Source organism: Mycobacterium sp. SMC-16, from assembly GCF_046250085.1.
Taxonomy (GTDB): Bacteria; Actinomycetota; Actinomycetes; order Mycobacteriales; family Mycobacteriaceae; genus Mycobacterium; species Mycobacterium phocaicum.
In genome coordinates, this window is the sequence record NZ_CP176427.1 from 5269412 (window position 1) to 5327082 (window position 57671).

Annotated in this window: 52 protein-coding genes, 2 pseudogenes and 2 riboswitches (2 of these 56 running past the window's edge); of the genes and pseudogenes, 30 read left to right on the top strand and 24 right to left on the bottom strand. The window is 66.2% G+C overall.

What is annotated here, in order from left to right:
• The 3 genes in view from ACJEIK_RS25725 to ACJEIK_RS25735 are tightly spaced (at most 9 nt apart) and all read left to right on the top strand, a layout consistent with a single transcriptional unit that may run on beyond the window.
• On the top strand, window positions 1-461 hold the 3' portion of the coding sequence (locus ACJEIK_RS25725; protein WP_064860404.1) for a metal ABC transporter solute-binding protein, Zn/Mn family. It extends 448 nt beyond the left edge of the window; 461 of the gene's 909 nt are visible here — the last part of the coding sequence; the start codon falls outside the window, past its left edge; its stop codon occupies window positions 459-461.
• 9 nt (window positions 462-470) lie between these two features.
• Complete coding sequence (locus ACJEIK_RS25730) at window positions 471-1268, top strand: metal ABC transporter ATP-binding protein (protein WP_138250864.1); 798 nt, start codon at window positions 471-473, stop codon at window positions 1266-1268.
• On the top strand, window positions 1261-2091 hold the full coding sequence (locus tag ACJEIK_RS25735) for a metal ABC transporter permease (RefSeq protein ID WP_064860298.1): 831 nt from the start codon (window positions 1261-1263) through the stop codon (window positions 2089-2091). Before ACJEIK_RS25730 ends, ACJEIK_RS25735 begins: the two co-directional genes overlap by 8 nt.
• On the opposite strand, the gene ACJEIK_RS25740 is transcribed toward ACJEIK_RS25735, so the two are convergent.
• Window positions 2078-2881, bottom strand: a complete 804-nt coding sequence (locus tag ACJEIK_RS25740) for a sulfurtransferase (protein WP_409430486.1) — start codon at window positions 2879-2881, stop codon at window positions 2078-2080. The genes ACJEIK_RS25735 and ACJEIK_RS25740 overlap by 14 nt on opposite strands.
• Before the next feature lie 24 nt (window positions 2882-2905).
• On the opposite strand from ACJEIK_RS25740, the gene ACJEIK_RS25745 reads away from it, so the two are divergent.
• The 5 genes from ACJEIK_RS25745 (at window position 2906) to ACJEIK_RS25765 (ending at window position 7786) form a co-directional block, all read left to right on the top strand.
• Window positions 2906-3664, top strand: coding sequence for a LamB/YcsF family protein (locus tag ACJEIK_RS25745; protein ID WP_061006910.1), 759 nt, complete (start codon window positions 2906-2908; stop codon window positions 3662-3664).
• Window positions 3664-4584 (top strand): MBL fold metallo-hydrolase, encoded by a 921-nt coding sequence (locus ACJEIK_RS25750; protein WP_061010165.1) that lies wholly within the window; start codon window positions 3664-3666, stop codon window positions 4582-4584. The genes ACJEIK_RS25745 and ACJEIK_RS25750 overlap by 1 nt, the downstream gene beginning before the upstream one ends.
• Window positions 4557-5714 (top strand): SLC13 family permease, encoded by a 1158-nt coding sequence (locus ACJEIK_RS25755; protein WP_409431760.1) that lies wholly within the window; start codon window positions 4557-4559, stop codon window positions 5712-5714. Before ACJEIK_RS25750 ends, ACJEIK_RS25755 begins: the two co-directional genes overlap by 28 nt.
• On the top strand, window positions 5681-6139 hold the full coding sequence (locus tag ACJEIK_RS25760; protein ID WP_374704276.1) for a nitroreductase/quinone reductase family protein: 459 nt from the start codon (window positions 5681-5683) through the stop codon (window positions 6137-6139). The genes ACJEIK_RS25755 and ACJEIK_RS25760 overlap by 34 nt, the downstream gene beginning before the upstream one ends.
• Window positions 6140-6229: 90 nt before the next feature.
• Window positions 6230-7786, top strand: a complete 1557-nt coding sequence (locus ACJEIK_RS25765; protein ID WP_409430487.1) for a purple acid phosphatase family protein — start codon at window positions 6230-6232, stop codon at window positions 7784-7786.
• On the opposite strand, the gene rlmB is transcribed toward ACJEIK_RS25765, so the two are convergent.
• The 4 genes from rlmB to carD all read right to left on the bottom strand — a co-directional run bounded on the left by rlmB (window position 7787) and on the right by carD (window position 11139).
• Complete coding sequence (gene rlmB, locus ACJEIK_RS25770) at window positions 7787-8725, bottom strand: 23S rRNA (guanosine(2251)-2'-O)-methyltransferase RlmB (protein WP_409430488.1); 939 nt, start codon at window positions 8723-8725, stop codon at window positions 7787-7789.
• 2 nt (window positions 8726-8727) lie between these two features.
• On the bottom strand, window positions 8728-10095 hold the full coding sequence (gene cysS, locus ACJEIK_RS25775; RefSeq protein ID WP_061006755.1) for a cysteine--tRNA ligase: 1368 nt from the start codon (window positions 10093-10095) through the stop codon (window positions 8728-8730).
• A 61-nt stretch (window positions 10096-10156) separates the two neighbouring features.
• Window positions 10157-10630, bottom strand: a complete 474-nt coding sequence (gene ispF, locus ACJEIK_RS25780) for a 2-C-methyl-D-erythritol 2,4-cyclodiphosphate synthase (RefSeq protein ID WP_061006745.1) — start codon at window positions 10628-10630, stop codon at window positions 10157-10159.
• 20 nt (window positions 10631-10650) lie between these two features.
• A complete protein-coding gene (gene carD, locus ACJEIK_RS25785) occupies window positions 10651-11139 on the bottom strand; it encodes an RNA polymerase-binding transcription factor CarD (protein ID WP_043400059.1) in 489 nt (162 codons plus the stop codon).
• 360 nt (window positions 11140-11499) lie between these two features.
• Between carD and ACJEIK_RS25790 the strand changes: the two genes are divergently transcribed.
• From ACJEIK_RS25790 to disA, 4 genes are all read left to right on the top strand, one after another.
• A complete protein-coding gene (locus tag ACJEIK_RS25790) occupies window positions 11500-12090 on the top strand; it encodes a hypothetical protein (RefSeq protein ID WP_409430489.1) in 591 nt (196 codons plus the stop codon).
• A 67-nt stretch (window positions 12091-12157) separates the two neighbouring features.
• The gene (locus ACJEIK_RS25795; RefSeq protein ID WP_409430490.1) at window positions 12158-12736 is read left to right on the top strand and encodes a DUF4241 domain-containing protein; all 579 of its coding nucleotides are present in this window, start codon (window positions 12158-12160) and stop codon (window positions 12734-12736) included.
• Between the two features lie 35 nt (window positions 12737-12771).
• A complete protein-coding gene (radA, locus tag ACJEIK_RS25800; RefSeq protein WP_409430491.1) occupies window positions 12772-14166 on the top strand; it encodes a DNA repair protein RadA in 1395 nt (464 codons plus the stop codon).
• 75 nt (window positions 14167-14241) lie between these two features.
• Window positions 14242-15321: a DNA integrity scanning diadenylate cyclase DisA gene (gene disA, locus ACJEIK_RS25805; RefSeq protein ID WP_406801639.1), complete on the top strand. Its 1080-nt coding sequence runs from the start codon at window positions 14242-14244 to the stop codon at window positions 15319-15321.
• A 2-nt stretch (window positions 15322-15323) separates the two neighbouring features.
• On the opposite strand, the gene ACJEIK_RS25810 is transcribed toward disA, so the two are convergent.
• Entirely contained in the window at window positions 15324-16124 is an 801-nt protein-coding gene (locus ACJEIK_RS25810) for a hypothetical protein (RefSeq protein ID WP_409430492.1), read from the bottom strand.
• Window positions 16125-16220: 96 nt separating this feature from the next.
• The gene (locus ACJEIK_RS25815) at window positions 16221-16838 is read right to left on the bottom strand and encodes a carbonic anhydrase (RefSeq protein ID WP_064860301.1); all 618 of its coding nucleotides are present in this window, start codon (window positions 16836-16838) and stop codon (window positions 16221-16223) included.
• Between the two features lie 37 nt (window positions 16839-16875).
• Here ACJEIK_RS25815 and ACJEIK_RS25820 point away from each other — a divergent pair, with 37 nt between their 5' ends.
• Both ACJEIK_RS25820 and ACJEIK_RS25825 read left to right on the top strand, forming a co-directional pair.
• Window positions 16876-17763 carry an A/G-specific adenine glycosylase gene (locus tag ACJEIK_RS25820; RefSeq protein WP_082934851.1) on the top strand — a complete coding sequence of 296 codons (888 nt, stop codon included), beginning with the start codon at window positions 16876-16878 and terminating at the stop codon, window positions 17761-17763.
• 97 nt (window positions 17764-17860) lie between these two features.
• Window positions 17861-18205, top strand: a complete 345-nt coding sequence (locus tag ACJEIK_RS25825) for a hypothetical protein (RefSeq protein ID WP_409430493.1) — start codon at window positions 17861-17863, stop codon at window positions 18203-18205.
• On the opposite strand, the gene ACJEIK_RS25830 is transcribed toward ACJEIK_RS25825, so the two are convergent.
• Window positions 18202-19176, bottom strand: coding sequence for a GlxA family transcriptional regulator (locus ACJEIK_RS25830; RefSeq protein WP_409430494.1), 975 nt, complete (start codon window positions 19174-19176; stop codon window positions 18202-18204). The genes ACJEIK_RS25825 and ACJEIK_RS25830 overlap by 4 nt on opposite strands.
• 72 nt (window positions 19177-19248) lie before the next feature.
• On the opposite strand from ACJEIK_RS25830, the gene ACJEIK_RS25835 reads away from it, so the two are divergent.
• A complete protein-coding gene (locus ACJEIK_RS25835; RefSeq protein WP_142239441.1) occupies window positions 19249-19449 on the top strand; it encodes a hypothetical protein in 201 nt (66 codons plus the stop codon).
• Here ACJEIK_RS25835 and ACJEIK_RS25840 read toward each other — a convergent pair whose 3' ends face one another.
• Entirely contained in the window at window positions 19450-20208 is a 759-nt protein-coding gene (locus ACJEIK_RS25840) for an alpha/beta fold hydrolase (protein WP_073694483.1), read from the bottom strand.
• Window positions 20209-20250: 42 nt separating this feature from the next.
• Here ACJEIK_RS25840 and mhuD point away from each other — a divergent pair, with 42 nt between their 5' ends.
• Both mhuD and ACJEIK_RS25850 read left to right on the top strand, forming a co-directional pair.
• Complete coding sequence (gene mhuD / locus ACJEIK_RS25845) at window positions 20251-20568, top strand: mycobilin-forming heme oxygenase MhuD (RefSeq protein WP_073694482.1); 318 nt, start codon at window positions 20251-20253, stop codon at window positions 20566-20568.
• Between the two features lie 112 nt (window positions 20569-20680).
• Window positions 20681-21892 carry a serine hydrolase gene (locus tag ACJEIK_RS25850; RefSeq protein ID WP_217267677.1) on the top strand — a complete coding sequence of 404 codons (1212 nt, stop codon included), beginning with the start codon at window positions 20681-20683 and terminating at the stop codon, window positions 21890-21892.
• On the opposite strand, the gene ACJEIK_RS25855 is transcribed toward ACJEIK_RS25850, so the two are convergent.
• From ACJEIK_RS25855 to ACJEIK_RS25865, 3 genes are read right to left on the bottom strand one after another with little or no spacing between them, the layout of a single operon-like run.
• Window positions 21858-22514: a (2Fe-2S)-binding protein gene (locus ACJEIK_RS25855; protein ID WP_073694532.1), complete on the bottom strand. Its 657-nt coding sequence runs from the start codon at window positions 22512-22514 to the stop codon at window positions 21858-21860. The two genes, ACJEIK_RS25850 and ACJEIK_RS25855, sit on opposite strands and share 35 nt — an antisense overlap.
• A complete protein-coding gene (locus tag ACJEIK_RS25860; RefSeq protein ID WP_073694480.1) occupies window positions 22507-23061 on the bottom strand; it encodes a TetR family transcriptional regulator in 555 nt (184 codons plus the stop codon). Before ACJEIK_RS25860 ends, ACJEIK_RS25855 begins: the two co-directional genes overlap by 8 nt.
• A gap of 32 nt (window positions 23062-23093) precedes the next feature.
• Window positions 23094-23561: a DUF4334 domain-containing protein gene (locus ACJEIK_RS25865; RefSeq protein ID WP_226519857.1), complete on the bottom strand. Its 468-nt coding sequence runs from the start codon at window positions 23559-23561 to the stop codon at window positions 23094-23096.
• An 874-nt stretch (window positions 23562-24435) separates the two neighbouring features.
• Here ACJEIK_RS25865 and ACJEIK_RS25870 point away from each other — a divergent pair.
• The 8 genes from ACJEIK_RS25870 to ACJEIK_RS25905 are packed head-to-tail and all read left to right on the top strand — an operon-like array spanning window position 24436 to window position 35455.
• The gene (locus tag ACJEIK_RS25870; protein ID WP_409430495.1) at window positions 24436-26418 is read left to right on the top strand and encodes a DNA-binding protein; all 1983 of its coding nucleotides are present in this window, start codon (window positions 24436-24438) and stop codon (window positions 26416-26418) included.
• On the top strand, window positions 26406-28025 hold the full coding sequence (locus tag ACJEIK_RS25875) for a class I SAM-dependent DNA methyltransferase (protein ID WP_226519859.1): 1620 nt from the start codon (window positions 26406-26408) through the stop codon (window positions 28023-28025). Before ACJEIK_RS25870 ends, ACJEIK_RS25875 begins: the two co-directional genes overlap by 13 nt.
• On the top strand, window positions 28022-29290 hold the full coding sequence (locus ACJEIK_RS25880; RefSeq protein WP_226519860.1) for a restriction endonuclease subunit S: 1269 nt from the start codon (window positions 28022-28024) through the stop codon (window positions 29288-29290). Before ACJEIK_RS25875 ends, ACJEIK_RS25880 begins: the two co-directional genes overlap by 4 nt.
• 2 nt (window positions 29291-29292) lie before the next feature.
• Window positions 29293-29547, top strand: coding sequence for a hypothetical protein (locus ACJEIK_RS25885; protein ID WP_226519861.1), 255 nt, complete (start codon window positions 29293-29295; stop codon window positions 29545-29547).
• Window positions 29537-30640, top strand: a complete 1104-nt coding sequence (locus ACJEIK_RS25890) for a YhcG family protein (RefSeq protein WP_226519862.1) — start codon at window positions 29537-29539, stop codon at window positions 30638-30640. The genes ACJEIK_RS25885 and ACJEIK_RS25890 overlap by 11 nt, the downstream gene beginning before the upstream one ends.
• Before the next feature lie 8 nt (window positions 30641-30648).
• Window positions 30649-33846 carry a type I restriction endonuclease subunit R gene (locus ACJEIK_RS25895; protein WP_226522277.1) on the top strand — a complete coding sequence of 1066 codons (3198 nt, stop codon included), beginning with the start codon at window positions 30649-30651 and terminating at the stop codon, window positions 33844-33846.
• A 14-nt stretch (window positions 33847-33860) separates the two neighbouring features.
• Window positions 33861-35030, top strand: coding sequence for a hypothetical protein (locus tag ACJEIK_RS25900; protein WP_226519863.1), 1170 nt, complete (start codon window positions 33861-33863; stop codon window positions 35028-35030).
• A complete protein-coding gene (locus tag ACJEIK_RS25905; protein ID WP_409430496.1) occupies window positions 35027-35455 on the top strand; it encodes a hypothetical protein in 429 nt (142 codons plus the stop codon). The genes ACJEIK_RS25900 and ACJEIK_RS25905 overlap by 4 nt, the downstream gene beginning before the upstream one ends.
• Window positions 35456-35493: 38 nt before the next feature.
• Here ACJEIK_RS25905 and ACJEIK_RS25910 read toward each other — a convergent pair.
• The 4 genes and pseudogenes from ACJEIK_RS25910 to ACJEIK_RS25925 form a co-directional block, all read right to left on the bottom strand.
• Window positions 35494-36210: pseudogene (locus ACJEIK_RS25910) on the bottom strand (mycobacterial-type methylenetetrahydrofolate reductase); the annotation flags it as partial.
• A 32-nt stretch (window positions 36211-36242) separates the two neighbouring features.
• Window positions 36243-37405 (bottom strand): IS3 family transposase gene (locus tag ACJEIK_RS25915; RefSeq protein WP_099156389.1). Its coding sequence is split into 2 segments (ribosomal slippage): window positions 36243-37118 and window positions 37121-37405, totalling 1161 coding nucleotides; the frame shifts between segments, so codons are not numbered across the junction.
• A 70-nt stretch (window positions 37406-37475) separates the two neighbouring features.
• A pseudogene (locus ACJEIK_RS25920) lies at window positions 37476-37676 on the bottom strand (mycobacterial-type methylenetetrahydrofolate reductase); the annotation flags it as partial.
• A gap of 45 nt (window positions 37677-37721) precedes the next feature.
• Window positions 37722-39137 (bottom strand): short-chain fatty acyl-CoA regulator family protein, encoded by a 1416-nt coding sequence (locus ACJEIK_RS25925; protein WP_226519866.1) that lies wholly within the window; start codon window positions 39135-39137, stop codon window positions 37722-37724.
• A 119-nt stretch (window positions 39138-39256) separates the two neighbouring features.
• On the opposite strand from ACJEIK_RS25925, the gene prpD reads away from it, so the two are divergent.
• Genes prpD through ACJEIK_RS25945 form a run of 4 tightly spaced genes read left to right on the top strand, consistent with a single transcriptional unit; the run spans window position 39257 to window position 46179 of the window.
• Window positions 39257-40762 (top strand): 2-methylcitrate dehydratase PrpD, encoded by a 1506-nt coding sequence (gene prpD / locus ACJEIK_RS25930; protein WP_226519867.1) that lies wholly within the window; start codon window positions 39257-39259, stop codon window positions 40760-40762.
• Window positions 40759-41676: a methylisocitrate lyase gene (gene prpB, locus ACJEIK_RS25935; RefSeq protein WP_226519868.1), complete on the top strand. Its 918-nt coding sequence runs from the start codon at window positions 40759-40761 to the stop codon at window positions 41674-41676. Before prpD ends, prpB begins: the two co-directional genes overlap by 4 nt.
• Window positions 41673-42791 carry a bifunctional 2-methylcitrate synthase/citrate synthase gene (locus ACJEIK_RS25940; RefSeq protein ID WP_226519869.1) on the top strand — a complete coding sequence of 373 codons (1119 nt, stop codon included), beginning with the start codon at window positions 41673-41675 and terminating at the stop codon, window positions 42789-42791. Before prpB ends, ACJEIK_RS25940 begins: the two co-directional genes overlap by 4 nt.
• A 7-nt stretch (window positions 42792-42798) precedes the next feature.
• Window positions 42799-46179, top strand: coding sequence for a pyruvate carboxylase (locus ACJEIK_RS25945; RefSeq protein ID WP_409431761.1), 3381 nt, complete (start codon window positions 42799-42801; stop codon window positions 46177-46179).
• 12 nt (window positions 46180-46191) lie between these two features.
• Here the strand turns inward: ACJEIK_RS25945 and ACJEIK_RS25950 are convergent, their stop codons facing one another.
• The 8 genes from ACJEIK_RS25950 to lysS all read right to left on the bottom strand — a co-directional run bounded on the left by ACJEIK_RS25950 (window position 46192) and on the right by lysS (window position 56418).
• Complete coding sequence (locus ACJEIK_RS25950; protein ID WP_226519871.1) at window positions 46192-47109, bottom strand: NADP-dependent oxidoreductase; 918 nt, start codon at window positions 47107-47109, stop codon at window positions 46192-46194.
• A 147-nt stretch (window positions 47110-47256) separates the two neighbouring features.
• Window positions 47257-49530, bottom strand: a complete 2274-nt coding sequence (gene metE / locus ACJEIK_RS25955) for a 5-methyltetrahydropteroyltriglutamate--homocysteine S-methyltransferase (RefSeq protein WP_409430497.1) — start codon at window positions 49528-49530, stop codon at window positions 47257-47259.
• 114 nt (window positions 49531-49644) lie between these two features.
• Window positions 49645-49855: riboswitch (cobalamin riboswitch) on the bottom strand.
• A 23-nt stretch (window positions 49856-49878) separates the two neighbouring features.
• The gene (locus ACJEIK_RS25960; protein ID WP_409430498.1) at window positions 49879-50295 is read right to left on the bottom strand and encodes a YbjQ family protein; all 417 of its coding nucleotides are present in this window, start codon (window positions 50293-50295) and stop codon (window positions 49879-49881) included.
• Window positions 50296-50352: 57 nt separating this feature from the next.
• Entirely contained in the window at window positions 50353-51261 is a 909-nt protein-coding gene (locus tag ACJEIK_RS25965; protein WP_409430499.1) for a CbtA family protein, read from the bottom strand.
• Window positions 51262-51276: 15 nt separating this feature from the next.
• Window positions 51277-51492 (bottom strand): CbtB-domain containing protein, encoded by a 216-nt coding sequence (locus ACJEIK_RS25970; RefSeq protein WP_020100912.1) that lies wholly within the window; start codon window positions 51490-51492, stop codon window positions 51277-51279.
• Window position 51493: 1 nt separating this feature from the next.
• Window positions 51494-51640, bottom strand: a riboswitch (adenosylcobalamin (AdoCbl) riboswitch).
• A gap of 69 nt (window positions 51641-51709) precedes the next feature.
• Window positions 51710-54232, bottom strand: a complete 2523-nt coding sequence (clpC1, locus tag ACJEIK_RS25975) for an ATP-dependent protease ATP-binding subunit ClpC (RefSeq protein ID WP_409430500.1) — start codon at window positions 54230-54232, stop codon at window positions 51710-51712.
• A gap of 226 nt (window positions 54233-54458) precedes the next feature.
• The gene (lsr2, locus tag ACJEIK_RS25980; protein ID WP_073694473.1) at window positions 54459-54806 is read right to left on the bottom strand and encodes a histone-like nucleoid-structuring protein Lsr2; all 348 of its coding nucleotides are present in this window, start codon (window positions 54804-54806) and stop codon (window positions 54459-54461) included.
• A gap of 109 nt (window positions 54807-54915) precedes the next feature.
• Complete coding sequence (gene lysS, locus ACJEIK_RS25985) at window positions 54916-56418, bottom strand: lysine--tRNA ligase (protein WP_073694472.1); 1503 nt, start codon at window positions 56416-56418, stop codon at window positions 54916-54918.
• Between the two features lie 24 nt (window positions 56419-56442).
• Here lysS and ACJEIK_RS25990 point away from each other — a divergent pair, with 24 nt between their 5' ends.
• Window positions 56443-57671 carry the 5' portion of an alanine racemase gene (locus ACJEIK_RS25990; protein ID WP_409430501.1) on the top strand. It continues 19 nt past the right edge of the window, so 1229 of the gene's 1248 nt are visible here — the first part of the coding sequence; the start codon lies at window positions 56443-56445; the stop codon falls past the right edge of the window.

Consider the following 57671-nt stretch of genomic DNA (forward strand, 5'->3'; position numbering starts at 1 on the left):
ATTCCGCGCACGCCGACACCTACCGCGCCAACGCCGCGGAATTCGGCAAGAAGACCGACGCCATCGCCGCCACCGAGCACGCCATCGGGCAGAAGCACCCCGGCGCCGCGGTGGTCTCCACCGAACCCGTCGCGCATTACCTGCTGGCCGCCGCGGGCGTCGTCGACAGCACCCCGCACGGTTTCGCCGCCGCCGCCGAAGAAGGCCACGATCCCGCCCCGGCCGACGTGGCCGCGGTACTCGACCTGATCAACGGCCACAAGGTCGACGCACTGGTGGTGAACAAGCAGACCGAGACCGCCGTCACCAAGCAGCTGCAGGATGCCGCCCGCAAGGCCGCGCTGCCCATCGTCGAGGTCACCGAGACACTGCCCGCCGGACAGGACTTCCTGACCTGGCAGCAGCAGACCGCGGAGGCACTGGCACACCAGCTCGATAGCGCCGCGGCGCCGGGTCGATAATCAGTAACCGTGACTTCTGCTGCGGTCGCCGAACTCACCGGCGCACGACTGTCGTTCGGCGACCGCGTGCTGTGGGACCGGCTCGATCTGACGGTGCGCCGCGGTGAATTCATCGCGGTGCTCGGCCCCAACGGCACCGGCAAGACGTCGCTGCTCAAGGTGTTGCTGCGCCAACAGCCACTGACGGCCGGCCGGATGACCACCACGGGCACCATCGGCTATGTGCCGCAGCACCGTTCACTGGACACCGGGCTGACGCTGCGCGGGCGCGATCTCGTCGGGCTCGGCTGCGACGGGCACCAGTGGGGTTTCGCCGGTCCGCGCAAGCGCGCGCAGCGTCGCGCCATCGTGACCAAGGCGCTCGGCCAGGTCGACGGCGCGCGGCTGGCCGACGTTCCCGTGTCGGTGATGTCCGGCGGGGAACTGCAGCGCGTGCGCATCGCGCAGGCCCTGGCGTCCGACCCGGCGCTGCTGCTGTGCGACGAACCGCTGCTCAACCTCGACCCGGCCAACGCGAAACTGGTGTCGAGCCTCATCGACCAGCGCCGCAAGGACGCCGGCACCGCGGTCCTGTTCGTCACCCACGAGGTCAACCCCGTGCTGCCGTACGTCGACCGCGTGCTGTACCTGGTCGACGGCCGCTTCCGGATCGGCACCGTCGAGGACGTCATGACATCCGAGACGCTGTCCGCGCTGTACCGCGCCGACATCGAGGTGGCCCGGATCGGCGGTCAGTACGTCGTGGTCGGCCAGGACGGTGCCGGCGTGGACAACTCCGAGCACGCGAGTGGGCACTGCTGTGAATAACTTCTTCGACACGGCACTGACCGCGGACCTGCTCGGCCGCGACTTCGTCCAGCAGGCCGTGCTCGCGGCGGCGCTGCTGGCACTCCTCGGCGGCCTGATCGGGCCGTTCATCGTGATGCGGCAGATGTCGTTCGCGGTGCACGGCTCCAGCGAGCTCTCCCTCACCGGTGCCGCCTTCGCCCTGTTGACCGGACTCAACGTCGGCCTCGGCGCCCTCGTCGGGAGTGCCCTGGCGGCAATCCTTTTCGGCATCCTGGGGCAACGCTCACGCGAGCGGGACTCGGCGATCGGCGTCGTGCTGGCCTTCGGCCTCGGTCTCGCCGTGCTGTTCATCCACCTGTACCCAGGCCGCACCGGCACCAGTTTCGCGTTGCTCACCGGGCAGATCGTCGGCGTCGGCTATTCGGGGCTGGCGCTGCTGGCCGTGGTCACCGTGCTGGTGGTTGCGATCCTGGCGGCCTGCTACCGGCCACTGCTGTTCGCCACCGCCGACCCCGAAGTGGCTGCGGCCCGCGGGGTTCCGGTGCGCGCGCTGGGCATCGTGTTCGCCGCACTGGTCGGCGTCGCCGCCGCGCAGGGCGTGCAGATCGTCGGGGCGCTGCTCGTGATGTCGCTGTTGATCACCCCCGCCGCCGCGGCCGGCCGCGTCTTCAGCTCCCCCGTCACAACGATGGTGGCGTCGGTGGTGTTCGCCGAGATCGCCGCGGTCGGCGGCATCGTGCTGTCCCTGGCCCCGGGCGTCCCGGTGTCGGTGTTCGTCACGTCGATCTCGTTCGGCATCTACCTGCTGTGCTGGGGTGCGGGACGGCTCAGTCGCCGGTAGCCGCGGGGCGTCCAGGCTCATTGCTCCACTGCGACCACGAGCCGGGGAACAGCGCCACGTCCTGCCCGGCGGCCGCCAGCGCGGCCACCGCCACCGCCGCGGTGACGCCCGACCCGCAGTACACGCCATCGACATCCGCGCCGTCGGTCCGCAGCGTGCCGTCGGCAGCCAGCACGCTCGGCAGATTGATGGCCCCGGGAATGTGTCCGGCAATCGGGTCCATGGGTTCGACGTCGCCGCGGAACCGTTCCGGCGCCCGGACGTCGCCCAGGCGCGGGCCCAGCGCCGCGGCCTCATCGGCGGTCAGCGTGGGCATGGCCCCCGCATAGAGGTCCTGGTGGGTGACGGTGACGTCACCCGGCGCCGGTTCGACGTCACCGCGGTCCAGCGGGCCACCCGAGGTGGTCCATGCGCCCAGCCCGCCGTCCAGGATGCGGACGTTCTCGATGCCCGCGGCCCTCAGTACCCACCAGGCGCGCGCCGAGCCGGCGCGGTTCCAGTCGTCGTAGACGACGGTCGGCACACCGTCGCGCACGCCCCAGCGGCGCGCAGCCTCCTGCACCGCGGCGCCCGACGGCAGCGGATGACGGCCCCGGCCCCTGACGGTGTGGTCCGACAACTCGTCTTCCAGCGAGACGTACACCGCGTCGGGGATGTGCCCGGCCAGGTAGTCGTCGCGGCCGTCGGGCTTGGCCAGCTGCCAGCGCACATCGAGCAGCGTCACGTCGCCGGCGGCGATCAGCTGGGCGAGACCGAAGGCGGTGATCAGAACGTCGTCACGAGTGGACATGGCTTCGAGCCTAGGCTGGCAGGCATGTCTGCTGTGGATCTCAATGCCGATCTCGGCGAGAGCTTCGGGGTGTGGCAGCTGGGTGACGACGACGCGATGCTCGATCTGGTCACCAGTGCCAACATCGCCTGCGGCTTCCACGCCGGTGACCCGGCCGGGCTGCTGCGGGTGTGCCGGGCCGCCGCCGAGCGTGGCGTCCGGATCGGCGCGCAGGTGGGCTACAGCGACCTCGCCGGCTTCGGCCGCCGCTACATCGACGTCGCGCCCGAGGACCTCACCGCCGACGTGATCTACCAGATCGGCGCACTACAGGCCCTCGCACAGGTCGCCGGGTCGGCCGTCACCTACGTCAAACCCCATGGCGCCCTGTACAACACGATCGCCACCGACCACGTGCAGGCGCGGGCGGTGGCCGCCGCGGTGCACGCCGTGGACCCGGCGCTGCCGGTGCTGGGGCTGGCTGGTTCGGCGTTCTTCACGGCCGCCGAGGAGCTCGGACTGCGCACCGTGCCCGAGGCCTTCGCCGACCGCTCGTACCGCCCCGACGGCCAACTGGTGCCGCGCACACAACGTAATGCGGTGCTGCACAACGTTTCGACAATCGCCGACCGGGTGGCTTCCATGGTGACCGCCGGCCGCGTCGGCGCCGTCGACGGCTCCACCATCAAGATCACCGTGAAATCGATTTGCGTACACGGTGATTCGCCGGGCGCCGTCGACATCGCCCGCGCGGTCCGCGACCGCCTGACCGCGGAGAATGTACAGATCGAGGCCTTCTGCTGATGCGACTGAAACTCGGCCGGCCCGACCTGGCCGCATACACCCGCTATTTCGATCAGCCCGCGGCCGGCGCCGACTCGCCGCTGACCGTCACCTGGGCCGGCGTCACCACCATGCTGGTGTCCGACGGTTCATCGGCACTGCTGACCGACGGCTTCTTCTCCCGGCCCAATCTGCTGTCCGTGGGGCTGGGACGGCTGGAACCCTCGGTGCCGCGCATCGATGGCTGCCTGCACCGGCTCGGCATCGACCGGCTCGATGCGGTGCTGCCGGTCCACACGCACTTCGACCACGCCATGGACTCCGCGGCCGTCGCGGCACGGACCGGCGCGCAACTGGTGGGCGGAACGTCGGCCGCGCACATCGGCCGGGGCGGCGGGCTGCCGGACACTCAGCTGACGGTCGTCACCCCCGGCGAGCCGATCACGTTGGGCGCCTTCGACGTCACGCTGTTCACCGGCCACCACTGCCCGCCCGACCGCTTCCCCGGCACCATCACCGCCCCCGTGGTGCCGCCGGTGCGCGCGTCGGCCTACAAGTGCGGCGAGGCGTGGTCCACGCACATCCACCACCGCGCCAGCGGCCGCCGGCTGCTCGCCGTCGGCAGTGCCGGTTTCGTAGCGGGCGCGCTCGCCGGACAACGCGCCGAGGTCGTGTACCTGGGGATCGGGCAGCTCGGCCTGCAGCCCGAGAAGTATCTCGTCGACTACTGGCACGAGACGGTGCGGACCGTCGGCGCGCGCCGGGTGGTGCTGACGCACTGGGACGACTTCTTCCGGCCCCTGCACGAGCCGCTGCGCGCCCTGCCCTACGCCGGCGACGATCTCGGCGTCTCGATGCGGGTGCTGAGCCGGCTGGCCGCCGACGATGGCGTCCCGCTGCATCTGCCGACGCTCTGGCAACCCGCAGATCCCTGGCTGTGAGCACCGCGCTGCACGAGATCGGCAGATTGCTGCCGGTCGTCGGATTTCTGGCCGCCGTCCTGGTGCTGGCCAAACTCTGCGATGACGAAGGGCTGTTCCACGCGGCCGGGGTCTACATGGCCCGGCGCAGTTGGGGCGCAGGACAATCCGGAGAGTCCAGAGCCCACCGGCTGCTGGTCACCGTCTTCCTGATCGCCGCCGGGACCACCGCCGTCCTGAGCCTCGATGCCACCGTCGTGCTGCTGACGCCCGTCGTGCTGACAACCGCGCGGACACTGGACGTGCCGCCGCGGCCGCCCGGCTACGCCGCCGCCCATCTGGCCAACACCGCGTCGCTGCTGCTGCCGGTGTCCAATCTGACCAATCTGCTGGCCTTCACGACCGCGGGCCTGAGTTTCACCAGATTCACCGCGGCCATGTCCCTGCCCTGGCTGTTCGCGGTCGCCGCCGAATACGTGTTGCTGCGGTGGTTCTTCCGGCGTGAGCTCCGGGCCGGCGCCACGGACCGGCCGGCCCCACCCGCACCGGAGATCCCGTATTTCGTCCTGACCGTGTTGATCCTGACGCTGATCGGCTTCGGCGCCACGTCGCTGCTCGGCCTGGAACCGGCGTGGGCCGCATTCGCCGGCGCCGCGGTGCTGGCGGTGCGGGCCGTCGTGCGCGGTCACGAGACACCCATGGGCATCCTGCGGGCGGCCAACGTCCCGTTCCTCATCGCCGTGCTGGCGCTGGGTGTCTTGGTGAGCGCGGTACTGGATCTCGGCCTGGGCCGTGTGCTGTCGCACGTGCTGCCACACGGCGCGTCACTGCCGGCCCTGCTCGGCATCGCGGCCGTGGCGGCGGTGCTGTCGAATCTGATCAACAACCTGCCCGCCGTGCTGGTGCTGCTGCCGCTCGTCGCGGCCGGTGGACCGGTCGCGGTGCTGGCGGTCCTCATCGGGGTCAACATCGGCCCCAACCTGACCTACCCCGGATCACTGTCGAACCTCTTGTGGCGCAATGTGGTCCGCGACGAGATGACGGCGCGGGCCCGCGAGTTCACGACCGTAGGGCTGGTGACGGTGCCGGTCACCCTGCTTCTGGCCGTGACCGGATTATGGTTGACCTGTTCGATGTTGGGACTGCGCTGAGCGCAAGGAAGAGGAACATGGCCGACAGCTGGAACGAGAAGATCATGGCCGAATTCCGCGCCAACGGCGGCAAGGTCGGTGGACCGTTCGAGAACCTGACCCTGCTCCTGCTGCACACCACCGGCGCCAAGAGTGGTGAGCCACGGGTGAATCCCGCGGCCACATTCGTCATCGATGGAAAGCGGCTGATCGTCGGGTCCGCCGGCGGCGCGGACGCCGACCCGGCCTGGGTGCACAACCTGCGGGCAAATCCCGACGCCCACATCGAGATCGGCACCGACGAATACGACGTCGTGGCGCGCGAACTGCCACACGCCGAACGGGATGCCGCCTACGCCCGCATCGTCGAACTCGCGCCCGGGTTCGCCGACTACGAGAAGAAGACCGACCGCGTCATCCCGGTCGTCGAGCTGACGCGGCGCTGATTCAGCGCGGTTACCGCAGCGAGAACAGCACACGTCGATTGGTGACCGGGCGGCGTCGCCGCCGGGCCGGCAGTCCACATCGCGGGCAAGATGGCTGTCGTGGACGTGAGCCGCAGAACGCTGATCGTGGGAGGCACCTCGGCTCTCGTCGGCGCGGGCCTCGGGGCCGGTGCCACCGGATACGTCACGACCAGGCGCACCGGCCCGATGCTGTGGCAGCGTGCCGACCGCAGCGGCGCGCCGCCGGTCACCGGATTGCACACCCAGTTCGGCTCCGACGCAGCCACCGAGGTCGTGGTGTCCTGGCATACCGCCGCCGCGGTCCAGAAACCCCACGTGCTGGTCGGCGCCCCGGACGACGGTGTCGGCAGCGCCGTCGCCGCCGAGACGATCGCCTACCGAGATGCACTGTCCGGCAGTGAGATTCGCGTCCACCATGCCCGGCTGACGGGACTCGCACCCGACACCGACTACGTCTACGCCGCCACCCATGACGGCGCGAGTCCCGAGCTGGGCTCGGTGCGCACCGCGCCCCGGGGCCGGGCGCCCATCCGGTTCACCAGCTTCGGCGACCAGTCGACGCCCATGCTCGACGCCAAGGTCGCGGCGTCCTTCGGCAACGACCACGCCGGTTCCCCGGCCGCCGGGGACATCACCACCGCGGTCGAACGGCTGGCCCCGCTGTTCCATCTCGTCAACGGCGACCTGTGCTACGCCAACCTCTCGCACGACCGCGTCCGCACCTGGTCGGACTGGTTCGAGAACAACACCCGCTCCGCGCGGCATCGACCATGGATGCCGGCGCCGGGAAATCACGAGAACGAGCGGGGCAACGGCCCCATCGGCTACGGCGCCTACCAGGCCTACTTCGGACTGCCGGACTCCGGTTCCGATCCCGAGCTGCGTGGCCTGTGGTACGCCTTCACCGCCGGCTCGGTCCGCGTGATCATCCTGGCCAACGACGACGTCTGCTACCAGGACGGTGGCAACTCGTACGTGCGCGGCTATTCGGGCGGGGCCCAAAAACGCTGGCTCGAACAAGAACTCGAGCGATCCCGCGGCAACAAGGACATCGACTGGATCGTGGTGTGCATGCACCAGACCGCGGTCTCCACCGGCAACAAGACCAACGGTGCCGACCTCGGCATCCGCGAGAACTGGCTGCCCCTGTTCGACAGGTTCAACGTCGACCTCGTGGTCTGCGGACACGAGCACCACTACGAACGCAGCCACGCGATCCGCGGCACCTTGCCGACCGACACCCTGACGCCGAACCCGGTTGACGCCCAACCGGACTCGATCGACACCAGCAAGGGCACGGTACATCTGGTCATCGGCGGGGGCGGCACGTCGATTCCGTCGAACACGATGCTGTTCCCCGAGCCGCGATGCCGCGTCCTGATGTCCGTCGGAGAGCTGAATCCCGCCACCGGCAGGAAGACACCGAACTATATCGAGGAAGCGGCACCGTGGTCCGTCTTCCGCGATCGGGAAAACCCGTGCGGCTTCGTGGCTTTCGATGTCGACCCGGGCCGGCCCGGCGCTAGTACGACGATGGACGCCACCTACTACGCGGTGAGCGGTCCGTTCGGCGAGGTGCGGGCCGTCGACAGATTCAGGCTGACACGGCCCCGCACCGACCGCTGATCAGCGGCGCTGCCGGGCGATCTCGGCCAGCACCACACCGGCGGCCACCGACGCGTTGAGCGACTCGGTGGGGCCGGCCATGGGGATCGAGACGATGTGGTCGCAGTTCTCCCGCACCAGCCGCGACAGGCCCTTGCCCTCGGAGCCCACCACGACCACCATCGGGCCCGAGGCGTCCAACTCGTCCAGGGTGGTGTCGCCGCCGGCGTCCAGCCCGACGATCGTCAGACCGGCGTTGGCCCAATCCTTGAGCGTGCGATTGAGATTCGTCGCCCGTGACACCGGCAGCCGGGCGGCCGCGCCGGCGCTGGTGCGCCAGGCCACCGCGCTGACCGACGCCGAACGCCGCTGCGGGATCACCACGCCGTGCCCACCGAACGCCGCCACCGAGCGCACGATGGCACCCAGGTTGCGCGGGTCGGAGATGTTGTCGAGCGCGACGAGCAGGGCCGGGCTCGAATCGGAGGTCGCCGACTTCAGCAGATCGTCCGGGTATGTGTACTGGTACGGCGGCACCTGCAGCGCGATGCCCTGGTGCATGCCGTTGCTGGTGATGCGGTCCAGATCGTGGCGCTGCACCTCCACGATGGCGATACCGGCATCGGCCGCGCGCGTGACCGATTCGGTCAGCCGTTCGTCGGCCTCGGTGCCGAGCACGACGTAGAGCGCGGTGGCCGGAACGCCGGCGCGCAGGCATTCCACGACCGGGTTGCGGCCGACCACGACCTCGACGTCATCGGTCTTCTTGTGGCGTCCCTGGTTCGATCGGGCCGCCTTCTGCGCGATCTTGTACGCCTTGTGGTTCGGGCGCTGGTCGGCACGCGGAGTTGCGCCCTTGCCCTCCAACCCACGGCGGCGCTGGCCACCGGAACCGACCTGCGGCCCCTTCTTGGTGCCCTCTTTGCGAATTGCGCCGCGGCGCTGGGAATTTCCGGCCATCGTCAGGCCCCATCAGTCAGGGCCCACTGCGGGCCGTCAGCGGTATCGGTGACCTCGATGCCGGCCAGCTTCAGCTGGTCGCGGATCGCGTCGGCGGCGGCCCAGTCCCGGTTCTCGCGGGCCTCGGCGCGGCTCTTGAGCGCCCACTGCACCAGGGCGTCAACGGCGTTGAGCGCCGCCGACGTCTCGTCGCGGGTTTCCCAGCGCTCGTCGAGCGGGTCGCAACCCAGGATGCCCATCATGGCCCGGATCGACGTCGCCGCGGCCATCGCGCCGGCGTGGTCGCCGGCGTCCAGTGCGCGGTTGCCGTCGGCGCGGGCGGCGTGCACCTCGGCCAGCGCCGCGGGCACCGCCAGGTCGTCGTCCAGTGCGGCCGCGAACTTCTCGGTCCAGGTACCGACCTCGACGGCACCCACCCGGGTGCGGACCCGGTGCAGGAACTCCTCGATGCCGGTGTAGGCCTTGGCCGCGTCCTGCAGCGAGTTCTCGGAGAACTCCAGCATGGACCGGTAGTGCGCGCTGCCCAGGTAGTAGCGCAGCTCGGCAGCCCGAACCCGTTGCAGCACAGCGGGAATCGCCAGCACGTTGCCCAGCGATTTGCTCATCTTCTCGCCACCCATGGTGACCCAGCCGTTGTGCAGCCAGAACCGCGCGAATTCGTCGCCACAGGCGTTGGCCTGGGCGGTCTCGTTCTCGTGGTGCGGGAAGATCAGGTCCATGCCGCCGGCGTGGATGTCGAATTCCGAGCCCAGGTACTCCTGGCACATCGCGACACACTCGGTGTGCCAGCCGGGACGGCCCCGGCCCCACGGCGTCGGCCAGGACGGCTCGCCGGGCTTGGCGCCCTTCCACAGGGTGAAGTCGCGCGGGTCACGCTTGCCGGTCGCCACGCCCTCGCCCTGGTGGACGTCATCGATGCGGTGGCCCGAGAGCTTGCCGTAGTCGGGCAGGCTCAGGACGTCGAAGTAGACGTCGCCACCGGCCGCGTAGGCATGCCCGCGCTCGATCAGCTTCTCGATGACCTCGACCATCTGCGTGATGTGACCGGTCGCCCGGGGCTCGGCCGACGGCGGCAGCACGCCCAGCGCGTCGTAGGCGGCCGTGAAGGCCCGCTCGAAGGTGGCGGCCCACTCCCACCACGGCCGGCCGGCTTCGGCGGCCTTGTTGAGAATCTTGTCGTCGATGTCGGTGACGTTCCGGATGAACGCGACGTCGTAGCCCTTGGCCGTCAGCCAGCGCCGCAGCACGTCGAAAGCGACGCCGCTGCGGACATGGCCGATGTGGGGCAGACCCTGCACAGTTGCGCCACACAGGTAGATGGATGCGTGTCCGGGCCGCACCGGGGTGAAGTCCCGCACGGCACCGGTCATGGTGTCGTAGAGCCGTAGGCCCTCGAGACGGTGTTCGGTCACGACGGGCCAGCTTACCGGCCTAATCGAGCGAGACCACCAGCGCCGTCGCAATCGCGGCCAGACCCTCGCCCCGCCCGGTGAGTCCGAGACCGTCGGTGGTGGTCGCCGAAACCGAGACAGGAGCGTCCAGAAGCGCCGACAGCACCTGCTGGGCCTCTTCCCTGCGGGGCGCGATTTTCGGGCGGTTACCGATCACCTGGACCGCCGCGTTGCCCACCCGAAAACCGGCGCCCGCCAGCAGCGTGGAGACATGTTTGAGCATGTCGGTACCGGTGACGCCGCGCCATTCGGGACGGTCGGTCCCGAAGACACTGCCGAGATCACCGAGGCCGGCAGCACTCAGCAAGGCATCGCAGAGTGCATGCGCGGCGACGTCGCCGTCGGAATGCCCGGCACAGCCGTCAGCATCGTCGAACGACAGGCACAGCAGCCAACACGGCCGCCCCGCCTCGATGGGATGTACGTCGGTACCGAGACCGATACGGAAGTTCACTGCTCCGTTGGAGACGGCGTTCAGGACGCCGCGGCGAGAACCTCGTCCAGGATGGTGGAGGCCTTCGCGTCATCGGTGTTCTCGGCCAGGGCCAGCTCACCGACGAGGATCTGACGAGCCTTGGCCAGCATGCGCTTCTCGCCTGCGGACAGACCGCGCTCCTGATCGCGACGCCACAGGTCACGAACGACCTCGGCGACCTTGTTCACATCACCGGAAGCCAGCTTCTCCAGGTTCGCCTTGTAACGACGCGACCAGTTGGTCGGCTCCTCGGTGTGCGGGGCACGCAGCACCTGGAACACCTTGTCGAGGCCTTCCTGGCCCACCACGTCGCGAACACCGACGTATTCAGCGTTTTCTGCGGGTACTCGAACGGTCAGATCGCCCTGCGCAACCTTGAGGACGAGATATTCTTTCTGCTCGCCTTTGATGGTCCGGGTTTCAATCGCCTCGATCAATGCTGCACCGTGGTGTGGGTAAACGACGGTGTCTCCGACCTTGAAAATCATCAGATTCGGGCCCCTTTCACATAGCAATGTTAGCACGGGCGTCAGACACCCGCGGATCAACAATGCAGGTCAGGGGCCATGCAGATGCGTGAAAGGGGTTGACAGGGCGGCGTTTACGTGCAGTGGCGGGGGCCACAATCCGGCGGAATTCCCCCGGATTCACGTCCCATTCACCGGTCATTTCGGGCACGAAAGACGCCCGAACCAGGCCGATAGCGGGCCTCCGCTACCGTCGCCCACCGCCACCTACTACTCTGCATAGTCGAACGCCGGACCCCGTCCGGGGAGCACAGCAGGACATACCCGAGGCCGTCACGCGCATCGCCGCTGGCGCCCAAGCAGGAGGCTTGAGTGAACCGCATGAAATCGCGCACTTCTGCCGTCACGCTGGCCGCCTTCGGGCTGGCCACCGCGGTGACGCTCACCGGCTGCAGCAGCGGCCAGGTCTCGCAGAGCGCGAACCAGCTGCCTGCTGTCAACGGCACCGCCACCACCATCGGCAACGAGAAGGCCGGTGTGGACCTGCGCAACGTGTACCTGCGCGCTCCGCAGACCCGCGACTTCGTGAAGCCCGGCACCATGGTCGAGCTGCTGTTCGTCGCCACCAACAAGTCGCCCGACAACGCCGACAAGCTGATCGGCATCAGCTCGGACGCCGGCGAGGTGCTGGTCAACGGCGGCACCACGGTGCCCGCGGGCGGCGTCCTGCTGGTCGGTACCCCGGACGGCCAGAAGCAGACCCTGCCGCGGTCCGAGGATGCCACGACCTCCGTCGCGATGGTCGCGCTTACCAAGCCCATCAGCAACGGCCTGAACTACAACTTCACGTTCAAGTTCCAGAACGCCGGCGAGAAGACCATCGCGGTTCCGATCTCCGCAGGCGAGGCCCCCCGCCGCGAGGCCGGCGAAGCCGCTCCGGCGCCTGCCGCCGGCGGCGAGGGACATCACTAACCTCACGACGTTTCTCGCGGCAACCGCTGGTCGCGCCGCGGGATGCACCGTTGTCGAACTCGGCACGGTGCAGGTCAGCAGCGGCACACTCATCGCGCGGGATCCGTTCGGTCCCAGAAGCGGTGGTTGCATACTGGCCGTCCCCGACGGCTCACATCGCGTCTGGGCGACCGTGGTCGACGTCAGCGATGACGGCCATCCCGAACTCCGCCAGGCGTATCTGAGCGTGGCGATCGGCGATGGCCCGCCCGCACTGCTCGGAGCCGCCGATGACTTGCTGGTGCCGCCCGCCCCCAGCTTCGGCGCGTTCACCGGCACCGACCACGGGCTACTCGCGGTCCACGACGCCGCACTCGAGGACTCCGTGCTCGCCGCCGGAGTCGAGGCAGTCGACCACGGCCTGTGGGCGCCGGACATCGCCCCGGGCTACGCCAACGTGCCACTCGACCCGGCCTCCGGCGCCAATATCGTCGTCAGCGGATCTGGTTGGGGTGATGGCGGATTCCCGGTCCTGGCCACCTTTGACCGCGACGACAGACCCGTCGCCGTCCACGTGGATTTCGGCGTCGTCGGGGACCACCCGGCGGCTCGGCCGGGCTTGATGCGAAAGCTGGCCGGGCGTCTCGGATTCGGACGCCGAGCCTGACGCAATCTGTCGGTACCAACGACTAAGTTCGCGGCATGGCCAGAACCGGTTCGAAAGTACGTTCGCAGTTTTGCTGCTCGGAGTGCCAGCACACCACGGCGAAATGGGTAGGCCGCTGCCCGGACTGCGGCACCTGGGGCACGGTCAACGAAGTCGCCGTACTGAACTCTCTGACGCCCGCGACGCACCGCGCCGTCGCGCCGGCCTCCCCCGCCGTACCGATCAGCTCCATCGATCCGGGCACCACCAGGCACTTCCACACCGGGATCAGTGAATTGGACCGCGTGCTCGGCGGCGGTGTGGTGCCGGGTTCGGTGACGCTGCTGGCCGGTGATCCCGGCGTCGGCAAGTCGACGCTGCTGCTCGAGGTCGCGCACCGCTGGGCCATGTCGGGGCGGCGTGCGCTCTATCTGTCTGGTGAGGAGTCCGCGGGGCAGATCCGGCTACGCGCCGAGCGCACCGGCTGCACGCACGACGACGTCTACCTGGCCGCCGAGTCCGACCTGCAGACCGCGCTCGGCCATATCGAGGCAGTTCAGCCCACGCTGGTCGTGGTGGATTCGGTGCAGACCATGTCGACCGCCGAGGCCGACGGCGTCACCGGCGGCGTGACACAGGTCCGGGCCGTCACCACCGCCCTCACCATGGCGGCCAAGACGACGGGCATCGCGATGGTCCTGGTCGGCCACGTCACCAAGGACGGCGCCATCGCCGGGCCGCGCTCACTGGAGCACCTGGTGGACGTCGTGCTGCACTTCGAGGGCGACCGCGCCTCGGCATTGCGCATGGTCCGCGGCGTGAAGAACCGCTTCGGCGCGGCCGACGAGGTCGGCTGTTTCATGTTGCACGACAACGGAATCGAGTGCGTCGCCGACCCGTCGGGCCTTTTCCTCGATCAGCGGCCGGCGCCGGTGTCCGGTACCGCGGTGACCGTCAGCCTCGACGGTAAACGGCCGCTCATCGGCGAGGTACAGGCCCTGATCGGCTCGCCCTCGGCAGGATCGCCGCGCCGCGCCGTCAGCGGTATCGACTCGGCGCGCGCGGCCATGATCACCGCCGTGCTCGAGAAGCGGGCGCGCCTGCCCGTCGGCACCAACGACATCTATCTGTCCACGGTGGGCGGCATGCGACTGACCGATCCGTCCTCGGACCTGGCAGTCGCGCTGGCCATCGCATCGGCGTACACCGATCTGCCGCTGCCGGCCACCGCGATCGCCATCGGCGAGGTGGGCCTGGCGGGTGATCTGCGCCGGGTCACCGGCATGGATCGCAGGCTCGCCGAGGCCGCCCGGCTCGGCTTCACCACGGCCGTCGTGCCCACCGGAATCGAGTCGCCACCACGCGGCCTTCGGGTGCTGCCGGCCGAGAACATCACCGCGGCGTTGCGGGTGTTACGCAAGATCACAGAGAATGTGGACCGGACCGGGTAGAGCCCGGCCGGAAAACCACCGAGGAGTGCACCGATGTCGGTGAAAGCGGGAACCCGGGCCGGGCGCGGCAACGTCGTGCATCTGGCCCGACCGACACTGCGCGAGACGTTGGGCAAGCTGGCGCCCGGTACCCCGCTGCGGGACGGTCTCGAGCGCATCCTGCGCGGCCGTACCGGCGGGCTGATCGTGCTGGGCTACGACGACAGCGTCGAGGCCATCTGCGACGGTGGCTTCCCGCTGGACGTCCGGTTCGCACCCACCCGGCTGCGGGAGCTGTCGAAGATGGACGGCGCCGTGGTGCTCTCCAGCGACCTCACCCGCATCTTGCGGGCCAACGTGCAGCTGGTCCCCGACCCGTCGATCCCGACCGACGAATCCGGCACCCGGCACCGCTCGGCCGAGCGCGCCGCCATCCAGACCGGTTTCCCGGTGGTGTCCGTCAGCCACTCGATGAGCATCGTGACGGTGTACGTGGCCGGCGAGCGGCACGTCGTACCGGAAACTCCGACCATCTTGTCGCGCGCCAACCAGACCGTCGCCACACTGGAGCGCTACAAGTTCCGCCTCGACGAGGTCAGCAAGCAGCTGTCGATGGCCGAGATCGAAGACTTCGTGACGCTGCGCGACGTCATGACCGTCGTGCAGCGGATGGAGATGGTCCGCCGGATCAGCCTGGAGATCGACGCCGATGTCGTCGAGCTGGGTACCGACGGGCGCCAGCTCAAGCTGCAGCTCGACGAACTGGTCGGCGACAACGACGCGGCCCGCGAACTGATCGTGCGCGACTACCACGCCAACCCCGACCCGCCGACCGCCGATCAGGTGACGGCGACACTCGAGGAGCTCGACGCGCTCAGCGACAACGAACTGCTCGATTTCACTACGCTCGCAAGGGTTTTCGGCTACCCATCGACGCCCGAGGCGCAGGATTCGGCGATGAGCTCGCGCGGCTACCGGGCGATGGCCGGCATTCCGCGTCTGCAGTTCGCACACGTCGACCTGCTGGTGCGCTCGTTCGGATCGCTACAGGGCCTGCTCGCCGCGAGCGCCGACGACCTGCAGTCGGTGGAGGGGATCGGGTCCATGTGGGCCCGCCACATCCGCGAGGGTTTGTCGCTGCTCGCCGAGTCGACGATCGCCGACCGGCTGGCCTGAGATCAGTTGGCGGGGCCGGGCAGCGTCGGCTCGCCGGGTGCCGGTGCGGCGGGCGCCGGCGGCGGCGCCTCGCCCGCGGGCGGTGCACCCGGGCCGGGCTGCTGGGCCTCGGACAGCACGAACGGCACCGGGGCCGATCGCAGATTGCCCAGCTGGACGACCAGGTTGTAGGTGCCGGGCCCGATCGCCTGACGCGGCAGCGGGCAGTTCGGCGCCGAGCCCATGCCGGTCCACGTGACCTCGGTGGTCACCTGCTCGCCGGGCTTGAACGCGCGGACCAGGGTCTCGTTCGACGGTGCGCAGTCCAGGTTGGACCACAGCCGGTTGTTGTCCAGCGAGTAGACGTAGGCGGCCAGCACGGCAGCGCCGACGTCACGCTTGCACTCGACGAGGCCGATGTTGGTGACCACCATGGTGAACTTCGGCTGGTCACCGATCACGTAGGTCGGCTGGTTGGTGATGCCCTTGGCCGCCAGCGTCGTGTCCGGGCAGTCGTCGCCCGCCTTGAGCACCGGTGGCGGCGTGACCGCAGTGGTCGGCGTGGGTGTCGGAGCCGGAGCGGCGTTCGGCGGCGGCGCGATCGGGCTCTTCACCCCGGGCGTCTCGCCGGGCAGCGGCGTCGCGGACGTCGACGTGTTCGCGGTGGGCTGAGTCGGCTTGGAGTCGTCGGTGCTGTTGCTGAAGACGACGACCCCGATGATCACGACAAGGAGAACGACGACTGCGCCGACACCGATGGCCAGCATCCGCCGACGCCAATAGATCTGGGATGGCAGCGGGCCATGCGGTTCTAGATCCGGCACATTGTCACGGTAAGGGCACAAAACGCGGTGCGCTCTGACCTGGTGCGGCGTGTCGTCTGTGAACTGGGGTGGTATTCGCCACCCCAGTTCCACGGACTATTCGCCGATATCGCCGACGTGGTCGCGCTTGGTGACCCGCCCCTCGGCCAGGTGGTAGGTCGCGCCGACGATGGCGACCTTGCCCGACGCCAGACGCTCGGCGATGATGTTGGACCGCTCGCTCAGCAGGCACACCGTCTCGTTGACGTGCTTGGCCTCGAGCTCGTCGACCTCGGAGAGTCCCTCGCGGCGGCCGACCAGGATCGACGGCGTCACCCGCTCGACGATGTCCCGCACGAATCCGCCCGGCACCGAGCCGTCGTCCAGCGCCGTGATGGTGGCCTTGACCGCACCGCAGCTGTCGTGGCCGAGCACGACGATCAGCGGCACTTCGAGGATCGCCACGGCGTACTCGATCGAGCCGATCACCGAGGAGTCGAGGACGTGACCGGCGGTGCGCACGACGAACATGTCGCCGAGGCCCTGATCGAAGATGATCTCGGCGGCGACGCGGCTGTCGGCGCAACCGAAGAGAACGGCCGTCGGCTTCTGCCCGCCGGCCAGCTCGGCACGGCGCTCGATGCTCTGGCTGGGGTGCAGCGACTCACCGGCAACGAATCGCTCGTTACCCTCTCTCAGTGCTTTCCACGCGCTTATCGGGTTCGAGTTGGGCATGCCGCCCATTGTGCCCTGCACGCATAGCGGGTGCGCAATGAGTTCAGGGCAAATTCTCATCCCGGCCGACGAGCTCCTGGATTGGTTCCGCACCGCACGGCGCGACCTGCCGTGGCGGGCGCCCGATGTCACCGCGTGGCAAATTCTGGTCAGCGAATTCATGCTGCAGCAGACCCCGGTATCTCGGGTGGAACCGATCTGGCGGGACTGGATCGCCCGCTGGCCCACACCGTCCGCGACCGCGGCGGCCGGGGCTGCGGACGTGCTGCGCGCCTGGGGAAAACTGGGCTATCCACGGCGCGCCAAGCGCTTACACGAATGCGCAGAGGTGATCGCCGCCGAACACGGCGACGAAGTCCCCCGCGACGTCGAGACGCTCCTGACGCTGCCGGGTGTCGGCGCCTACACCGCGCGTGCCGTCGCCTGCTTCGCCTATCAACAGGACGTCCCCGTGGTCGACACCAATGTGCGCCGGGTGGTCGCGCGCGCGATTCGCGGTGTGGCCGACACCCCCGCACGCTCGCGCGACCTGGACGACGTCGCCGCACTCCTGCCCGAAGATGGCACGGCACATGTGTTTTCGGCCGCGTTGATGGAACTCGGCGCCATCGTCTGCACCGCCCGCGCACCGAAATGCGGGGTCTGCCCGCTGACCGTGTGCGCGTGGCGCAGTGCCGGCCATCCCGAGTTGGACGCCCCGGCCCGGCCGGTCCAGAAGTACGCGGGAACCGACCGCCAGGTCCGCGGCCGGCTGCTGGATGTGTTGCGCGGCAGCGCAACTCCGGTGACGCGGGCGCAGTTGGATGTGGCGTGGCTCTCCGATACCGCGCAGCGCGACCGGGCGCTGGACTCGCTGTTGGTCGACGGACTGGTCGAGCAGACCGCCGATGACCGGTACGCGCTGGCCGGTGAGGGCGAGCGCTAAACCCCGTTTCAATGAGAACGGCATGAAACCGCGTGCTTTCCAATGAGAACGGCATGAGTCAGTACCACATGCGGTGATCCTCGGATAGAACGGAAGCATGACCGCATACCGAATTTCAGGTGAACAGAAAGTTAACGCTCGTCGTCGCGGCCTCGTCATCGCCGGAGCCGCCGCAGCCGCAATCGCCGCGGCGACCCTCGCCCCGGCCACGGCCTCCGCGCTGCCGACCGGCGGCGGCTCGGCCGTCGACACCATCAACGAGCTGCAGTCCCGCGGCTATCACGTCCAGGTCAACACCAGCACCTCCGGACCGCTGTCCGCGTGTTCGGTGACCGACGTGCACGGGCTGTCCGGCTCCAACATCGACGGCCGGGGCCAGCGCATCAACTCCGGCCAGTTCGACACCGTGTACGTCAACGTGCAGTGCAGGCCGCAGGGCTAGTCAACCGGTTGCGGCGCAAGCAGATTGGGACAAGCGAAGCGCCGCCGGTAGTCGGACGGATTGACGCCGACAACGCGCCGGAAATGGTGCCGCAGTAGGGTTGCGGTGCCAAATCCGGCCTTGTCGGCCACCCGATCGACATCGAGATCCGTCTCCTCCAGCAGCCTGCGGGCGTAGAGCACGCGCTGATCGGTGACCCACTGCATGGGCGTCCGCCCCGTCTCTTCGACGAAACGGCGCGCGAACGTGCGCCCCGACATGCTCGCCCGTTTGGCCAGGCTGTCCACCGTGTGCGGGTGGCGCAGGTTGGTCAGAATCCAATCCAGATGTGGCGCAAAGCCTTCCGAGCACCGCACCGGGATGGGCTGCTCGATGAACTGCCGCTGACCACCGTCGCGCTGCGGCGGCACCACCATGCGGCGCGCGATCTTGTTGGTGATCTCGCTGCCCATCTCGCGCCGCACCAGGTGCAGGCAGGCATCGATGCCGGCGGCGGTGCCCGCGCTGGTGATCAGATTTCCGTCGTCGACGAACAGCACGTCACGATCGACGCGGGCAGTGGGAAACATGCGGGCCAGCTTGTCCGCGTGCATCCAGTGCGTGGTGCACGCACGACCGTCGAGCAGCCCCGCGGCGCCGGCAACGAACACCCCTGAGCAGATGGTCAGGATCATCGAACCGGAGTCCGCGGCATTACGCACGGCGTCCAGCGCCGATTGCGGATAGCCCGGACCCGCCACCGCCGGAATTGCGACGAGGTCGACGCCCAGGAGCTGGTCGAACCCGTGATCAGGGATCAGTGACGCACCGACCGACGTGCGCACCGGCCGCCCGGCCTCCGGACCGCACACCTTGAAATCGAAGTTCGGCACGCCGTCACCCGACCGGTCGATGCCGAACACCTCGCACACCACTCCGAACTCGAACGGTGCGACCCCGTCCATCACCAGGACCGAGACACTCTTGATCATGGCTGTATTTTATCGAATGCCGTCAGTACTGCCACTGTTTATTCGGTTGCCCGCGAACCGAGAATGAAAGACATGAACACCGTCCTGACCCTGATCGCGATGATCGCGATCATGGTCGCCCCATTCGCACTCGGCGCCGCGCTGAGCGCCATCACCCGAAATCCCGGTGCGCGCAATGGTTTCGGCAACTTCAACTGGACCGACGTAGGAGACTCCCGGGACCTGGACCGCGCCGTGCACGACCTCGCCGCGGTGCGCTCCCGATTCGAGTAGTCACACGGACGCGAGGAAACCCTCGACCGCGCGGCGGTAGGCGTCCGGATCGTCGTCGTGTACCAGGTGACCGGCGCCCGGAACCTCCAGATATGTTGTCTGATAGCCGATTTCGGCCATCTTGCGCATCTGTCCGGGCGGCGCGACCCCGTTGCCGGCTTCGATGAGCAGCGTCGGCACCCGCACCGCGGCCCACTGCTGCCAGTAGTCCCGAGTGCCCCACTCCGCGGCGATCGCGACCCAGTGCCCGGCCTCGCCGTGCAGCCGCCAGCCGGTCTCGGTGCGGTCGAACGCGTCCAGGAAGTACTGGCCGGCGATAGGTCCGAACAGATCGAAAACCTGCTGCGCCGAATCGAATTCGACGGGAATCGAGTGGGTCCACGGGTCCCAGGCGCCGATGGTGAAGCCGACGAAATCCGCGGCCATGTCCTCGACCACCAGCGCGGTGACCAGTTCCGGATGGGCCGCAGCCAGGCACCAGCTGTGCAGCCCGCCCATCGAGTGCCCGATCAACCGCGCCGGACGCCCCAGCGAGCCGACCGCGTCGGCCAGGTCGGCGACGAAGCGCTCGGTGCTGATGGCCTCGGAATCGGGGACATCGCGGCCGCGGTGCCACGGCGCGTCGTAGGTGTAGACCTCGCCCAGTTCGGTCAACCACGGCAGCTGCCGGTCCCACGTCGTACCGCGGCCCATCAATCCGTGCACCAGCACAATCGGCTCGCCGGCGCCGCCGCGGGCGGTGAGCAGGTCGGTCGTCATGGCCCCATCCTGCCTGTCGACTAGCGCGGTAACCTGAACCACATGCCTGTGGTGAAGATCAACGCCATCGAAGTTCCGCCCAACGCCGGCCCGGAATTGGAGAAGCGGTTCGCGAACCGTGCTCACGCCGTCGACGGCCAGCCCGGCTTCCTCGGGTTCCAGCTGCTGCGCCCCGTCAAGGGCGAGGATCGCTACTTCGTCGTGACGACGTGGGAGTCCGACGAAGCGTTCCAGGCCTGGGCCACCGGCCCCGCCGTCGAGGCGCACGCCGGGCAGCGGGCCAACCCCGTCGCCACCGGCGCATCCCTGCTCGAGTTCGAGGTTGTGTTGGACGTTGCTGGTTCCGACCAGCAGGCGTAGGACCCGCACTGCGCTGGCCACGGCCGGCGCAGTCATCGTCGTCCTCGGTGGCTGCAGCACGCCTGCCGCCGCCCCGCCGCTATCGAGCGCTGCCTACGGTGCGCTGATCGACATGAGCACGCCTCAGGGCATGCGGTCGCGGCAGACCATGGACATGCTCAACTCGGACTGGTCCATCGAGCCGGCCGGTGTGAAGACGCTGGCAGCGCCCGATCAGGTGGACGACATCACCTACCGGATGAAGTGGATTTGGTGGGACCGCCCGTTCAAGCTCACGGGCATCGACATCGGCGCCGGGCACTCGACGCTGCACGTCACCAACTCCTACGGCGTGAACCAGGACATCGAGCTACACGTCGACAGCAAGGGCACCGTCGACCGCATGGAGGTCTCGCTGCGTCCGCCGCCCGTCAAGTCCTGGGCCGACGTCGACGCGGCGATCGCGAAGTCCGGCGCGCACTACTCGTATCAGATCGCCAAGGTCGTCGACGGCAAGTGCGTCAAGGTCGCCGGCACCAACGTGGACGAGCCGATGCCGCTGGCGTCGATCATGAAAGTCTATGTGCTGCTTGCCGTTGCGCGAGCGGTGTCGGCGGGGACCCTCAGCTGGGACGACAAGGTCACCGTCACCGCCGAGGGCAAGAAGCTCGGTTCGGCGGGCCTGGACAACCTGGCGCCGGGTACGCAGGTGACGGTCCACGAGGCGGCCCAGCAGATGATCTCGGTCAGCGACAACATGGCCACCGACATGCTGATCAACAAGGTGGGGCCGGCCGCGGTCGACGAGGCGCTGGTCGTGGCCGGACATCACGACCCGGCGAGCCTGACGCCCTACCCGACCATGCACGAACTGTTCTCCATCGGCTGGGGTAAACCGGATGTCCGCGACCAGTGGAAGAACGGCGACAAGGCGCAACGCACGGCGCTGCTGCAGCAGGTGAGTTCACGCCCCTACGAACCGGATCCGTACCGCACGCGAACACCGGCCTCCAGCATCGGGGCCGAGTGGTACGGCAGCGCCGCCGACATCTGTCGCGAGCATGTCGCGGTGCAGGCCGCCGCCACCGGCCCGGCCGCGCCGGTGCGCGACATCATGTCGAAGGTCGCCGGCATCGACCTGGACCGCGACAAGTGGCCGTACCTCGGCTCCAAAGGCGGGAACCTGCCGGGCGACCTGGGTTTCAGCTGGTATGCCGTCGACCGCACCGGTCAGCCGTGGGTGGTGAACTTCCAGTTGACCTGGCCGACATTCAAGGGGCAGACCGCGGCGCAGTGGCTGCTGAGCATCATCAAGCAGGCGTTCGACCTGATCCCGGTGCGGTGAGCACGCAGTCGCCGCAGCACGCCTCCCGGTCGCCCGCCAGCTGGTAGATCAGGCAGCAGCTGTTCCGCCGGAATTCCGGACCCGAGCGCAGCACTCCCCCGTCGACCCGGGGATCGGCGAGCACCCGGTCGGCCGCCGCGGCAGCCGTTTCGGCCAAGTCGGGCTGCGCCCGGGTGATCTGCTGAGCCGCACTGTTGGCGGCCGATCCCACATTGCCCCACAACACTTTCGGGCTGACGCCGAATGGCCCGAAGGCTTCGGTGATGGCCTCGACCGCGGACCGCCCACCAGCAGGCGCAGCCGACACCGACAACGGATACGGCCCACCCAATTGGTCCTGCCAGAACAGGTCCGCCAAAGACCACGACACCGGTTCACCGAGAGCGGCGGCACCGATCATCGGGGCGATCAACCGCGCCACCAGCCCGAGGTGCGCGACCGACGCGGCGACGCGAATCTCCGGCTCCCCGTTGCCCATCAACGCAGACCGCACCTTCTGCACGCGAGCGAACAGCACGTCGGGATCCGTCAGCTCGCTCATCGGGCGCCACGGCGGCGCCGGCGAATCCTGATGCCGCGTGGCGGCAAAGAACGGGCCGAACCCGGCCAGGTCGTCAGGCACCGGCGGGCTGCTGAACCAGTCGGCGGGCGGCTTCGGCGGCAGCGGACCGACGCACGGCAACGGTTTCCGGGGACAGCGGCTGGTCGACGATGCGGTCGATACCGAACCCGCCCGCGGCGAGCGCGTAGGTCATGTCGTTGAGCAGTACCAGCAGATCCATGGGGCGCCACGATGGGTCGATGATCCCACTGCGCTGCGCTTCGGCGATCCGGTCCAGCTTGGACTGGAAAATCCGGCGCAGCACGTGGTCTCCGAACATCCCGCCGGCGGCTTCCAACTCGATCCACCGCTGCAGCCGCGCACCGACCGGATCGGCCACCATGTAGTCGAACAGCGCAACGGCATACGCGGGAACGTCGTCCGGCTTGAAGATGGCGTCGTAAGGCGCGTCCTGAATCCACTGCTCGATCACGGCCTCGAACAGGTCCTGCTTGCCCTGGAAGTAGCTGTACAGCCGTTCCTTGCTGGCATTCGCTTCGGCCGCAATACGATTCAGCCGGGCGCCGGCGAATCCCAACGCGGAGAACTCCGCTTTCGCCGCAGCCATGATGCGCTCACGTGTCGCATGCCCAGCGGCTCTCACCGGTCACGTTCGAGGAGGAAGTAGAGGAACTGACCGTCGGCGCGCTGACGCTTGCCGTTCATGATGCCCATCAGGGTGTCGTCGTCGACGCGCTTGAAATGGTCGAACACGGGCTGGCCGTCGTAGACCATGGTTCCGGTCACCTCGCCGCGAAACTCGATGTCCCACAACGTCGCTCCACCGCGACTCAAGTCGCGGTTCGAAAACAGTTGTCCCGCTTCGTCGTAGCAGACGATGGGCTCGACGTCGTTGATCGACTTGAACGTCTTGCCGTACCACCGGGCAGCTTGAAGTTGGCCGTTCATCTTGTGGCCGGTGTCGAACTCGTCGCCTTTCCAGTTCCCGACCATCTCTTCGGCGCGGATCGGTTCCAGCGAGGCCCAGATTTCGTCCAACTCGGCCGGATCGACATGAGCCTGGCCCCGCAGTTCGGCGAAACGAGCGCGGGCGGTATCGACGTCCACAGGGACCTCCCAAGTCAGTTGGTTCGGAAACTGACTGTAATCCCGAACCAACTGGTTCGGCAAGACGTGACAGTGGCATCGATGGCCTGGCCGGGCGACCGCCCGGCAGGGGCGACAGTGTGCTTACGGCCGACGGCGTGGTATCGGATCGCCCGTTGAGCACCCACAAACGGGCAGAATCGACTTCAACGTGTACCCCATCCAGTCCAATCCAGGCGGCATGCGCAGCTCGGAGCATCACTCAGCCCGAGCGAATACTGTTGCGCCGATGGCCAATTCACGGAAACCACAGTGCGACCCACAAAGGGGCGGTCGTCGCACAACACCATCGCTGATAGCGTCGCAGGGTTCGGGCAGGAACCTGGGCTTCGCTGCGCCGAGTTCAGCAACGCGAGCGGACTTATCGTGTGTCTTCCAACCAGCGATTCGCGTTGATTTCGTTGCGCCGGTGGGGCTTTGACGTGAGATGCCATCCCTTGCACTCCTTGCAGCTGTAGCTGCGGACTTCGTGACGCCTGGTCGTTGCGCCGTCCTGGGCCGCGAAGTGTCGTTGTGTGGCGGCATCATGAAGCGCTGCGACCGCCGCCACGTGGTCGGGGAATCGGACTTTGCCGCACGAACAGACGCCGTGGTGGCGAGGCTGAGTGGCATGCCTATGCGGCGGTTTTGCCGAGTTGCATCGGCGGTTGTGACGACTCACTGCCTACTCCTGGGCCGGCGACATGACTCCGTCCACAGTGCGCCGTACCCGTAGTACCAGCAAAAAGTGCATTGATAAGCGGTCTTATCGAATAACTACATGACAAGTGTCCACTGTGGCTCTAACGTCGGCTGTACATCAAACGCAGTCGACCGCCAGGGAAGGAGAGAGCTGATGGACACCTTGTCGATGCAGGACATCGCCGACCTTGCCGATGTCGCGCGCCCAGTGGTCACCGTCTGGCGCGGCCGCTACGCCCAGTCGGGCGATCCGTTTCCTCAACCGATCGCCGACTCCGATCTCATTTTCGACGCCGCCGAAGTTGCCGAGTGGTTCCGCAACACCGGGCGAGGGAACAACCCACACGCCGCCGACGACGCGGCGGTCCACTCTTCGCTGCTGGACGCCGCTGCCGATCGGCTCGACGACGCATCACTGCTGCTCCTGCTACACGCCAAGCTCGGCGAACCCCTGGCAGGGTTGCCGGCGGAAGCCATCTTCTCGGAAATCATCACCGCCGATCACGACGCGCTCCTACCGCTGAAGACGGCGTTCGCCCTGCTGGACGACGAAGCCCTCGTCTCACAGATCGACCGACTGGCCGAAGCCGGGTTCAGTGCCGCGCGGGTGCTGGACCGCATGGTCGCGTTGGCTCGCACCCAAGGCGGCGCGGAGGTGCTCACCAAACAGGGTGCGCACCTGTTGCACACCATGTTGGCCGAGCTGTCCCGCACCACGCCAGGCATGGTGGTTCCACAACGCACCGGCGGCCTGATGCTCGTCAACGGCGCCTTCTCCGCCTTCGATGAAACTGAGCGCCCCACGCTCGGGGTAGCCGATCACCTGCTCAAGACCCCATGGCAGCGGGCCGCCTGGCGCAGCCTCGACGCCCGCGGAGCAAACCTTCGCTCGATCACCACCGACAGCGACGAGGTTGCAACCTCGCTCATCGTCGGTCAATGGGCCGCAGCCACCCCGGCTGATGCTGCGGCTTTCTTCAACTGGGTGGCCGATGTTGCCATGGAACTCGCTCCGGGCGGCCGGGCGGTAATCATCGGCCCCGCAACGCTTCTGGTCGATCCCCTTGACGGTGCTGCGGAGCGGCACCGCTTCGCAGCACTCGTCCGGGGCGACCACTACGTTGCTCCATTGCGCTATGTGGCACGCCTACCGAAGGGTATGTGCCGCGGCGGTGGCCGCCGCCGTCTGGCGATGTGGGTGCTCGCGCCGGCCGAACCCGGCGCACCGCAATGGACAACGTACGCCGACCACTCCGACCACGCGCTCAACGCCGGCGAAGTCGATGCCACGGCAGCCGATGTGGTTGCGGCAGTGTCGGGTCTCGTGGGCAAGCACTCGTTCTTGCGCAGTGCAGCCCGCGATACTTCAACGGTGCTGCGCCGCCGCCAGCTGCGCTGGCCCGTGTGCGAACCCGATGTTGAGGTGAAAGGTGCTGCCCTGAGCCGAATCTGGGAGCTGGCTTCCCAGTCATCGGCCCGGCTGATCGACGACATCGACCTAGCAGCCTCGGTCACTGATCAGCTCAGGGCACCGCTGCCATGGTCATCGGCAACCACCGGCACCGACCGACTGGCGAAGGTGCTCAAAGGTGTTCGGCTGTCACCCAAGGATTGTCACGCAGCTGGGGCGGGCACCGTCGCGGTCATCGGCACAGACGAGGTCCGCGGATATATGCCGGTCGGTGCGCGTCGAATCGACCGGCTCACACTGGAGTCCACCGCGCCGCGGGCACGGTTCACCGAGCCGGGCGATGTCGTTTTCGTGCCGACGGGCGCGCCGCACGCAATCGTCGACGAGGTCGGCGGTCACGTGGTGCAGGCCCCGGCTCGGATCGTGCGCTGTATGACCCGTAGGCACAGCCGCTTTCGGCTGCTGCCCGAGGTGCTGGCCGCCGACATTTGCGCCCAGCGCGGCACCGACACGACGTCGTGGACCGTGCGGGTGATCCCGGCTGACGCGGGCGGTGCGCTGGACCTGAGCCTGCAACGGTGCGCGCAGCACCGGGCCGCGCTCACGGCGGAGCTGGCGGCTCTCGACGCACTAGAAAACGAGCTGGTGAACGGACTGGCCGCTGGCACACTGACTGCGCACATCAAGGAACCCAATGAGGAGGGCAACGCCGCATGGCGAAGGTAAAGGCGAAGGCCGCGGACGCACCGTCGACCAGCAAGGAACTCAAGGACACCTTGTGGAAGGCCGCCGACAAGCTGCGTGGCTCGATGGATGCCTCCCAGTACCGAGACGTAGTGCTCGGTCTGGTGTTCCTCAAGTATGTATCCGACGCGTTCGATGAACGCCGTGGCGAACTCGCCGCCGAACTGGCTGGTGAGCCCGAGGATTTCATCAGCGAAACCTTGGAGGAGCGAGACGAATACACCGGCAGTGGTGTGTTCTGGGTGCCACGTGAGTGCCGTTGGGAGTATTTGGCCAAGCACGCTAAGGGAATTCCGGCATCGGCCAGCAATGATGCCCAGTCGATCGGCAATCTGATCGACGAGGCAATGCGTGGCCTGATGGACGCCAACGAGTCACTGCGTGGCGTGCTGCCGACCATGTACGGCCGCGACAACGTTGATCAACGGCGACTGGGTGAACTGCTGGACCTGTTCAACTCCGCGCGTTTCGCCGGCGGCGGGGCCTCCAAAGCACGCGACCTACTCGGGGAAGTCTATGAATACTTCCTGGACAAGTTCGCCAAGGCCGAGGGCAAGCGGGGCGGCGAGTTCTATACGCCGCAGTCGATCGTGCGGACGCTGGTCGAGATTCTGGAACCGCACTCGGGGCGGGTGTACGACCCATGTTGCGGGTCCGGCGGCATGTTCGTGCAGGCCGAGAAGTTCCTGGAACGCCATCGCGAGGACCCGACCAACATCGCGGTCTACGGCCAGGAATTCAACGAGCGCACCTGGCGGATGGCCAAGATGAACCTTGCCATCCACGGCATCGACACCGCGGGTCTGGGTACGGTGTGGCAGGACACCTTCGCCCGCGATATCCATCCGGACATCAAGGCCGACTATGTGCTGGCCAATCCGCCGTTCAACATCAAGGACTGGGTACGCCGCGAAGACGATCCGCGCTGGCGTTACGGTGTGCCGCCCGCGCGGAACGCGAATTACGCTTGGATGCAACATATTCTGAGCAAGCTGACCGCACATGGCGAAGCCGGCGTGGTGATGGCCAACGGCACCATGACCTCCAACACCGGCGGTGAGGGCGAGATCCGCAAGGCCATGGTCGAAGGCGACGTGGTTTCCTGCATTCTCGCGCTACCCGGACAGCTATTCCGTGGGACCCAAATCCCCGCGTGTGTCTGGTTTTTCGCGAAGGACAAGTCTGCGGGTAAGGCAGGCAAGACCGACCGCAGCCGACAGGTGCTGTTCATCGACGCCAGCGAACTCGGCTACATGGTTGACCGGGTGGAGCGGGCCTTTTCTAATGGCGAGAAAGGCGACATTCAACGCATCGCCAACACGTTCCGGGCCTGGCGCGGCCGCGAGTCGGCGATCGACGTTTACCACGATGTCCCCGGGTTCTGCAAGACTGCAACGCTCGACGAGATCAAGGCTGCCGGCTTCGCGCTGACCCCAGGACGCTATGTGGGTGCAGCCGAGGGTGAGGTTGACGGTGAACCGATCGACGAGAAGATCGCCCGGCTGACAAAGGAATTGACAACGGCCCTGGACGAGTCGGCGCGGCTCGATGCGGTGGTCCGCGAACAGCTGAAGCGGATCGCACAATGAGTCGTTCAACTGCTACGGGGGGCAGGGAAGCCACGACGGCAGTGATTCCTGGAAATGGGGTCCTGAGCATTGGAAACCCACGGACCTTCACAACCGTCGGCTATGAGTGGACACCACTGAGTGCGGTCGCCAGACTTGAATCTGGACATACGCCAAGCCGTGGCCGGGATGACTATTGGAATGGCGGAATCCCTTGGGTAGGGATCAAGGATGCGACATCGCATCACGGCGAGATCATTGGCGATACGTTTCAGCAAGTGTCGCAGTTGGGTGTCGAAAACTCATCCACTCGACTTCTGCCAGCCGGGACTGTGTGTTTATCGCGTACAGCTTCCGTCGGCTATGTAGTTCAGATGGCTATCCCTATGTGCACCAGTCAAGATTTCGTCAATTGGGTCTGCGGCACCGAACTCAATCCCAACTACCTGCGATATGCGCTGATGGTCGAATCTGACAGCATCCGGCGGTGGGCCACCGGATCAACTCATCAGACCCTCTACTATCCAGAAGCCAAAGCAATAAATCTGTTAATGCCATCCCGACATACCCAGGACGCCGTCGCAGAGGTCGTCGGCGCGCTGGACGACAAGATCGCGGCGAACCGTCGGACCGCAAGCACTATCAATGAGCTTCTCGGAGCAATCTTTGATTATCAATTTGCTTCATCGCGAACTACAGAGCTCGGAACTATCGCTGACATCAACCGGGTCGCGGTGAAACCCCGCCCAGCGGGAGAACTGCGCTATCTCGATATTGCGGCCGTGCGAGACGGGGACCACGAGATTCCATGCACCACGGATTGGAACACTGCTCCGAGTCGTGCACGACGGGGGCTGGCGAGGGGAGACGTCGTATGGTCGACAGTCCGTCCAAACCGCCGGTCGCACAGTTTGATTCTGGACAATGACCCGCTACTCGTAGCCTCAACTGGCCTTGCAGTTATCAGTCCGCGCGAGTGTGGCCCGGCATTCCTCTACGAAGCGGCGCGCCAGCCAGCGTTTCAACAGTATCTTGAGTCGGTTGCTGAAGGGAGCGCATACCCAGCTGTTCGGGCCGAGGCGTTTACGCATGCGCCGGTGCCTGATGTAGCAGCGCTCAGCCGAGACGAATTCGAAAACGTCGCAAACCCTCTCAGGCAGCTTCAGGCGTCGCTGCGGCGCGAAAACCTGAAATTGGCTACGACCCGCGACGAACTCCTCCCACTCCTAATGAACGGCAAGGTCAACGTCAAGCAGGCCGCAGCCAAGGCGGAAGAGATGCTGTAGAGATGGACGATGACGTGAATTCCCCTGTGCCACAGCTAAAAAGCGTGATTTCACCGTGGCGCCTCGAGCTGTTGGACGCCGTCGCTGATACGGTACAGGCCGGTCAACGGCGCGCCTTCGCGGTGGCCTGGACGGATATCGCATTTGTGCAACGCAGCGTTGCACAAATTGTGCAAATACAACTCGCACAATTGCTGACACAGGGTGCCCGTCATCTGTCGACCAGCAACTCAAGGCGGCCGATCAATGCCAGGTGAGGTAGCAGCGAATGACAGCTATGAACATGTACTGAACGACATCGTTCTGGTTCTGAACGATGCACGTGCCGCAACCGCCCGGAGCGTGAACACGATGATGACGGTTGCCTACTGGCAAATCGGCCATCGAATCGTTGAGGATGAGCAGGGCGGGCTGGAACGCGCAGAATACGGCAAACAACTTCTGAAGCGGCTCGCGCAAGACTTGACGGCTAGGTTTGGTCGAGGTTTCGCCAGGCAGAATCTCTACCAGATGCGGCAGTTCCGGCTGGTCTGGACTCCCGAGCAGATTTTCCAGACAGTGTCTGGAAAATCTGGTGCTCCAACAAATGGTCAGATCGACCCCGCCACCCTGGCCAAGGCCTTCCAGCTACCTTGGTCAGCATACGTGCGGCTGTTGTCGGTGCGGGACGAGAACGCCCGCATTTTCTACGAGGCCGAGGCTCTGCGGGGCGGCTGGACCGTCCGGCAGTTAGCGCGGCAAATCGACTCGATGTTCTATGAGCGCACGGCACTGTCGGCCAACAAGGTCGGCATGCTCAACAGGGGCGTGCCCGACGATGAGCCGACCCCACCGGAGATGGCGCTCAAAGACCCCTTCGTGCTGGAATTTCTCGGCTTGAAGGACGAATACTCCGAAACTGACCTCGAAGCAGGGCTCATCGCTCACCTGACCGACTTCCTGCTCGAACTCGGTGGAGACTTCACTTTCGTCGCCCGCCAGCGACGACTCCGGATCGATGACACCTGGTTCCGCGTCGATCTGGTCATGTATCACCGTCGGCTGAGGGCATTGGTGCTGATTGACCTGAAACTGGGCCGGTTCAGCTACCAAGACGCGGGGCAGATGCACCTCTACCTGAACTACGCCAGCGAACACTGGGCCATACCCGGTGAGAACCCGCCGGTGGGGCTGATCCTATGCGCCGAGAAGGGTGCAGATGAAGCCCGCTACGCCCTCGACGGGCTGCCGAACAAAGTCCTGGCGTCGGAATACCGAGTGGTGCTGCCCGACGAAAAGGCCCTCGCTATCGAACTTGCCCGCTCGCGGGCCGAATTCGAACAGCACCACCCCGAAGGAGATGTGCCGTGACCGGCGTAATGAACGAAGCATATTGGGAGCAGTGGACTCTCGACCAGCTCGGCGAGATCGAGTGGGAATACAAGAGCGGCAAGGAGATTGCCCCGGGCTCCGGTGAGCGCGAGAACTGGCATGACATCGTGCTGCGCGGCGCGGTCGAAACCGCGCTACGAAATCTGAATCATGATGTGCCCGAACAGTATTTGCTACAGGCCTATGCCGAGGTGACCACGCCGCAATCCCAAGATGCCATCACAGAGAACTTCCGGCTGCACAAGATCCTCACCGAGGGCTACCGCGGGATCAGCTACATCGATCACGACGGCCGCGAAGTGAACCCGACCATCCGGTTCATGTCCGCCGACCCGGCCAAGAACCGCTACCTGGCGGTCAACCAGGTCACGATCCGCAGCCACGAACACGAACGCCGCTTCGACATCGTGCTGTACATCAATGGCCTGCCGCTGTCGATCATCGAACTCAAACAAGCCGGCACCAAGAGCGCCACCGCCGAGACCGCCTACAACCAGCTGCAGACCTACCTGCGCGAATTCCCGATGGCGTTCCGCTTCACCTGCTTCGTGCTGGTGACCGACGGCATCAACGCCCAGTACGGCACACCGTTCACGCCGTGGAATCACTTCGCGCCGTGGAACGTCGACGACGATGGCCACCCGGTCGAGTACGGCGAACCAGCCGCCGACGGTGAGCCCGCCACGGAGCTGGACCTCACCCTCGCCGGGGTCTACAACGTCGAGCGATTCGGCCAGCTGCTGCGTGACTTCACCGCCTTCGACGAGGACGCTTCCGGTCTGCGGAAGCGAATTGCCAAGCCCCACCAATACTTTGCCGTCACCAAGGCGGTCGGCAGTACCGTCGAGGCCGTCGACAGCGACGGCCGGGCTGGTGTGGTGTGGCACACCCAGGGCTCGGGTAAGTCGATGGAAATGGAGCTCTACACCGCCAAGGTGATGCGCCATCCGAGGTTGGCCAACCCCACGGTGATCGTGCTGACCGACCGCACCGAACTCGACAGCCAACTCTTCGACGGGTTTAACGTCAGCACCTTGCTGCCCGAACACCCTCAGCAAGTCACCAGCCGCGACCAGCTGCGCCAGAAACTCACCGACACCCGCAGCGGCGGCATCTACTTCTCGACTCTGCAGAAGTTCGGGCTGACCGACGACGAACGCAAAGCTGGGTCCGACCACCCGTTGCTGTCGCCGCGACGCAACATCATCGTGATCGCCGACGAGGCACACCGCAGCCACTACGACACCCTCGACGGCTACGCCGCACACCTGAAGCACGCACTGCCGCACGCCACCCTGATCGCATTCACCGGCACCCCGATCGCCGAGGGAGAGCGCGACACCCGCCGGGTTTTCGGCGACGACATTGATGTGTACGACCTGCACCGCGCGGTGTCCGACGGCGCAACCGTGCCGGTACTGTTCGAGCCGCGGCTGATCAAACTCGCCCGCATCGACGGTGTGGGCGACGACCAGATCGACGATGCCGCAGAAGAAGTCACCGCCGGCCTCGACGAAGTGGACAAGGAACGGCTGCAAAAGAGTGTGGCCGTCCTCGACACCGTCTACGGAGCGCCCGACCGGGTACGCGAGCTGGCCGCAGATCTGGTGCGGCACTGGGAAACCCGGCGAGAGCTGATGCGGCCTTTCATCGGCGGCCCAGGCAAAGCCATGGTGGTCTGCGCCACCCGGTCGATTGCCGCGCGCCTGTACAAGGAACTGATTGAGCTGCGCCCGGACTGGCATGACGACGCCGACGACAAGGGCGTGGTCAAGGTCGTGTACACGGCCTCACCGGGCGAAACCCCCGAAATCACCAAGCACCTGCGCCGACCAAGTGCGATCGCCGCGGTCAAACAGCGCGTCAAAGATCCGGACGACGAACTCGAAATCGTGATCGTCAAGGACATGATGCTGACCGGTTTCGACGCCCCGGCTCTGCATACGCTCTACATCGACCGTCCCCTCAAGGGTGCGCTGCTGATGCAGACCCTGGCCCGAGTGAACCGCACTTACCGCGGCAAGCTGGACGGGCTACTGGTCGCGTATTCACCTCTGGTGGATAACTTGACCAAGGCGCTGGCCGAATTCACCCGCAACACCAGAGATGTCAGCGACAAACTGGTGGGCCAGAACATGGCTGAGGCCGCTGCCGTCGTCTACGACTTGTTGGGCAAGCTGCACACGTTGGTCGGTGAGCAATGGCGTGACGTTGTGCGGTCCGACCCAAAACGGGGTTGGTACGACGCTGCTCTCGGTGTCACCGTCATGCTCCGGTCGCCGGCTACACCGGGCAATGTCGACCCCGACGATCCTTCCGCACGCCAGCTTGCCGACACGTTCCGGGATCTGTCAGCGAAGCTGACCCGAGCGTGGGCTCTGACCGGAGGCCATACCGACCGCGACGCCGAACTTGAGCGCGTCCGCCCCGATGTGCGGTTCTACGAAGAAGTTCGCGGCTGGATGGCGAAGCTCGACGCACGAGACCGTATTGCCGCTGGCGAGCCCATCCCCGACGACATCAAGCGACTGCTGGGCGAAATCGTGGTCGGTTCCGCCGAAACCACCGGCGTCGTCGACATTTATCGCGCCGCGGGACTGGACTTGCCGCAACTCGATCACCTCACCCCGGCGTGGGTGGAAGACGCCCAGAAGCCGAGCAAGGCACACCTGGCCATCGAGGCACTCAAAGCCAGCCTGCTGGAGAAGGCTCGGGAGTCCACGCGCGGCAATGATGTACGCAGCAAGCTGTTTTCGCAGCGCATCGATGAGCTGATGACCAAGTACACCAATCAGCAGCTGACTGCTGCCGACGTGATCGCACGGTTGGTCGAGCTGGCCGAGGAAGTGGTGGCCGAAGCGGACCGCGGCAAGCAGTTCACACCGCCGCTGGCCACCGATGAACTCGCGTTCTACGACGTTGTCACCCAGAATCCGTCAGCGGTGGACGTCATGGGTGACGACGTACTCGCCCAGATCGCAAGGGATTTGGTTGCCACGATGCGTCGGGACACCCGTATCGACTGGACTGTACGTGAGGATGTGAAGGCCAAACTGCGGGCGTCGATCAAGCGGTTGCTGCGCAAGTACGGATACCCGCCGGATCAGCAGCCGGCCGCGATCGTGGCGGTGATGAACCAGATGGAATCGCTGGCGCCGCGGTATGCCGAAGAGGCCGGGCAATAGGCGAGGTAATACGGATGGACGTAGTGCTTGAAAGCCGCCATGTCGAGATCGACAGGCGAGTATTCGTCGATCTTTTGGAGAATTCGGTCGCCAGCGGCCGTGCGCCTTATACGAAAGCACTTGAGAAGAATGTGATTTCGTTCTCCGCGCTGGTCGAGTTGGCACGCGTGGGCGACATCCCGTATTCGTTGTTCTTCGCACCATATGCCTTAGTTCAAGCGCAACTGGAGGCGAAGACCGAGAAACTGCTCCAGGGCCTGACCAAGGACACCTTCTCGCTGAACTCCCGGGCAACGGTTGAGCTGCGTGACATCGAGTTGATCGTGAAGGATCTGCTGCGCAAGCAAGAAATGTTGAAGAAGTACGACCGCACTTTGGTTGAGAATCAGATTGTCGGGCTACTCAGGAAACCTGGCAGGACGGTGGCGCACGATGCGCAGATCCTGAGCGATGCGCTGGGCTTTGGTGAGGGCTCGATCCGAACAGCAAATACGAAAGAAGCTGCTCTTGAGCTATTGATCCGGCACCTCGAGGACCATCAGGTATTGGTGGCTCGGAGCGTGAATAACTTTATGCCGCAGCGCCTTCAAGGCGTGGCCTTCAGTGGGATGACGATCAAAGATGCGAAGGTTCCGTACATCTTCCTTGCAGGCGGAGACCACGGTGACTATCAGGAACCCGCCGGGCGACAGATTTTCACCCTTGTTCTTATGGCGGTGTTGGTGGCGCGCAAGATATTTGCACCCGTTACCTACGACGGATCAAGCTTGGCGCCGACGCCAGAACGCGAGTACGACATCGTCGGTGAGATGTTGATGCCGGCCACGATGATGAATGCGGCCGAACTTGTGTCGCTTGAAGCAATGAAGTCGGCGGCCGACCTCTTCATGACCACTCCGAGTGCTGTTGTGGTCAGAGCGATGCGCCTGAAGCTGATCAAGCCCGAAGTGGCAGATGGTTACTTGGGGGAATTGAGGGCCGAGTATGAAAATCGGTTACGCCCACAGGTTCGTGCACCCAAGGCAGTCAACGCGATTCGCAAATACAACGGTCGCGAATTCTCTGTCCGAATGCTCGATGCGCTCGATGCCAAGAAGCTGACGGCTAGGGATTTTTGCCGAACGGTATGCCTCAACAAAATCAAGCCTTCCGAGATCAATACATTCCGGGAGGCGTTGCGGTGAAAGATAATCGGTACCTCATCGACTGCAACGCATTGTCGAAGTTGACACGAAAGCAGCGGTCGAGCGGGTTTTTCCGGAAGAACTGTCGGATTCCGACGGAGGTGCTCTATGGGGCACGCTGGTTCCCTGACATTCATCAACTGAGCGATGTCGAGTACAAGACGACGGGAAGCGTTCTTGTGATTCTTGCCGAGGTCATGGCAACCGTGCCTGTCGGCGATAAGAAGCTTGTGGACCTGTACGCCAACCAGGGTAACGCTGATCCGTTGATCGTCGCGTGCGCTGTCGATGCCACAAGGGAGCGGGAGCAGCAGCTTTTTGGTGAGACCTGGGCGATCGTTTCTGATGACAAGGCTGTACGCGCAAAGGCCAACGAATTCGACATCGAGATACTCGCGAGTGAGGAGTTCATAGCGATCCTATGAGGTTTACCGTTGTCGTCGCCTAACCGAAGCAATTGACGCTACTCCGCTTTCCGCGCCCGCTTACTGGATGTCGGGGCCCAGTAGTCCAGCATCGCGGCGAATGTCTCGAACGCCGGCTTCGACACCCCGTACGCAGCTTCGAGGTGGATGCTGATCGGGAAACCGAGGTCAGCGACGCCGTCGATGACGCGCTTGTACAGATCGAGCAGCAGCGCCCGCTTGACTGCCGGCTCCTCGCCGGCCAGTCGCGCCACGAACTCCTGCTCGGCGGCGACCACCGGATTGCCCGGGTCTTGGATAAGCCAATTGATCAGGCCGACCTTCGACTCGATCTTCGGGACGAACCCGAACGACAACAGGATCTCGGGACGATGCTCAGTCGTCACCGCGAAGTGCTTCAGGAAGCCCACGATCGCATCGGAGTACAGCAGCTGGGTCATGTCGTAGGTGGCACCCTGCGCACATTTGAAATCGAAGCGCCCGATTTCCCAACCGCGGGTGGGGATCAGGATGACGCCGCGGTTGGCCACCCGGTCCGCATAGATCGACAGCGCATCGGTCGGAGCCACCCCGACCCCGTCGCCGTCGCTTATGGTGCGCGGGACACCGACGAAGGCAATGCCATCGAAGTCCGCGTCCTGCAGTACATCGAGCCGCTCGGCCAATGCGTCCTTCGTCAAGAAGGACGTCACCTGCGTACACAGCCCCTGCATTCCCGGCAGCTCCGGTTTGATCAACTGCCAGAAGTCGAGGACGGGTCTGCTGCACGATCAGGTGACAGTTTCGGTCACGCGGCCTGACTGGCCGGTGTGGTCATGATTGCTTCGAATTCGATCGGGGTCAACCGCCCGAGGCCGGACTGGCGGCGGCGCCGGTGGTAGGTGCGCTCGATCCAGGTGACGATCGCGATGCGGAGTTGTTCTCGGGTGTCCCAGCGGCGGCGGTCGAGCACGTTCTTCTGCAGCAGGCTAAAGAAGCTCTCCATGGCGGCGTTGTCGCCGGCGGCTCCGACACGGCCCATAGAGCCGACCATCTCGTGTTGATTCAAGGCGTGTACGAATTTCCTTGACCGGAACTGAGATCCGCGATCCGAGTGCAGAATGCACCCCGCGACATCTCCGCGTCGGGCTACCGCGCTGTGTAGTGCCCGGATGGCCAGTTGTGACTTCATTCGGGAGTCGATGCTGTAGCCGACGATCCGGTTGGAGAACACGTCCTTAATCGCACAGAGGTAGAGCTTGCCCTCACCGGTGCGGTGCTCAGTGATGTCACTGAGCCACAACTGATTTGGCCCTTCAGCGGTGAAGTCACGCTCGACAAGATCGTCGTGCACCGGCGGCCCGACTTTGCCGTTCTTGCCGCGTTTCTTACCAAACACGCTCCACAGTCGATTCTGCGAGCAGATCCGCCATGCGGTGCGCTCGGCCATCGGCTCGCCGGCATCGCGCGCCTCCTCCACGAGGTAGCGGTAGCCGAACTCCGGATCGTCTGCGTGCGCGTCGAACAGCGCATTGGCGCGGTAGGCCTCGATGAGTTCGGCCTCGGTGATGGGGTCGGCCAGCCAGCGGTAATACGGTTGGCGGGAGAGCTTGAGTACCCGGCACGTCACCGCGACGGGGATCCCGTCGGCGGCGAGCTCTTTCACGAGCGGGTAGACCCTTTTCCCGGCAGATTGGCCTGCGATAAATACGCTGCGGCCCGACGCAGCACCTCGTTCTCTTGCTCTAGCAGTTTGATCCGCCGTCGGGCTTCGCGCAGCTCACCGGACTCGCTGGCGCTCTTGCCGGGCTTGGTGCCTTCGTCGATGTCGGCCTGACGGAGCCATTTCTGCAGCGTCATCGGGTGCACTCCGAAATCGGTGGCGATCTGCTCGATCGTTACACCGTCATCGCGGTTGCGAGCGACCCGGACGACGTCGTCGCGGAACTCGCGGGGGTAGGGCCTTGCCATGGGGACATCCTTCCAGCCCGCCCATGCTGGGCAAGCCAACTCAGATGTCACCTATTCGTGCAGCAGACCCGACGTCCATCTTCGGCTTCATCTTGACCGGGCGGTCGCCGTCTTCCTCGACCATCCCCGGGATCATCACGTGCCGAATTCGGCCCTCAAGGCCGACCGCCGCGGCATTGGCCAACACCTTGTGCGCCTCGTCGATCGCGAACCGCGGGCCCAACTCGATGTTGGGTGGCACCAGCTCGAGAGCGATGGTCGTCAATGGCATGAATCAACTCCGAATCTGAAAATTTGGAAAAGTCAAGCGGCACAACTAGTCCGATTCGACCGGCGAGTACGGCAAATCGGTGCTGGTGTGCGGATCGACCTGCACAGGTCGCCCGATGTAAGGGAACGCCCGCTGCGGACAGGCCGGCCGGTCGCAGATCTTGCAGCCCGCACCGATCGGCACCGCGGCCTCGGGGTCTGCCAGGTCGATGCCGGCCGAATAGATCAACCTGCCGGCATGCGCGAGGTCGCAACCGAGACCGATGGCGAAACGCTTCCGCGGTCCCCGGAACCGGCTGGGGGTCGACGTCGTCGTGCGCGCGATCCAGAAATACGATCGCCCGTCGGGCATCTGCGCCACCTGGGTGATGAACTCGCCCGGTCTCGCAAAGGCCTGGTGCACCACCCACAGCGGGCAGTTGCCACCCACCCGAGAGAAGTGAAAGGCCGTGGCGGACTGACGTTTCGAGATGTTGCCCGCACTGTCGGTGCGCACGAAGATGAAGGGCACACCCCTGGCATCAGGGCGCTGCAGCGTCGAGAGCCGATGACACACGGTCTCGAATCCGACCTCGAACCGGCGCGCCAACTGGTCGATGTCGTACCGAAGGTCCTCGGCCGCCGCCAGGAACAGCCGATACGGCATCAGCAACGCGCCGGCGAAGTAGTTCGCCAGCCCGATCTGCGCGACTTCCCTTGCCTCGGAACTCAGTTGGCCGTCGCCGGCCACAATCGCCGCGATCAGGTCGGCATACATCAACAGCGCCAGCTGGGTGGCCAGCTGGAACGCGCGCTGCCCCGGGTGGAGCCAACGGGCCAGGTACAGGACGCCGACGTCCTCCCGGTAGAACCGTTTGGCGTTGGGGCCCAACACGTCCCCGTCGTCGATGACCACGGTGATGCCGAGCTCTGCGATCAACAGGTCGGCCAGTTGCGCGTCCAGACCGCCCAGCCGCATGCCGAACCGGTCGAACAACGACTCGGCCGCGGCGTCCAGTTCGCCGACGTGGTTCTTCCGGTCGTAGAAGAAGTCGCGGACCTCTTCGAACGGCATCGGCTGCGGCAACGGCGCCGACGCGTCGACAGTGGCGCGGGTGTGCATGGCGTCGAGTTCGGTTGTGGCATCGAACAAGCGGCGGTTCATGCTGACCAGCATCTGACCGACCGCCGGCATCCTCGCCACGAGCTCCTCGATCTGGCCGGCGGTCGCCGACGTGTCGGCGAGAATCTCGCGCAGGTCGGAAACCAGCCGGGCATCGGAATCGGGGGCGAAGTAGTTGGTCGGCAGATCGAACCGCTCCGCCAGGGCGAGCAGCACCGGCACCGTCACCGGGCGCTGGTCGTTCTCCAGCTGGTTGACGTAGCTCGTGGACAGATCGAGGGCGCGCGCCAGCGCGACCTGCGTCAGGCCCTGTTCCTCGCGCAGCCGTCGCAGACGCGCGCCCACGAATGTCTTTGCCACTGCCGCGAGCCTAACTCCGGTGACTTACACAAAGTTCGCAAACCGCAGCCACCAAGGACGCACGATTACGCATCTGCAGGGCCTTTCCGGCTCTCGATCAGCTGCGTAGCGTGCGAATCATGCAGACACACGAGGTACGCACGCGACGCAGCGCCGAGGAATTCCCCCGCTCGGAACACCTGGCGTGGAAGATCGCGGAGGTCGCCGCCGATCCTGTCGCCGTGACACGCGAGGTCGAGGCGATGGTCGTCAACCGGATCATCGACAACGCCGCGGTCTCCGCCGCGTCGGTGATCCGGCGCCCCGTCACCGTCGCCAGGGCCCAGGCGCAGGCACACCGCACGTCGCGCGGCGCCACGGTGTTCGGCATCGACGGCACCTACTCGCCCGAGTGGGCCGCGTGGGCCAACGGGGTGGCCGTCCGCGAACTCGACTTCCACGACACCTTCCTGGCCGCCGAGTACTCGCATCCGGGGGACAACATCCCGCCCCTGGTCGCGGTGGCCCAGCAGCTCGACGTCCGCGGCGCCGACCTGATCCGCGGCATCGCTACCGCATACGAGGTACAGATGGACCTGGTGCGCGGAATCTGCTTGCACGAACACAAGATCGACCATGTCGCGCACCTCGGCCCGTCCGTCGCGGCCGGCCTCGGCACCATGCTGCGGCTGGACCCCGAGACGATCTACGCCGCGGTCGGCCAGGCGCTGCACCTGACCACCGCCACGCGCCAGTCCCGCAAGGGTCTGATCTCCAGTTGGAAGGCATACGCCCCGGCGCTGGCCGGCAAGGTCGCCATCGAGGCCGTGGACCGGGCCATGCGCGGTGAGGGGTCCCCGGCGCCCATCTGGGAAGGCGAGGACGGCGTCATCGCCTGGCTGTTGTCCGGGCCCGAGCACACCTATCGGGTGCCGCTACCGGGTCCCGGCGAACCGAAACTGGCCATCCTGGACAGCTACACCAAAGAGCACAGCGCCGAGTACCAGAGCCAGGCCCCCATCGACCTGGCCCGCCGGATGCGTTCGCAGATCGGTGATCTCGACCAGATCGCCACCATCGTGCTGCACACCAGCCACCACACGCACGTCGTCATCGGCACCGGCTCGAACGACCCGCAGAAATTCGACCCGGACGCCTCACGTGAGACGCTGGACCACTCGGTGATGTACATCTTCGCGGTCGCGCTACAGGACGGTGAATGGCACCACGAGCGCTCCTACGCTCCCGAGCGGGCACACCGGCCCGACACCATCGAGCTGTGGCACAAGATCTCGACCGTCGAGGACCCGGAGTGGACCCGCCGCTACCACTCGAATGACCCCGCCGAGAAGGCGTTCGGCGCCAAGGCTGTGGTGACACTCAAGAGCGGCGAAGTGATCGTCGACGAGCTGGCCGTGGCCGACGCCCACCCGCTGGGCGCGCGCCCGTTCCAACGCGCGCAGTACCGCGACAAGTTCACCGCGCTCGCCGACGGCGTGGTCCCCGACGCCGAGCAGGCGCGGTTCCTGTCCGTCGTCGACGGCCTCGCGACCATGAAGCCGGGCAGCCTCGACGCCCTCAACCTGCGGGTCGACCAGATCGTGTTGGACAAGGCGCCGACGATTCCTTCCGGGATCTTCCGGTGAGCGGCCTTCTGGGTTCGACGGTCTCCGCGGCCGACAAACGGGCGGCGCTGCGAGCGGGCCTGAATTCCGGCCGGCTGCAACGCTATCCGGGCGCATTCTCGCCACTGGTGGCAAAGCTGGTATCGGACATCGGCTTCGAGGGGATCTACGTGTCGGGCGCGGCACTGTCGGCCGACCTGGGCCTGCCCGACATCGGGTTGACCACCCTGAGTGAGGTGGCAAGCCGCAGTGCCCAGATCGCCGCGGCCACCGACCTACCCACGCTGGTGGACGCCGACACGGGTTTCGGTGAACCGATGAGTGCCGCACGCACCATCACGATTCTCGAAGATGCCGGGCTGGCCGGCTGCCATCTCGAGGACCAGGTGAACCCCAAGCGTTGCGGCCATCTGGACGGCAAGGCCGTGGTGCCGGCCACCGAGATGGTCAAGCGAATACGCGCCGCAGTCGCCGCGCGCCGGGACCCGAACTTCGTCATCTGTGCGCGCACCGATGCCGCCGGGATCGAGGGCATCGACGCGGCCATCGACCGCGCGAAGGCCTACGCCGATACCGGTGCCGACCTGATCTTCACCGAGGCACTCTCCACCGCAAGGGAATTCGAGCGCTTCCGCGCGGCGGTCGACACTCCCCTGCTGGCCAACATGACCGAGTTCGGCAAGTCGGAACTCGTGACGGCTCAGCAGTTGTCCGACATCGGCTACAACATGGTGATCTACCCGGTCACCACGCTGCGCCTGGCGATGTACGCAGTCGAAGCCGGCCTGCGTGAAATTTACACCGCCGGAACCCAAGCCGGCCTCCTCGACCATATGCAACACCGCAGCCGGTTGTACGAGCTGCTGCGCTATGCCGAATACAACGAATTCGATTCAGACATCTTCAATTTCACCCTCCAGGACGTGAAATCATGACCACTCAACCGCCCCACATCCACAAGGGCCTGGCCGGCGTCGTCGTCGACACCACCGCCATCTCCAAGGTCGTGCCCGAGACCAACAGCCTGACCTACCGGGGTTATCCCGTGCAGGATCTGGCGACACGCTGCTCGTTCGAGCAGGTCGCCTACCTGCTCTGGCACGGCGAACTGCCCACCGACCAGGAGCTGGCATTGTTCTGCCAGCGCGAGCGGGCGTCCCGTCGGGTCGACCGGTCGATGTACTCGCTGCTGACCAAGCTGCCCGAGAGCTGCCACCCGATGGATGTGGTCCGCACTGCGATCAGCTATCTGGGAGCCGAGGACCCGGAAGAGGACATCAGCACCCCGGCAGCCAACTACGCCAAGTCGCTGCGGATGTTCGCCGTACTGCCCACCATCGTCGCCGCCGATATCCCTCGCCGGCAAGGACTTTCGCCCATCCCACCGCACAGCCAGCTGGGATACGCCGAGAACTTCCTGCACATGTGCTTCGGTGCGGTCCCTGAACCGGCGATCGTCGAAGCGTTCAGCCAATCCATGGTGTTGTACGCCGAGCACAGCTTCAACGCGTCCACGTTCGCGGCCCGGATGGTGACCTCGACGCAGTCGGACATCTACAGCGCGGTGACCGCGGCCATCGGCGCCCTCAAGGGCTGCCTGCACGGCGGGGCCAACGAAGCCGTCATGCACGACATGTTGGAGATCGGCTCTGCGGACAACGCAGCGAAATGGTTGCACGGCAAGCTGTCCCGCAAGGACAAGGTGATGGGCTTCGGGCACCGGGTCTACAAGAACGGCGACTCCCGGGTGCCGACGATGAAAGCTGCGTTCGAGCGGGTAGTGGCAGCTCGCGGTGGCCAGCGATGGCTGGACATCTACAACGTGCTGGAGCGGGAGATGTTCGCCGCCACCAAGATCAAGCCGAACCTCGACTTCCCCACCGGCCCGGCCTACTACCTAATGGGATTCGACATCCCGGTTTTCACGCCACTTTTCGTGATGAGCCGCATCACCGGCTGGACCGCACACATCATGGAACAAGCGGCGTCGAACGCACTGATCCGTCCCCTGAGCGAGTACTCGGGCCGACCACAGCGTTCCATTGCCTGAGCGCGCAATCCGAAAAGTCCTCGTAGCCAACCGCGGTGAGATCGCAATCCGGGCCTTCCGGGCCGCCTACGAGATGGGCATCGCGACGGTGGCGGTGTACGCCTACGAGGATCGGAATTCTCCACATCGATTGAAGGCCGACGAGTCCTACCAGATCGGCGAGCCGGGTCACCCGGTACGGGCATACCTCACGGTGCCCGAGATCATCCGGGTCGCCCAGCTGTCCGGCGCCGATGCCGTGTACCCGGGGTACGGATTCCTTTCGGAGAATCCGGAATTGGCGTCGGCATGCGCGGCGGCGGGTATCACGTTCGTCGGTCCCGGAGCCGACGTGCTGGAGCTGACCGGCAACAAGGCCAGTGCCATCGCGGCGGCACGGGCCGCCGGCCTACCGGTGCTCACCTCGTCGGAGCCGTCGGCATCGGTGGACGAACTGCTCACCGCCGCTGCCGCTATGGACTTTCCGCTGTTCGTCAAGGCAGTCTCCGGTGGCGGTGGTCGCGGCATGCGCCGGGTGACCGAGCCCGCCGGCTTGGCCGAGGCCATCGAAGCGGCGTCACGAGAGGCGGAGTCTGCGTTCGGTGACCCGAACGTCTACCTCGAACAGGCGGTACTCAATCCCCGCCACATCGAGGTGCAGATCCTGGCCGACGGCACCGGCGAGGTGATCCACCTCTTCGAACGGGACTGCAGCGTCCAGCGTCGGCACCAGAAGGTGATCGAGCTCGCGCCGGCCCCGAATCTGAGCGGCGAACTGCGGGATCGAATCTGCTCTGATGCAGTCAGATTCGCCAGCCAGATCGGCTACTTCTGCGCCGGCACAGTCGAGTTTCTGCTCGACGAGCGCGGGCACCATGTGTTCATCGAGTGCAATCCCCGCATTCAGGTCGAACACACGGTGACCGAAGAGATCACCGATGTGGACCTGGTGGCCTCGCAGTTGCGGATCGCGGCCGGAGAATCGCTGGCAGATCTCGGGCTCAGTCAGGGCAGCATCAGGATCCGTGGCGCCGCCATGCAATGCCGCATCACCACCGAGGATCCCACCAACGGCTTCCGGCCCGACACCGGCCGGATCACCGCCTATCGGAGTCCCGGCGGTGCCGGGGTGCGATTGGACGGCGGCACCAACGTCGGCGCGGAGATCTCCGCGCACTTCGATTCGATGCTGGTCAAACTCACCTGCCGGGGCCAGGACTTCGCGACCGCAGTCAGGCGGGCCCGGCGCGCCTTGGCCGAGTTCCGCATTCGCGGGGTATCGACGAACATCCCGTTCCTGCAAGCGGTTCTCGACGACCCGGACTTCGCCGCAGGCAACGTATCGACATCATTCATCGATGAGCGGCCGCAGCTGCTGACGGCGCACGCCTCTGGCGACCGGGGCACGCGCATCCTCAACTACCTCGCGGACGTGACGGTGAACAAGCCGCACGGCGTGCGTCAGTCGGCGGTGTATCCACGGGACAAGCTGCCCGAGATCGACCTGTCCGCCCCTCCGCCGGCGGGCAGCAAGCAGCTGCTGACCGAGCTGGGGCCGGAAGGCTTCGCCCAATCTCTGCTGGAATCGCCGCGACTGTGGGTCACCGACACCACGTTCCGCGACGCCCACCAATCGCTGCTCGCGACCCGAGTGCGCACCTCCGGATTGGTCAAGGTGGCACCGTATATCGCTCGGATGACTCCGCAACTGCTCTCGGTCGAGTGCTGGGGCGGCGCGACTTACGATGTGGCGCTGCGGTTCCTCAGAGAAGACCCGTGGGAGCGGTTGGCTGCTCTGCGGGAGGCGATGCCCAACATCTGCCTGCAGATGCTGCTGCGTGGACGCAACACCGTGGGCTACACGCCGTATCCGGTGTCGGTCACCTCGGCGTTCGTCCAGGAGGCTGCGTCGACCGGGATTGACATCTTCCGGATCTTCGACGCGCTGAACAACGTCGACTCGATGCGTCCGGCGATCGACGCGGTGCGCGAAACCGGTTCCGCGGTGGCCGAAGTGGCGATGTCGTACACCGGCGACCTGTCCGATCCGGACGAGACGCTCTACACGCTGGACTACTGGCTCAAGCTGGCCGAGCAGATCGTCGACGCCGGTGCGCACGTGCTGGCGATCAAGGACATGGCCGGCCTGTTGCGGCCGCCCGCTGCCGCAACTCTGGTGTCGGCGTTGGGTTCCCGTTTCGACCTGCCTATCCATGTGCACACCCACGACACCCCGGGTGGCCAGCTGGCGACATACCTTGCGGCGTGGCAGGCCGGTGCGTCCGCCGTCGACGGAGCCGCAGCACCACTGGCCGGCACCACCAGCCAGCCGGCGCTGAGTTCGATCGTCGCGGCTGCGGCACACACCGAGCACGACACCGGCCTGTCGTTGTCGAATGTCTTTGACCTGGAACCGTATTGGGAGGCGTTGCGCCGCGTCTACGCGCCGTTCGAGGCGGGCCTGCCGTCCCCGACCGGTCGCGTGTACACCCACGAGATTCCGGGTGGGCAGCTGAGCAACCTGCGCACGCAGGCCGCCGCGCTCGGCCTTGGTGGACGGTTCGAGGACATCGAGAATGCCTATGCCGGAGCGGATCATGTCCTCGGCCGGCTGGTGAAGGTGACCCCGTCGAGCAAGGTGGTCGGCGACCTGGCGCTGGCGCTGGTCGGCGCGGGAGCCAGTGCCGAGGAGTTCGCGGCCGATCCGGACCGATACGACATCCCGGATTCGGTGCTCGGTTTCTTGCGTGGCGAGCTCGGCGACCCGCCCGGCGGCTGGCCGGAGCCGTTGCGCAGCAAGGCCCTTCGAGGTAGGTCCGAGGCGAGACCGGTGAGCCCACTCACCGTCGAGGACTACGCCGAACTGGCGGAGCCCGGCTCCACCCGTCGGGCCGCCCTCAATCGATTGCTGTTCCCCGGGCCCACTCGCGAATTCCTCTCGCACCGAGAACAATTCGGTGACACCTCGAGCCTGAGCGCCAACCAGTTCTTCTACGGGCTACGTCACGGAGAAGAGCACCGCGTCAAGCTGGGCAAGGGTGTCGAGCTGCTCATCGGGCTGGAAGCCATCTCCGAACCCGACGATCGCGGCATGCGGACCGTGCTGTGCCTGTTGAACGGTCAGCTACGCCCGATCCTGGTGCGGGACCGCTCGATCGACAGCGCAGTCCCGGCCGCCGAGAAAGCGGACCGCGGCCACCCCGGCCACGTTGCGGCGCCGTTCGCCGGTGTGGTGACCATCGGAGTGTCGGTGGGGGAGCAGGTCAGCGCCGGGCAGACCGTCGCCACCATCGAGGCGATGAAGATGGAAGCCGCCATCACGTCGCCCAACGCCGGCACGGTCACGCGGATTGCGGTGGCTCCCACTGCAAGCGTCGAAGGTAACGACCTGCTGGTGGTCGTCAGCTGATCGAGGGCATGTTCACGGCACGACGACGAGCTTGCCGTGCACATGGCCCGTCGTGCTCGCCGACAGCGCGGCACCGGCTTCGGTCAGCGGGTACGTCTCGCTGATCGACACGGCAAGGCGCCCCTGCGCGACCAGCGTCGCCAGTTCCCGCAGGGCGGCGCCCAGTTCGCTTCCGGAACCACCGGCGTGCACCTGGATGCCGGTGTCGGCCTTGTCGAAGGCGACGAGCGTGAGAACACGCGCCGGGTCGCCGGTGACTTCGATCGACAACGGAATCTCGCCGCGGCCAGAGGCGTCGAGAACGGCGTCGACCCCGTCGGGTGCGGCGGCCCGGACCCTGTCGAGCAGACCATCGCCGTAGGTGACCGGCGTCGCGCCGAGCGAACGCAGGTATTCGTGGTTGGATTCACCCGCCGTGCCAATCACATTGACGCCCTGAGCCTTGGCGAGTTGAACGGCAAAGGTACCCACGCCGCCGGCGGCCGCGTGGACGAGCAGGGTGTCACCCGCCTTCACACCGAGCTTCTTGAGCACTGCGTAGGCCGTACCGCCGGCGCCGGCCAGCGAGCCCGCCACTTCCCAGCTGACGCCCTCGGGCTTCCGGACGAGCTCGGCAGCTTCCGCCAGCGCGAGATCGGCGAACGAACCTGTCGTCGACCGCCCCAGAACCTCGTCGCCGACCGCCCACTCCGTAACCTCGGACCCGACGGCGTCGACGACGCCGGCCACGTCGGACCCCACACCGGCGGGCAGCTCGAGCGGCATCAGTTCGCGCATGTACCCGCCCAGGATTTTCCAGTCGATCGGGTTGACGCCCGCGGCACGTACCGAGATCCGCACCTGGGTGGGTCCGGGAGCCGGTGGTTCGGCCTCGACCACCCGCAGGACCTCAGGTGTGCCGTATTCGGCGAACTGCACTACTCGCGACATCGATTCGTCTCCAATCGGTTTCCGGCACCAGCCCAGCAAGGACAAGGCATCGGCAGCCGCATTTATTTCGGGCGGAGCCCCGGAGGACCTTGGAATGAGCTGTGCTCCGGAACCTGAATCAGATTCCGGAGCACAGTCATCGGCGTGCTACTCGGCCCGGACCAACCGCGCCGCCTGCACCATGTGCCGCAGTGACTCGGTCACCTCGTCGGTCTTCCGGGTCTTCAGACCGCAGTCCGGGTTCACCCAGAGCCGTTCTACCGGAACGGCATCCAGCGCACGGCGCAGCAACTTCGCCATCTCGCCGGCAGTGGGTACCCGCGGCGAGTGGATGTCGTACACACCGGGGCCGACGCTGTTGGAGAACCCGATGCCGTTCAGGTCGTCGAGGACCTCCATGTGTGAGCGGGCCGCCTCGATCGACGTCACGTCCGCATCGAGATCGGCGATAGCACCGATCACCTCACCGAACTCCGAATAGCACAGGTGCGTGTGAATCTGCGTGGCATCGCTGACGCCTGACGTCGAGAGCCGGAACGCGTCGACCGCCCACTTCAGGTAAGCCGCCTTGTCGGCATTTCGCAGCGGCAGCAGCTCACGTAGCGCCGGCTCGTCGACCTGGATGATCGCGATGCCTGCAGACTGCAGATCGACGGTCTCGTCACGGATGGCCAGCGCCACCTGGTTCGCCGAGTCCGCCAGCGGCTGATCGTCGCGGACGAACGACCAGGCCAGGATCGTCACCGGACCGGTGAGCATGCCCTTGACGGGCTTGTCGGTCAGCGTCTGCGCGTACGACGCCCACTCGACCGTCATCGGCTGCCGCCGGGTGACGTCACCGAAGAGGACCGGCGGGCGCACGCAGCGGCTGCCGTACGACTGCACCCAGCCGTTCCTGGTGGCGAAGAAGCCGTCGAGCTGTTCGGCGAAGTACTGCACCATGTCGTTGCGCTCCGGCTCGCCGTGCACCAGCACATCGAGGCCGAGCTCCTCCTGCAACCGGATGACCGCCTCGACTTCGGATTTCATCCGGTCGAGGTAGTCGGCCTCGTCGATCTCGCCGGCGACGAGCGCCGCGCGGGCCTTGCGGATCTCGACGGTCTGCGGGAACGAACCGATCGTGGTGGTCGGCAGTGTCGGCAGCGTCACGCGGGCATCCTGTGCCTTCCGCCGTTCGGCGGCCGGCCCGCGGCCGATGCCGCCGGACAGGACCGTGTCGAGCCGGGCTCGGACGGTGGCATTGTGCAGTCGCGGGTCGTGCGTGCGCGACGCGACCGCCCGGTTCGATGCCTCGAGCTGCGCTGCCACCGAGTCCCGGCCTTCTCTCAGCGCCGTCGCCAGCGTCGCGACCTCGTCGACTTTCTCGGCACCGAACGCCAGCCAGCCGCGGAGCGCGTCGTCGAGACCGTCCTCGGGATCGAGCGAGTACGGGACGTGCAGCGTCGAGCACGTCGTGGACACAGCCACCGAACGTGCCGACTCCTGCACTGTCTCCAGCCGGGCCAGTGCGGCCTTGAGGTCTGTGCGCCAGACGTTGCGGCCGTCGACGACGCCGGCCACCAGCAGCTTGTCCGCGAGGCCTGGGATGCCGGCCACCGGCTGGTCGCCACCGGCAACGAAATCGACTGCGAATCCGTCGATCTGGGTACGAGCCAGCGCCGGCAGCACGGACCCCGGTTCGCCGAAGTAGGTCGCGACCAGGATCGCCGGACGTTCGGCGGCCGCCGCGAGCGTGGCGTAGACGCGCTCGGCCAATTCGGCGGCGTTGGCAGTCCCGTCCAGGATGTCGGTGACCAACACGGGTTCGTCGATCTGCACCCACTCGGCACCGGCTGCGGCGAGCCGGCCCAGCAGATCGGCGTACAGCGGCAGCAGCTCGCCGAGGCGCCCGATGGGTGCCTCGGTGCCGTCGACGGCCTTACTCAGCGCCAGGAACGTGATCGGCCCGACGATCACAGGCCGGGCCGGAATCCCCTGCGTCTGAGCCTCTTTGAGTTCAGCCAGCACCTTTTCCGGATGCAGCGTGAACGTGGTGTCCGGGCCGATCTCCGGCACCAGGTAGTGGTAGTTGGTGTCGAACCACTCCGTCATCTCCAATGGTGCGACGTCCGCCGTCCCGCGGGCCGCCGCGAAATAGCGGTCGAGATCGTCGGCGATGCCGCCCACTCTGTTCGGCAGGGCACCGAGCAGCACCGCGGTGTCGAGCACCTGGTCGTAGTAGGAAAAGGTATTGACCGGAACGGAATCCAGTCCGGCGGCCGACAAGGCGGCGAGAGTATCGCGGCGCAGGTCCGCGGCGATACCTTCGAGCGCGGCCCGGTCGATCCGGCCCGCCCAATAGCGTTCGACGGCCCGTTTGAGTTCACGGTTCGGTCCGATGCGGGGCGCGCCGAGAATGGTTGCGGTGAATGGTGTTGACAACTGACGTCCTTCAAATGCGACGGAAGTGCGCATCGCCCAAGGACATTCATCGAGGACAGCACAAACCGCCCTCGGCGATCAGCCCATTCCACGAGGCGATGCACCGCCGGACGCGGCGCATCCGGCGCAGCTGGCAGGTCTTCGGACTCGCGGGCACGCACCCTCGGGTGCACCTAGTGGCCGTCGCTTCCCAGTTCGATACGAACCAGTGCGGATGACGGCGGTCGTTCCTGCTCACCGCTGCGGGACAGTCCCGGATTCTCACCGGGTTCCCTCTCATGGCGGATTCCCGCCATTCGATGCCGCCGACGCCTGAGCGTCATCGGCAAACCAGCTGCGCCGTGGAGGCTACCCTGTCGGACCGGGACCGCCGGGCCCAACCGGGCCGGCCTGGCCCGGGCCGCCGCCGTAGCCCAGCTGCTGGGCGGTGTAGCGGGCGGCGTCGGTGACCGGAACCGCTTGTACCGCAGTGCCATACGCGCAGATTTCGGTCCACACGTCGCCGATCTCGGTGGTGTCGAACCGCATGCCGATGATGGCATTGCCGCCGCGGGCGTGACATTCCTGAAGGAGCCGGCCCATGGCTTCGTTGCGGCTCTCGGCGAGGTTCTTGGTCATGCCCTGCAGCTCGCCGCCGAACATCGCCTTGAAGCCGGCACCCATCTGCGCGAAGGCGTTCCGGGACCGGACGGTGAGGCCGAACACCTCACCGCAGACCCGCTGAATCTCCCACCCGGGCAGGTCATTCGTCGTGACAACCAGCATGCTGCCGCCTTTCTGTGTCGGTATGCCTCGAACTGTAGTGCGCGGCAACCGCAATCGTCAGAGAGCGGCTGCCACGTCCTGCGCCGGTGCGGTCTTCCTGGTGCCACCGAGGTAGCGCTCGACGAGCCCGCCGAACACCAGCCCGATGACCGTCCAGATCAACGCCTGGTCGATCAGCGAGTACCACCGGAACTTCCACAGCAGATCGGCGTCGAACCCGGGGAAGATCAACTGCCCGGGGGCATAGACCTTGCCGTCGACCGTGACCGGCGTATCGAATGTGTTGATGATCGGCTGGGGCGTCTCGGTTGCGGCGCGCGCGAAGCCGAACTCGCCCGAGTGCTCGACGTTGGCGGCCAGATCACCCAGCGACGGCAGCGCCGCCAGCAGACCGCCGTACAGCACGAAGAAGCCGAGCACCGAGATTCCGACGGCACGCGCCCAGCCGACCTTCGCGGACAGCTTGCGCGCGGCGAACACCGCGAGACCCAACAGGGTCAGCGACCCCCACACCATCCCCAGGTACAGGAAACCGCGGGCCTCCATGGTGAATTCGTGGCCGACCGCGGGCGGGTTCGACGGGTATTTCACGAACGGCAGCAGGTACACACCCAGGAAGCCGAAACCGGCGACCGTCCAGCCCAGCACCTTGGGCCGCACGCCGAACCGGCCGTGCAGCACCAGATACGCGACCGCCACCAGCGCACCCATCGCCACGGAGAACGCGATGATGCCGGTGGCCGCACCGATACCCGACTGGATGGACCGGCTGAACAGCTCCGGCCCGTCCGGCTCGACCGGATGACCCATGGCCGTATGCACCGTCGAGAGGACGTTCATGCGGCCGGATTCGTAGTCGATGGCCTTGTCGATGGTGGGTTCAGCAAAAATCCAGGCAAACAGGAACCCCAGAATGCCGGCGATCAGACCGGCGAGGGCTCCGCGCCCGATGACGCGGATTTCCACAAGAAGTCCCGTGGATCAGTGGCAGGGGAAACCGAGGAAGTGCCGCGAGTCGTGCACCCACTCGTGGACCACGACGGTCTTGCCGAACATCGACATCATGCCCTCATCGATACCGACGAGGTAGTACGCCAGCATCGCCAAGAAAATGGTCACACCGAGCAGCACTGCCACCCGGGTCGCCGAAAGCGCCTTCGTCGATACGCCCGGCTTGGAAACCGCGATACTCGTCATGGTCAAACCTCCTACGGGGTCACGCGCCCCTACATTGTTCGGTTCTGCACGACGGCGAAAGATCTGACTCGCCGCAGAGGGCTCACAGTGGCGCAACCGTGCCGGATTCTCACCGGCTTCCATGCACCGTCGTACGGGATGAACATACACGCCCCACGAAAAATACCCTCCCCCGATGTTCGGGGAAGGGCATTTTTCGCGATCGGTTACGGCGTATTTACTCCGAGGCAGTCGCAGCGGCCTCGGCCAGGTCGGCCGATTCCTTGCGACGGCCGGCGAAGGTGAACACCGCATCTTCGGTGTTGTTGCTCTCGCCGTCCCAGTTCTCGACGTCCACGGTGACCAGCTGACCGGGGCCGACCTCTTCGAAGAGAATCTTCTCGGAGAGCTGGTCCTCGATCTCGCGCTGGATGGTCCGACGCAGCGGGCGGGCACCCAGAACCGGATCGAAGCCGCGCTTGGCCAGCAGTGCCTTGGCCTTGTCGGTCAGCTCCATCTCCATGTCCTTGGCCTTGAGCTGCTTGGACACCCGGCCGATCATCAGGTCGACCATCTGGATGATCTCGTCCTGCGTCAGCTGGTGGAACACGATGATGTCGTCGATACGGTTCAGGAACTCCGGGCGGAAGTGCTTCTTCAGCTCGTCGTGCACCTTGAGCTTCATCCGCTCGTAGTTGTTCTCGCCGCCACCCTGGGTGAAGCCGAGGCCAACCGCCTTGCTGATGTCGCTCGTACCGAGGTTCGAGGTGAAGATCAGCACGGTGTTCTTGAAGTCGACGGTGCGACCCTGACCATCGGTCAGGCGGCCGTCTTCGAGGACCTGCAGGAGGCTGTTGTAGATCTCCTGGTGGGCCTTCTCGATCTCATCGAACAGCACGACGCTGAACGGCTTGCGGCGCACCTTCTCGGTGAGCTGGCCGCCCTCTTCGTAGCCGACATAGCCCGGAGGGGCACCGAACAGCCGCGACGCGGTGAAGCGATCGTGGAACTCGCCCATGTCGATCTGGATGAGCGCGTCGTCGTCCCCGAACAGGAACTCGGCGAGCGCCTTCGACAGCTCGGTCTTACCGACACCGGACGGGCCGGCGAAGATGAACGAGCCCGACGGACGCTTCGGGTCCTTCAGGCCGGCGCGGGTACGCCGGATGGCCTTCGAGACCGCCTTGACGGCGTCGACCTGGCCGATGATCCGCTTGTGCAGCTCGTCTTCCATGCGCAGCAGACGCGTGGTCTCGGCCTCGGTCAGCTTGAAGACCGGGATACCGGTCCAGTTGCCCAGGACCTCGGCGATCTGCTCGTCGTCGACCTCGGCGACCACGTCGAGGTCACCCGAACGCCACTGCTTCTCGCGCTCGGCGCGCTGGGCGACCAGCGTCTTCTCCGAGTCGCGCAGCCGGGCTGCCTTCTCGAAGTCCTGCGCGTCGATGGCCGATTCCTTCTCCCGGCGGGCGTCGGCGATCTTCTCGTCGAACTCGCGCAGGTCTGGCGGAGCGGTCATCCGGCGGATGCGCATGCGGGCACCGGCCTCGTCGATCAGGTCGATGGCCTTGTCCGGCAGGAACCGGTCGTTGATGTACCGGTCGGCCAGAGTGGCAGCGGCCACCAGCGCACCGTCGGTGATCGAGACGCGGTGGTGCGCCTCGTAGCGGTCGCGCAGACCCTTGAGGATCTCGATGGTGTGCTCGACGGTCGGCTCGCCCACCTGCACCGGCTGGAACCGGCGCTCGAGTGCGGCGTCCTTCTCGATGTACTTGCGGTACTCGTCGAGGGTGGTCGCACCGATGGTCTGCAGCTCGCCACGGGCCAGCTTCGGCTTCAGGATGCTGGCTGCGTCGATGGCGCCCTCGGCGGCACCCGCACCGACGAGCGTGTGCAGCTCGTCGATGAACAGGATGATGTCGCCGCGGGTGTTGATCTCCTTGAGCACCTTCTTCAGACGCTCTTCGAAGTCACCGCGGTAGCGGCTGCCGGCGACCAGCGAACCCAGGTCCAGCGTGTAGAGCTGCTTGTCCTTGAGCGTCTCGGGGACCTCGCCGTGCACGATGGCCTGGGCCAGGCCCTCGACGACCGCGGTCTTACCGACACCGGGCTCACCGATCAGCACCGGGTTGTTCTTGGTGCGGCGGCTCAGCACCTGCATGACCCGCTCGATTTCCTTCTCGCGGCCGATGACCGGATCGAGCTTGCCCTCGGCGGCGGCGGCCGTGAGGTTGCGGCCGAACTGGTCCAGCACGAGCGACGTCGACGGGTTGCCCGTCTCGCCACCGCGGCCACCGGTGCCGGCTTCGGCGGTCTCCTTGCCCTGGTAGCCCGAGAGCAGCTGGATGACCTGCTGACGCACACGGGTCAGCTCGGCGCCCAGCTTCACGAGCACCTGAGCGGCGACGCCTTCGCCCTCACGGATCAGGCCGAGCAGAATGTGCTCGGTGCCGATGTAGTTGTGTCCGAGCTGCAGCGCCTCGCGCAGCGACAGCTCGAGCACCTTCTTGGCACGCGGCGTGAACGGAATGTGGCCGGACGGGGCCTGCTGACCCTGGCCGATGATCTCTTCGACCTGGCTGCGCACGCCCTCCAGCGAGATGCCCAGCGATTCCAGCGACTTGGCGGCTACGCCCTCGCCCTCATGAATGAGGCCAAGCAGGATGTGCTCGGTGCCGATGTAATTGTGGTTGAGCATCCGGGCTTCTTCTTGAGCCAGGACGACGACCCGACGGGCCCGGTCGGTGAATCTCTCAAACATCGGTGGTTACCTGCTCTCCCTCGTAGCGCACGTCGCAACGCTGTGCGCCTACCGTCCACTCTAATGGGCGGCGACCATGCGTGCCCTGCGGTATCCCCTAGCTCGCAAGGCCACTCAGCGCTGCGAAAAGGCCAACGCGCTGCGGCTACGAAACGTTTCCCGAATCAACTCGACCGGGCTACGCCGAAAGCGAACAGGCAATCCCTGATTATGTTGCCCGGAGGATTCAGGTCGCGGCGTGGAACGCGTCGATGATCTCGGCGGGAATGCGACCGCGGCTGGACACATTGTGGCCGTTGCGGCGGGCCCATTCCCGGATCGCAGCGCTCTGCTCGCGATCGATGGACGCGCGGCCGCGCCCCGTCGAACCGGCGCTGGCCCGGCCGCGACGACGACCGCCGACACGACGGCCGGCCTCGACCCATTTCTTCAAATCATTACGGAGCTTGGTGGCGTTCTTCGTGGTGAGGTCGATCTCGTAGTTCACCCCGTCGAGAGCAAATTCGACCGTCTCATCCGCCGCGCCTTCACCGTCGAAATCGTCGACGAGCGTGACAGTCACTTTCTTTGCCATCGGCCCACACTAACCCTTCTGCCTTGTTAAACACGCAGAAACGACTCTGCCACAACAATGCTGGCATAGGACCGCAATTCCTTCAACAAGTCCGTGGTTAGGGCACTGTTCAGTCGGCCTGACGGCGCACAATCGGGAACAAAACCGTGTCCCTAATCGTCAACCCCGTCAACGCCATCAGCAAGCGGTCGAGTCCCATTCCTGTTCCGGTGGTCGGCGGCATCGCATACTCCAATGCGATAAGGAAATCCTCATCGAGTCGCATTGCCTCGTCGTCACCGGCGGCAGCGGCACGAGCCTGGTCCTCGAAACGTGCCCGTTGAATCACCGGATCGATCAACTCCGAATATCCGGTCGCCAGCTCGAACTTCCGGACATACAGATCCCATTTCTCTGTAACACCCGGAATACTGCGGTGGGCCCGGGTCAGCGGAGTGGTCTCCACCGGGAAATCCCTCACGAAGGTCGGCGCCCAAAGGTGATCACCGACGGTGTGCTCCCACAGTTCCTCGATCAATTTCCCGTGTCCGTATCCACGGTCCCTGGGAATCTCGGCGCCGAGTCGCTCGGCCACCTTCCACAGGTACTCGACCGAGGTCTCGGGCGTGATCTCCTCGCCAAGGGCTTGCGACAACGACGGATACATTTCGATGGTCGCCCATTCACCATCGAGGTCATAGGTGGAGCCGTCGGGCAGCGGCACCATTCGGGTACCAATGGCCTCGTCGGCAACCTCCTGAATAAGCTCACGCGTCACAATCGCGGAATCGTCATATGTGCCGTAGGCCTGATATGTCTCCAACATCGCAAATTCCGGGGAATGCGTGGAATCGGCGCCCTCGTTGCGAAAGTTCCGATTGAGCTCAAAAACCTTCTCAAAGCCACCGACCAGGCAGCGCTTCAGGAACAACTCCGGCGCGATGCGCAGATACAGATCCGCATCGAGCGCGTTGGAATGGGTGATGAATGGGCGCGCCGCCGCACCACCGGGCAGGGTCTGGAGCATCGGCGTCTCGACTTCGAGAAAACCGCGCCGCTCCAGTGCCGAACGCAAAGCACGCACCACCGCAATGCGCTGCCGGGCCACATTGCGGGCTTCCGGACGCACGATCAGGTCGACGTAACGCTGCCGAACCCGGGTCTCTTCATTCAATTCCTTGTGCGCGACGGGAAGCGGTCGCAGGGCCTTCGACACAATTTGCCAGTTCTGGGCAAGCACAGATAATTCGCCGCGACGGGAACTGATGACCTCGCCCTCGACGAACACGATGTCGCCCAGGTCGACGTCGGCCTTCCAGGCGTCCAGCGATTCCTTGCCGACCTTGTCGAGGCTCAGCATGGCCTGCAGCTGGGTACCGTCGCCCTCCTGCAGCGTGGCGAAGCACAGCTTCCCCGAGTTCCGGGCGAACACGACGCGCCCCGCCACGCCGACGATATCGCCGGTGGCGGTGTCCGCGACGAGCTCCGGGTACGCCGCCCTCAGCTCGGCGAGGGTGTGGGTACGCGGGACCTCGACCGGATACGGATCGCGCCCCTCGGCGAGCAGCCGCTCACGCTTGGCCTGGCGGATGCGGAACTGCTCGGGAATGTCGGGGCTGTCGGCTTCGCTCACGAAATGCCAGCTTAAATGAAGCCCATGGCCACCAGTTTGGAGCAGTCCGCCGTCGACGCGCTGGACCACGAACCGATCGACTGGAAATACAAGGGCCTGCCGTCCTCCTGGTGGGGCCAGACCCCGGCCCAGGTGTGCCGCCGACGGCCCAGCCTGTTCGCCGACGGTGCCGTTTCACCGGTCGCCACGCTGCGCACCCAGCCGCTGGTACACAACATGGTCACCATGGCGCGCTGGTGCCGCCGCCGGGGCGTGCAGCTGGCACCGCACGGCAAGACCCATATGTCTCCGCAGCTGCTGGCCCGCCAGCTGGGCGCCGGGGCGGTCGCCGTCACGGCCGCCACCATCAGCCAGGTCCGGGTGTTCCGGGCCTTCGGGGTCCGCCGGATCATCCTGGCCAACGAACTGGTCGACGTCACCGGGCTGCGCTGGCTGGCCGCCGAGCTGGACGCCAACCCCGACTTCGAGCTGACCTGTTGGGTGGACTCGGTACGCGGGGTGCAGCTCATGACGTCCGCGCTGACGGGCCGGCGCCGACAGGTGGACGTGTGTGTCGAGGTCGGGCAGGCCGGGGGCCGCACCGGCTGCCGCGACGCCGACACCGTCGACGCGGTGGCGCGGGCGGTGGTGGCGTCGGACCGGCTGCGGCTGGTCGGCGTGGCCGGATACGAAGCGGCCACGGGCCACGAGATCACCGAAACGGCCGTGGCGGCAGTGACCGGGTACCTGCAGACGATGCGCGCCGCCGTCATCCGGCTGCGTCCGTTGTTCGAGACCGACGAGATCCTGGCGACGGCCGGCGGCAGCACCTACTTCGATCTGGTCGCCGACATCCTGACCGGCTGGCCCGAGGGCATGTCGGTGCGCACCGTGGTGCGCAGCGGCTGCTATCTGACGCACGACGACGGTCTGTACGCCCGCACGACACCGCTGGGCCGCGCCGGCGAGGGCCACCTGGAACCAGCGCTGAGCGTGTGGGCGCAGGTGCTGTCGCGGCCCGAGCCCGATCTCGCCATCGTGGGCATGGGCCGCCGGGACGTGTCGTTCGACCAGGACCTCCCCGTGCCGTACGGGCGGCCCGACAGCCGCGTCGAGAAGCTCAACGACCAGCACGCCTACCTGCGGCTGGCACCGGCGGACGAGAGCCTGGCCGTCGGCGATTGGCTCGAGTTCGGGATCTCGCACCCGTGCACGGTGTTCGACAAATGGCAGTTGATCCCGGTGCTCGACGCCGGCCACCGGGTGGTCGAGCT

Bases quoted from the DNA above. Each gene is read 5' to 3' on its own strand.
- ACJEIK_RS25740 (WP_409430486.1), bottom strand. From the start codon at position 2,881: ATGTCCACTCGTGACGACGTTCTGATCACCGCCTTCGGTCTCGCCCAG.
- ACJEIK_RS25745 (WP_061006910.1), top strand. From the start codon at position 2,906: ATGTCTGCTGTGGATCTCAATGCCGATCTCGGCGAGAGCTTCGGGGTG.
- ACJEIK_RS25750 (WP_061010165.1), top strand. From the start codon at position 3,664: ATGCGACTGAAACTCGGCCGGCCCGACCTGGCCGCATACACCCGCTAT.
- ACJEIK_RS25760 (WP_374704276.1), top strand. From the start codon at position 5,681: ATGGTTGACCTGTTCGATGTTGGGACTGCGCTGAGCGCAAGGAAGAGG.
- ACJEIK_RS25765 (WP_409430487.1), top strand. From the start codon at position 6,230: ATGGCTGTCGTGGACGTGAGCCGCAGAACGCTGATCGTGGGAGGCACC.
- rlmB (WP_409430488.1), bottom strand. From the start codon at position 8,725: ATGGCCGGAAATTCCCAGCGCCGCGGCGCAATTCGCAAAGAGGGCACC.
- cysS (WP_061006755.1), bottom strand. From the start codon at position 10,095: ATGACCGGTGCCGTGCGGGACTTCACCCCGGTGCGGCCCGGACACGCA.
- carD (WP_043400059.1), bottom strand. From the start codon at position 11,139: ATGATTTTCAAGGTCGGAGACACCGTCGTTTACCCACACCACGGTGCA.
- ACJEIK_RS25790 (WP_409430489.1), top strand. From the start codon at position 11,500: ATGAAATCGCGCACTTCTGCCGTCACGCTGGCCGCCTTCGGGCTGGCC.
- radA (WP_409430491.1), top strand. From the start codon at position 12,772: ATGGCCAGAACCGGTTCGAAAGTACGTTCGCAGTTTTGCTGCTCGGAG.
- ACJEIK_RS25815 (WP_064860301.1), bottom strand. From the start codon at position 16,838: ATGCCCAACTCGAACCCGATAAGCGCGTGGAAAGCACTGAGAGAGGGT.
- ACJEIK_RS25820 (WP_082934851.1), top strand. From the start codon at position 16,876: ATGAGTTCAGGGCAAATTCTCATCCCGGCCGACGAGCTCCTGGATTGG.
- ACJEIK_RS25825 (WP_409430493.1), top strand. From the start codon at position 17,861: ATGACCGCATACCGAATTTCAGGTGAACAGAAAGTTAACGCTCGTCGT.
- ACJEIK_RS25830 (WP_409430494.1), bottom strand. From the start codon at position 19,176: ATGATCAAGAGTGTCTCGGTCCTGGTGATGGACGGGGTCGCACCGTTC.
- ACJEIK_RS25835 (WP_142239441.1), top strand. From the start codon at position 19,249: ATGAACACCGTCCTGACCCTGATCGCGATGATCGCGATCATGGTCGCC.
- ACJEIK_RS25840 (WP_073694483.1), bottom strand. From the start codon at position 20,208: ATGACGACCGACCTGCTCACCGCCCGCGGCGGCGCCGGCGAGCCGATT.
- mhuD (WP_073694482.1), top strand. From the start codon at position 20,251: ATGCCTGTGGTGAAGATCAACGCCATCGAAGTTCCGCCCAACGCCGGC.
- ACJEIK_RS25850 (WP_217267677.1), top strand. From the start codon at position 20,681: ATGAGCACGCCTCAGGGCATGCGGTCGCGGCAGACCATGGACATGCTC.
- ACJEIK_RS25860 (WP_073694480.1), bottom strand. From the start codon at position 23,061: ATGGCTGCGGCGAAAGCGGAGTTCTCCGCGTTGGGATTCGCCGGCGCC.
- ACJEIK_RS25870 (WP_409430495.1), top strand. From the start codon at position 24,436: ATGGACACCTTGTCGATGCAGGACATCGCCGACCTTGCCGATGTCGCG.
- ACJEIK_RS25875 (WP_226519859.1), top strand. From the start codon at position 26,406: ATGGCGAAGGTAAAGGCGAAGGCCGCGGACGCACCGTCGACCAGCAAG.
- ACJEIK_RS25880 (WP_226519860.1), top strand. From the start codon at position 28,022: ATGAGTCGTTCAACTGCTACGGGGGGCAGGGAAGCCACGACGGCAGTG.
- ACJEIK_RS25885 (WP_226519861.1), top strand. From the start codon at position 29,293: ATGGACGATGACGTGAATTCCCCTGTGCCACAGCTAAAAAGCGTGATT.
- ACJEIK_RS25890 (WP_226519862.1), top strand. From the start codon at position 29,537: ATGCCAGGTGAGGTAGCAGCGAATGACAGCTATGAACATGTACTGAAC.
- ACJEIK_RS25895 (WP_226522277.1), top strand. From the start codon at position 30,649: ATGAACGAAGCATATTGGGAGCAGTGGACTCTCGACCAGCTCGGCGAG.
- ACJEIK_RS25900 (WP_226519863.1), top strand. From the start codon at position 33,861: ATGGACGTAGTGCTTGAAAGCCGCCATGTCGAGATCGACAGGCGAGTA.
- prpD (WP_226519867.1), top strand. From the start codon at position 39,257: ATGCAGACACACGAGGTACGCACGCGACGCAGCGCCGAGGAATTCCCC.
- ACJEIK_RS25940 (WP_226519869.1), top strand. From the start codon at position 41,673: ATGACCACTCAACCGCCCCACATCCACAAGGGCCTGGCCGGCGTCGTC.
- ACJEIK_RS25950 (WP_226519871.1), bottom strand. From the start codon at position 47,109: ATGTCGCGAGTAGTGCAGTTCGCCGAATACGGCACACCTGAGGTCCTG.
- ACJEIK_RS25960 (WP_409430498.1), bottom strand. From the start codon at position 50,295: ATGCTGGTTGTCACGACGAATGACCTGCCCGGGTGGGAGATTCAGCGG.
- ACJEIK_RS25970 (WP_020100912.1), bottom strand. From the start codon at position 51,492: ATGACGAGTATCGCGGTTTCCAAGCCGGGCGTATCGACGAAGGCGCTT.
- clpC1 (WP_409430500.1), bottom strand. From the start codon at position 54,232: ATGTTTGAGAGATTCACCGACCGGGCCCGTCGGGTCGTCGTCCTGGCT.
- lsr2 (WP_073694473.1), bottom strand. From the start codon at position 54,806: ATGGCAAAGAAAGTGACTGTCACGCTCGTCGACGATTTCGACGGTGAA.